The organism is Streptomyces sp. NPDC102258 (assembly GCF_055584685.1).
In genome coordinates this window covers 1-57,671 of the sequence record NZ_JBVJLO010000028.1, presented here as the reverse complement: position 1 = coordinate 57,671, position 57,671 = coordinate 1, and the positions used below count along the sequence as shown (strand labels likewise).

50 protein-coding genes and 3 pseudogenes (1 of these 53 running past the window's edge) are annotated in these 57,671 nt (G+C 69.0%); 26 read left to right on the top strand and 27 right to left on the bottom strand.

The window, feature by feature from the left end:
* From ACZ6ZT_RS32250 to ACZ6ZT_RS32230, 5 genes are all read left to right on the top strand, one after another.
* Window positions 1-1,047, top strand: the 3' portion of a protein-coding gene (locus ACZ6ZT_RS32250; protein ID WP_469723809.1) for a hypothetical protein. The gene continues 702 nt to the left of window position 1, outside the view; only the last 1,047 of its 1,749 coding nucleotides appear in the window; its start codon lies off the left edge, out of view; its stop codon occupies window positions 1,045-1,047.
* Between the two features lie 18 nt (window positions 1,048-1,065).
* Entirely contained in the window at window positions 1,066-2,469 is a 1,404-nt protein-coding gene (locus ACZ6ZT_RS32245; protein WP_469723825.1) for a Dyp-type peroxidase, read from the top strand.
* Entirely contained in the window at window positions 2,466-3,632 is a 1,167-nt protein-coding gene (locus tag ACZ6ZT_RS32240; RefSeq protein WP_469723807.1) for a catalase family protein, read from the top strand. Before ACZ6ZT_RS32245 ends, ACZ6ZT_RS32240 begins: the two co-directional genes overlap by 4 nt.
* A 95-nt stretch (window positions 3,633-3,727) precedes the next feature.
* Window positions 3,728-4,108 carry a hypothetical protein gene (locus ACZ6ZT_RS32235; RefSeq protein ID WP_469723805.1) on the top strand — a complete coding sequence of 127 codons (381 nt, stop codon included), beginning with the start codon at window positions 3,728-3,730 and terminating at the stop codon, window positions 4,106-4,108.
* 39 nt (window positions 4,109-4,147) lie between these two features.
* Complete coding sequence (locus ACZ6ZT_RS32230) at window positions 4,148-6,010, top strand: peroxidase family protein (RefSeq protein WP_469723804.1); 1,863 nt, start codon at window positions 4,148-4,150, stop codon at window positions 6,008-6,010.
* A 212-nt stretch (window positions 6,011-6,222) separates the two neighbouring features.
* Here the strand turns inward: ACZ6ZT_RS32230 and ACZ6ZT_RS32225 are convergent, their stop codons facing one another.
* Window positions 6,223-6,564: a transglycosylase family protein gene (locus ACZ6ZT_RS32225; RefSeq protein ID WP_469723802.1), complete on the bottom strand. Its 342-nt coding sequence runs from the start codon at window positions 6,562-6,564 to the stop codon at window positions 6,223-6,225.
* Window positions 6,565-7,316: 752 nt separating this feature from the next.
* Between ACZ6ZT_RS32225 and ACZ6ZT_RS32220 the strand changes: the two genes are divergently transcribed.
* Both ACZ6ZT_RS32220 and ACZ6ZT_RS32215 read left to right on the top strand, forming a co-directional pair.
* Window positions 7,317-10,394 carry a hypothetical protein gene (locus tag ACZ6ZT_RS32220; protein WP_469723801.1) on the top strand — a complete coding sequence of 1,026 codons (3,078 nt, stop codon included), beginning with the start codon at window positions 7,317-7,319 and terminating at the stop codon, window positions 10,392-10,394.
* Between the two features lie 589 nt (window positions 10,395-10,983).
* Window positions 10,984-11,256: a hypothetical protein gene (locus ACZ6ZT_RS32215; RefSeq protein WP_469723799.1), complete on the top strand. Its 273-nt coding sequence runs from the start codon at window positions 10,984-10,986 to the stop codon at window positions 11,254-11,256.
* Window positions 11,257-11,585: 329 nt separating this feature from the next.
* On the opposite strand, the gene ACZ6ZT_RS32210 is transcribed toward ACZ6ZT_RS32215, so the two are convergent.
* On the bottom strand, window positions 11,586-12,587 hold the full coding sequence (locus ACZ6ZT_RS32210; RefSeq protein WP_469723797.1) for a DUF2278 family protein: 1,002 nt from the start codon (window positions 12,585-12,587) through the stop codon (window positions 11,586-11,588).
* A 742-nt stretch (window positions 12,588-13,329) separates the two neighbouring features.
* Between ACZ6ZT_RS32210 and ACZ6ZT_RS32205 the strand changes: the two genes are divergently transcribed.
* Window positions 13,330-14,415, top strand: coding sequence for a ComEC/Rec2 family competence protein (locus ACZ6ZT_RS32205; protein WP_469723796.1), 1,086 nt, complete (start codon window positions 13,330-13,332; stop codon window positions 14,413-14,415).
* 243 nt (window positions 14,416-14,658) lie between these two features.
* Here the strand turns inward: ACZ6ZT_RS32205 and ACZ6ZT_RS32200 are convergent.
* Window positions 14,659-14,981: pseudogene (locus ACZ6ZT_RS32200) on the bottom strand (IS5/IS1182 family transposase); the annotation flags it as partial.
* Between the two features lie 206 nt (window positions 14,982-15,187).
* Between ACZ6ZT_RS32200 and ACZ6ZT_RS32195 the strand changes: the two are divergent.
* From ACZ6ZT_RS32195 to ACZ6ZT_RS32160, 8 genes and pseudogenes are all read left to right on the top strand, one after another.
* Window positions 15,188-15,553 carry a hypothetical protein gene (locus ACZ6ZT_RS32195; protein WP_469723829.1) on the top strand — a complete coding sequence of 122 codons (366 nt, stop codon included), beginning with the start codon at window positions 15,188-15,190 and terminating at the stop codon, window positions 15,551-15,553.
* A 50-nt stretch (window positions 15,554-15,603) separates the two neighbouring features.
* The gene (locus ACZ6ZT_RS32190; RefSeq protein WP_469723795.1) at window positions 15,604-16,128 is read left to right on the top strand and encodes a DUF2199 domain-containing protein; all 525 of its coding nucleotides are present in this window, start codon (window positions 15,604-15,606) and stop codon (window positions 16,126-16,128) included.
* A pseudogene (locus ACZ6ZT_RS32185) lies at window positions 16,125-16,623 on the top strand (hypothetical protein); the annotation flags it as partial. The gene ACZ6ZT_RS32190 and the pseudogene ACZ6ZT_RS32185, both read left to right, overlap by 4 nt.
* Window positions 16,624-16,696: 73 nt before the next feature.
* On the top strand, window positions 16,697-18,046 hold the full coding sequence (locus ACZ6ZT_RS32180; RefSeq protein WP_469723793.1) for a hypothetical protein: 1,350 nt from the start codon (window positions 16,697-16,699) through the stop codon (window positions 18,044-18,046).
* Window positions 18,043-19,194, top strand: a complete 1,152-nt coding sequence (locus tag ACZ6ZT_RS32175) for an SMI1/KNR4 family protein (protein ID WP_469723792.1) — start codon at window positions 18,043-18,045, stop codon at window positions 19,192-19,194. The genes ACZ6ZT_RS32180 and ACZ6ZT_RS32175 overlap by 4 nt, the downstream gene beginning before the upstream one ends.
* Window positions 19,195-19,633: 439 nt before the next feature.
* Window positions 19,634-19,858 carry a hypothetical protein gene (locus ACZ6ZT_RS32170; RefSeq protein ID WP_469723791.1) on the top strand — a complete coding sequence of 75 codons (225 nt, stop codon included), beginning with the start codon at window positions 19,634-19,636 and terminating at the stop codon, window positions 19,856-19,858.
* A gap of 191 nt (window positions 19,859-20,049) precedes the next feature.
* Window positions 20,050-20,283, top strand: a complete 234-nt coding sequence (locus ACZ6ZT_RS32165; protein WP_469723789.1) for a hypothetical protein — start codon at window positions 20,050-20,052, stop codon at window positions 20,281-20,283.
* The gene (locus ACZ6ZT_RS32160) at window positions 20,283-20,555 is read left to right on the top strand and encodes a hypothetical protein (protein ID WP_469723787.1); all 273 of its coding nucleotides are present in this window, start codon (window positions 20,283-20,285) and stop codon (window positions 20,553-20,555) included. The genes ACZ6ZT_RS32165 and ACZ6ZT_RS32160 overlap by 1 nt, the downstream gene beginning before the upstream one ends.
* On the opposite strand, the gene ACZ6ZT_RS32155 is transcribed toward ACZ6ZT_RS32160, so the two are convergent.
* The gene (locus ACZ6ZT_RS32155) at window positions 20,540-20,731 is read right to left on the bottom strand and encodes a hypothetical protein (RefSeq protein ID WP_469723785.1); all 192 of its coding nucleotides are present in this window, start codon (window positions 20,729-20,731) and stop codon (window positions 20,540-20,542) included. The genes ACZ6ZT_RS32160 and ACZ6ZT_RS32155 overlap by 16 nt on opposite strands.
* A gap of 1,056 nt (window positions 20,732-21,787) precedes the next feature.
* On the opposite strand from ACZ6ZT_RS32155, the gene ACZ6ZT_RS32150 reads away from it, so the two are divergent.
* The 3 genes from ACZ6ZT_RS32150 to ACZ6ZT_RS32140 are packed head-to-tail and all read left to right on the top strand — an operon-like array spanning window position 21,788 to window position 24,537.
* Entirely contained in the window at window positions 21,788-23,029 is a 1,242-nt protein-coding gene (locus ACZ6ZT_RS32150) for a globin domain-containing protein (RefSeq protein WP_469723784.1), read from the top strand.
* Window positions 23,030-23,065: 36 nt separating this feature from the next.
* Window positions 23,066-23,683, top strand: coding sequence for a pyridoxamine 5'-phosphate oxidase family protein (locus tag ACZ6ZT_RS32145; RefSeq protein WP_469723783.1), 618 nt, complete (start codon window positions 23,066-23,068; stop codon window positions 23,681-23,683).
* A 50-nt stretch (window positions 23,684-23,733) separates the two neighbouring features.
* Window positions 23,734-24,537: a YihY/virulence factor BrkB family protein gene (locus ACZ6ZT_RS32140; protein WP_469723782.1), complete on the top strand. Its 804-nt coding sequence runs from the start codon at window positions 23,734-23,736 to the stop codon at window positions 24,535-24,537.
* An 86-nt stretch (window positions 24,538-24,623) separates the two neighbouring features.
* On the opposite strand, the gene ACZ6ZT_RS32135 is transcribed toward ACZ6ZT_RS32140, so the two are convergent.
* Both ACZ6ZT_RS32135 and ACZ6ZT_RS32130 read right to left on the bottom strand, forming a co-directional pair.
* Complete coding sequence (locus tag ACZ6ZT_RS32135; RefSeq protein ID WP_469723780.1) at window positions 24,624-24,887, bottom strand: hypothetical protein; 264 nt, start codon at window positions 24,885-24,887, stop codon at window positions 24,624-24,626.
* Entirely contained in the window at window positions 24,884-25,078 is a 195-nt protein-coding gene (locus ACZ6ZT_RS32130; protein ID WP_469723828.1) for a hypothetical protein, read from the bottom strand. The genes ACZ6ZT_RS32135 and ACZ6ZT_RS32130 overlap by 4 nt, the downstream gene beginning before the upstream one ends.
* Before the next feature lie 35 nt (window positions 25,079-25,113).
* On the opposite strand from ACZ6ZT_RS32130, the pseudogene ACZ6ZT_RS32125 reads away from it, so the two are divergent.
* Window positions 25,114-25,203: pseudogene (locus ACZ6ZT_RS32125) on the top strand (IS5 family transposase); the annotation flags it as partial.
* A gap of 548 nt (window positions 25,204-25,751) precedes the next feature.
* On the opposite strand, the gene ACZ6ZT_RS32120 reads toward ACZ6ZT_RS32125, so the two are convergent.
* The 20 genes from ACZ6ZT_RS32120 to ACZ6ZT_RS32025 form a co-directional block, all read right to left on the bottom strand.
* The gene (locus ACZ6ZT_RS32120; RefSeq protein ID WP_469723779.1) at window positions 25,752-26,438 is read right to left on the bottom strand and encodes an SDR family oxidoreductase; all 687 of its coding nucleotides are present in this window, start codon (window positions 26,436-26,438) and stop codon (window positions 25,752-25,754) included.
* Window positions 26,439-26,453: 15 nt separating this feature from the next.
* Window positions 26,454-27,491, bottom strand: a complete 1,038-nt coding sequence (locus tag ACZ6ZT_RS32115) for an alpha-ketoacid dehydrogenase subunit beta (RefSeq protein WP_469723777.1) — start codon at window positions 27,489-27,491, stop codon at window positions 26,454-26,456.
* Window positions 27,492-27,523: 32 nt separating this feature from the next.
* Window positions 27,524-28,501 (bottom strand): thiamine pyrophosphate-dependent dehydrogenase E1 component subunit alpha, encoded by a 978-nt coding sequence (locus tag ACZ6ZT_RS32110; protein WP_469723775.1) that lies wholly within the window; start codon window positions 28,499-28,501, stop codon window positions 27,524-27,526.
* Between the two features lie 39 nt (window positions 28,502-28,540).
* The gene (locus tag ACZ6ZT_RS32105; RefSeq protein WP_469723773.1) at window positions 28,541-28,699 is read right to left on the bottom strand and encodes a hypothetical protein; all 159 of its coding nucleotides are present in this window, start codon (window positions 28,697-28,699) and stop codon (window positions 28,541-28,543) included.
* 27 nt (window positions 28,700-28,726) lie between these two features.
* Entirely contained in the window at window positions 28,727-30,553 is a 1,827-nt protein-coding gene (locus ACZ6ZT_RS32100) for a carbamoyltransferase family protein (RefSeq protein ID WP_469723772.1), read from the bottom strand.
* A 12-nt stretch (window positions 30,554-30,565) separates the two neighbouring features.
* Window positions 30,566-32,701 carry an iron-containing redox enzyme family protein gene (locus ACZ6ZT_RS32095; RefSeq protein ID WP_469723770.1) on the bottom strand — a complete coding sequence of 712 codons (2,136 nt, stop codon included), beginning with the start codon at window positions 32,699-32,701 and terminating at the stop codon, window positions 30,566-30,568.
* 106 nt (window positions 32,702-32,807) lie between these two features.
* The gene (locus ACZ6ZT_RS32090) at window positions 32,808-33,833 is read right to left on the bottom strand and encodes an IopA (RefSeq protein WP_469723769.1); all 1,026 of its coding nucleotides are present in this window, start codon (window positions 33,831-33,833) and stop codon (window positions 32,808-32,810) included.
* Window positions 33,834-33,952: 119 nt separating this feature from the next.
* Window positions 33,953-34,852: an SAM-dependent methyltransferase gene (locus ACZ6ZT_RS32085; RefSeq protein ID WP_469723768.1), complete on the bottom strand. Its 900-nt coding sequence runs from the start codon at window positions 34,850-34,852 to the stop codon at window positions 33,953-33,955.
* Between the two features lie 36 nt (window positions 34,853-34,888).
* The gene (locus tag ACZ6ZT_RS32080; RefSeq protein WP_469723766.1) at window positions 34,889-35,887 is read right to left on the bottom strand and encodes an aldo/keto reductase; all 999 of its coding nucleotides are present in this window, start codon (window positions 35,885-35,887) and stop codon (window positions 34,889-34,891) included.
* A gap of 128 nt (window positions 35,888-36,015) precedes the next feature.
* Complete coding sequence (locus tag ACZ6ZT_RS32075) at window positions 36,016-37,233, bottom strand: dTDP-4-dehydro-6-deoxyglucose aminotransferase (protein ID WP_469723764.1); 1,218 nt, start codon at window positions 37,231-37,233, stop codon at window positions 36,016-36,018.
* A gap of 130 nt (window positions 37,234-37,363) precedes the next feature.
* Entirely contained in the window at window positions 37,364-38,143 is a 780-nt protein-coding gene (locus ACZ6ZT_RS32070; RefSeq protein ID WP_469723762.1) for a TylF/MycF family methyltransferase, read from the bottom strand.
* A gap of 239 nt (window positions 38,144-38,382) precedes the next feature.
* Window positions 38,383-39,837 (bottom strand): dTDP-4-amino-4,6-dideoxy-D-glucose ammonia-lyase, encoded by a 1,455-nt coding sequence (desII, locus tag ACZ6ZT_RS32065; protein WP_469723760.1) that lies wholly within the window; start codon window positions 39,835-39,837, stop codon window positions 38,383-38,385.
* Window positions 39,838-39,973: 136 nt separating this feature from the next.
* Window positions 39,974-42,445: a beta-glucosidase gene (locus ACZ6ZT_RS32060; RefSeq protein ID WP_469723758.1), complete on the bottom strand. Its 2,472-nt coding sequence runs from the start codon at window positions 42,443-42,445 to the stop codon at window positions 39,974-39,976.
* Between the two features lie 162 nt (window positions 42,446-42,607).
* Complete coding sequence (locus tag ACZ6ZT_RS32055; protein ID WP_469723757.1) at window positions 42,608-43,801, bottom strand: cytochrome P450; 1,194 nt, start codon at window positions 43,799-43,801, stop codon at window positions 42,608-42,610.
* Between the two features lie 142 nt (window positions 43,802-43,943).
* On the bottom strand, window positions 43,944-45,167 hold the full coding sequence (locus ACZ6ZT_RS32050) for a cytochrome P450 (protein WP_469723755.1): 1,224 nt from the start codon (window positions 45,165-45,167) through the stop codon (window positions 43,944-43,946).
* On the bottom strand, window positions 45,164-46,006 hold the full coding sequence (locus ACZ6ZT_RS32045) for a thioesterase II family protein (RefSeq protein WP_469723754.1): 843 nt from the start codon (window positions 46,004-46,006) through the stop codon (window positions 45,164-45,166). Before ACZ6ZT_RS32045 ends, ACZ6ZT_RS32050 begins: the two co-directional genes overlap by 4 nt.
* Before the next feature lie 20 nt (window positions 46,007-46,026).
* Window positions 46,027-46,998, bottom strand: a complete 972-nt coding sequence (gene rfbB, locus ACZ6ZT_RS32040; protein ID WP_469723753.1) for a dTDP-glucose 4,6-dehydratase — start codon at window positions 46,996-46,998, stop codon at window positions 46,027-46,029.
* Between the two features lie 46 nt (window positions 46,999-47,044).
* The gene (rfbA, locus tag ACZ6ZT_RS32035) at window positions 47,045-47,932 is read right to left on the bottom strand and encodes a glucose-1-phosphate thymidylyltransferase RfbA (RefSeq protein WP_469723824.1); all 888 of its coding nucleotides are present in this window, start codon (window positions 47,930-47,932) and stop codon (window positions 47,045-47,047) included.
* Between the two features lie 407 nt (window positions 47,933-48,339).
* Window positions 48,340-48,930 carry a dTDP-4-dehydro-6-deoxyglucose 3-epimerase GerF gene (gerF, locus tag ACZ6ZT_RS32030; RefSeq protein ID WP_469723752.1) on the bottom strand — a complete coding sequence of 197 codons (591 nt, stop codon included), beginning with the start codon at window positions 48,928-48,930 and terminating at the stop codon, window positions 48,340-48,342.
* Between the two features lie 65 nt (window positions 48,931-48,995).
* Entirely contained in the window at window positions 48,996-49,763 is a 768-nt protein-coding gene (locus ACZ6ZT_RS32025; protein WP_469723751.1) for a TylF/MycF/NovP-related O-methyltransferase, read from the bottom strand.
* A 489-nt stretch (window positions 49,764-50,252) separates the two neighbouring features.
* On the opposite strand from ACZ6ZT_RS32025, the gene ACZ6ZT_RS32020 reads away from it, so the two are divergent.
* From ACZ6ZT_RS32020 to ACZ6ZT_RS32000, 5 genes are read left to right on the top strand one after another with little or no spacing between them, the layout of a single operon-like run.
* Window positions 50,253-51,284 (top strand): cytochrome P450, encoded by a 1,032-nt coding sequence (locus ACZ6ZT_RS32020; protein WP_469723750.1) that lies wholly within the window; start codon window positions 50,253-50,255, stop codon window positions 51,282-51,284.
* Between the two features lie 17 nt (window positions 51,285-51,301).
* Window positions 51,302-51,523 carry a ferredoxin gene (locus ACZ6ZT_RS32015; RefSeq protein ID WP_469723748.1) on the top strand — a complete coding sequence of 74 codons (222 nt, stop codon included), beginning with the start codon at window positions 51,302-51,304 and terminating at the stop codon, window positions 51,521-51,523.
* Entirely contained in the window at window positions 51,520-52,500 is a 981-nt protein-coding gene (locus ACZ6ZT_RS32010) for an NAD-dependent epimerase/dehydratase family protein (protein WP_469723747.1), read from the top strand. Before ACZ6ZT_RS32015 ends, ACZ6ZT_RS32010 begins: the two co-directional genes overlap by 4 nt.
* A 30-nt stretch (window positions 52,501-52,530) precedes the next feature.
* A complete protein-coding gene (locus ACZ6ZT_RS32005; protein ID WP_469723745.1) occupies window positions 52,531-53,742 on the top strand; it encodes a hypothetical protein in 1,212 nt (403 codons plus the stop codon).
* A gap of 55 nt (window positions 53,743-53,797) precedes the next feature.
* Window positions 53,798-55,054, top strand: a complete 1,257-nt coding sequence (locus tag ACZ6ZT_RS32000; protein WP_469723743.1) for a glycosyltransferase — start codon at window positions 53,798-53,800, stop codon at window positions 55,052-55,054.
* Between the two features lie 71 nt (window positions 55,055-55,125).
* On the opposite strand, the gene ACZ6ZT_RS31995 is transcribed toward ACZ6ZT_RS32000, so the two are convergent.
* Complete coding sequence (locus ACZ6ZT_RS31995) at window positions 55,126-55,977, bottom strand: putative RNA methyltransferase (RefSeq protein WP_469723742.1); 852 nt, start codon at window positions 55,975-55,977, stop codon at window positions 55,126-55,128.
* 268 nt (window positions 55,978-56,245) lie between these two features.
* On the opposite strand from ACZ6ZT_RS31995, the gene ACZ6ZT_RS31990 reads away from it, so the two are divergent.
* On the top strand, window positions 56,246-57,671 hold a 1,426-nt coding region (locus ACZ6ZT_RS31990), incomplete at its 3' end, for a beta-ketoacyl [acyl carrier protein] synthase domain-containing protein (protein ID WP_469723740.1).

The window sequence follows — 57,671 nt, the reverse complement described above, 5'->3', positions numbered from 1 at the left end:
GCGCCGATGGACGCGCACCTCGCCGACCTCGTCGGCAAGGCCGGCAGCGGACTGGGAAAGGTGTTCGGGCACTGCCAGGGCTATCCGCCGGCCGGAGAGCCGGATGCCACGCGGGTCGCTTGGCTATGGGCACATGCCGTGCCCAGCTCGGCCTTCTATGTCAACACCGTCGGCCGGGGTCTGCGCCGGATGCAGCAGGAGGACCGGCTGCGCGAGGCGATCCAGGAGTTCCTCGACCAGCGCAGCCCCGAGCCGGGCACCGCGGATCCGGCGGAGGTACGGGCCGCCATCCAGCGGTACGTCACCGGTCGCCCGGACCTGGCGTGGGCGCGCTCGGGTCCCGAGCCGCCCACGCTGCGGTGGAGGATGCGGGAGGCGGTGCACCTCGTGGGGGTTCCGCTGGCCGCGATCGCACTGCTGCCCGTCGTCCTGATCGGCCTGCCGGTCTGGGTCGTGGTGCTGCGCTGGCGCGAGTGGCACGATGTGCCCAGCCGGGAGCGGCCCTCCCCTGACCACGTGGCCAGGTTGGCGGCCTGCGAGGACTTCGCCACGCAGAACCCGTTCACGGCGGTGGGCCTGGTCAAGTGCGGCCGGTTCCGGCGGGCCACGCTGACCGGGGTGCTGTTCGCCGTCGACTACGGCGTGCGCCACTTCTTCAACCGGGGCAGCCTCGCCGGAGTCAAGACCATCCACTTCGCCCGCTGGCTGTTCATCGACGACAAACGGCGAGTGATCTTCGCGAGCAACTACGACGGCAGCCTGGAAAGCTACATGGACGACTTCATCGACAAGGTCGCCTGGGGCCTCAACGCCGTCTTCAGCAACGGCCACGGCTATCCGCGCACGAGGTGGCTCGTGCTGGATGGTGCCGAGGATGAACTCGCCTTCAAGCACTACCTGCGCTGCCGCCAGTTGCCGACGCAGGTGTGGTATTCCGCGTACGACGCGCTGACCACCCGCAACCTCGACACCAACGCCCGCATCCGCGCGGGTCTCTTCGGAGAACTCCGCCCGGCCGAAATCCGGGCCTGGCTCGCCTTGTTCTAGAGAAGGGGTGTGACGGTGATGGCAGCAGCTGCGCGCCTGGAACTGGACGACATCCAGGGCCTTGTCGCACGCGGCTATAGCGCCCTGACGGCGGCCTGCTTCCTGCTGTTCACAGTGAACGACCCGGTTGCCGCACGCTCAGCGCTGGGACGACTGGCCCTGCTGGCGACGAACGGCAGTGCGGAGCCACCGGAGTCGGCCCTGAACCTGGCCTTCACCTCGGACGGCCTGCGCCGCCTCGGAGTGGATGTGAACGAACTTGCGGGGTTTTCGCAGGAGTTCGTATCGGGCATGACCGACCCCAACCGCTCCCGCCTGCTGGGTGACGTGGGGGAGGACGCGCCGAGCCGCTGGCGCTGGGGTGGCCCGCAATCCCCGCCTGTGGACGTCCTCGCACTGTTGTACGCGCGGGACGAAGGGTGCCTGGACCGGCTGGAGTCGCATGTGCGCCAAGACGCCCTCGCCGAAGGCGGGCTCACCGAGGTCGTCCGTCTGGGCACGTCCCTGCTGACCGATCGCGAGCCGTTCGGCTTCCACGACGGCATCTCCCAGCCGCTGGTCGAGGGACTGTCCAAGGCCGCTGCCGGCGACGGCGCGGTCAAGGCCGGGGAGTTCGTCCTCGGCTACGCCAACGAATACGGACTGCTCACCGACCGGCCGCTGCTGCCTGCCGCATGTGACACCTTCGGCTTGCTGCCCCGCGCGCCGGACGGCGGCGCCGCCGATTTCGGACGCAACGGAAGCTATCTGGTGTTCCGGCAGCTCCGTCAGGATGTCGCGGGCTTCCACCGGTACCTCGAAGAGGCGACGCGACACCCCGACGGCGCCGCCGATCCCGAAGCCCACGAAGCACTTGCGGCACGCATGATGGGCCGCTGGCCCAGCGGCGCGCCACTGGTACATGCGCCGCTGCGGGACGACCCGAGCCTCGGCTCGGACAACGACTTCGGTTACTTCGCCACCGATCCGGATGGCCTGATCTGCCCCCTCGGCGCCCACGTCCGCCGCGCCAACCCGCGCGATTCGCTGGACCCCCAGCCCGGATCGGCCCAGTCGGTCGCGATCGGCCGACGCCACCGGATCCTGCGCCGCGGCCGTGCGTACGGCGATGACAACGGTGACGGGGACAGAGGTTTGCACTTCCTGTGTCTGGGAGCGAACATCTCCCGCCAGTTCGAGTTCATCCAGCACACCTGGCTGAACAACGCCCACTTCAATGGGCTGTATGACGGCCCGGACCCGGTCGTCGCGGGCCGCCAGAACCACGATGTGACCTTCACCGTCCAGGCGAGGCCCGTTCGCACCCGCTACCGCGACCTGCCACAGTTCGTCTCAGTCCAGGGCGGCGCCTACTTCTTCCTGCCCGGACTCCAGGCGCTGCGCTACCTGTGCGAGGACGCGCGATCGGGCGGACATCGGTGAACGCGCGACAACGGCTCAACAATGCCGTCCTGGCCTGCGTTCGGCTTGAGCGGCGCATCGACCCCTACATCCGCCCGACAGTGGACCGGATCCTCCGCGGACCGGCTCAGACCCTGGTGCAGTGGTGCGTCAACGTTCGCCGCCCCGACGAGCACCTGGGCATCGCCGAGGAGAGGGCACTGCCCGACGAAGCGGCGACCACCGAGGCGATCGCACACCAGATGGCCCGGTTCATCATGCGCGAGTACGCCCCGGGTACCGCCCAGCGAGCCGGAAACACCAAGACCTACGGCGTCGTCCACGGGGAGTTCACCGTGCCGGGCGGGCTCCCCGAGCGGTTGCGCCACGGAGTGTTCAGCCGCCCGGCGACTTACCGGGCCTGGGTCCGCTTCGCCGGTCCGGGCCCCCTCGCACCACCCGACATCCAGGACAACGGAGTGCTCAGCATCGCTGTCAAACTGCTGGGCGTCGAAGGCGCGACACTGCTCGACGACGAGCGGGGCACCCAGGACTTCACGGGCATCAGCACGCCGACGTTCACCACGCCGGACATCACCCAGAACCTCAAGCTGCAACAGCACGTCTACGCGGGCACACCCGTCCTGTACTTCATCGGCCCCCGCCATCCACACCTGTGCGACATGGTCATGCAGGGCCTGTACGCCAGAACCCACTCCAGCCCACTGGAGGCGCGCTATTGGAGCTGCGTTCCGTACCTGCTCGGTGAAGGCCAGGCCATGCAGTACGCCATCGCCCCACGCGACGGGGCGCGAAGCCGGGCCCCGTGGCACCCGCACGACGACTACCTGCGCCACGCTCTGGCCGTTACCCTGCGCGAGCGTGATGTCGTCCTCGACTTCCTCGTCCAACTGCAGACGGACCCCCACCGGATGCCGATCGAGAACGCCTCCGTGGTGTGGCCCGAGCGCTTGTCGCCCTTCGTGCCCGTGGCCACACTGCGGCTGCCGCAACAGGAGTTCGCCGACGCGGAGCAGTTCGCCCTCGCCGATCGGCTGACCTTCAACCCTTGGCACGCCCTGCCCGAGCACCGCCCACTCGGTAACCAGAACCGCGCCCGCCGCGCCGTCTACCTGCGCCTATCACACCTCAGGCAAGCGATGAACGGCACCCCGCACACGGATCCCGGCACGACAGCCGCATGACGCGCGGGCGGGCGCGATGTCCACTATTGTCGTATATAGTCCGGTAGTTTCCACGTTGTCTCTTTCCCGTACTGTCCCTTTGGAAGGGTATGGCCATGGACGCGCGCTCCTTCGCGCGATACAGCCTCGCCGGAATCCGGCTGGTGAACGGTGCGGCGGCGCTACTGGCCCCACAGGTGGTGGCCCGTCGGCTGGGGGCGGGCGAGACACAGCCGGCCCTCGCCTACGTCCTGCGCATGTTCGGTGTGCGAACAGTATTCATCGGCGCCGAACTGTTGTTCCTCCAGGACCCGGGCCGGATCGCCCGGGCCATGCGCGTCGGCACGGTCATCCATACCAGCGACGCGCTGTCGGCCGCCGCGGCCGGCCGGTGCGGCACGCTTCGGCCCCGCGTGGCGGCGGCCGCCACAGCGATCTCTACGGTGAACGTCGCCCTCACATTGGTGGCCCAGTGGCCGCGGCGGGGTCCGAACTGACCCCTTCGACCGAGTTGGCTGCCGAAAGGAACGTCCACGATGCGAAAAGGCCCTTTCCATGCCCGTTTCCGCGCGAACCCGTCGGTTCACGCCGACGGCAGTGGCGCCTGCTCGCCGTTCGTGCGCCTGCACGACCATCTGGCGCTCGCCGTCGACCGCAAGGTCGGCTGGCAGGGTCTGCCCACGCCGCTCGGCCTGCTGACCCTCATGGGACTGCGCGACAACCTGCGCCGCAAGAACCTCCACGACACCAGCGGTTACCCCGCGCAGGGGGTGCCCGACATCGAGTCGCCGGCCGCACGGCACCTCACCGAGCGCACCGCCGACGGCTCCTACAACGACCTCGACAACCCGCGCATGGGCATGGCGCGCTCCCGGTTCGGCCGCAACGTCCCGCCGGATGTGACCTTTCCCGAGCCGGAGCCGCAGATCCTCACTCCGAGCCCGCGCCAGGTCAGCCGTACGCTCCTCACCCGGGACGAGTTCATTCCGGCCACGTCCGTCAACGCACTGGTCGCCGCATGGCTGCAGTTCATGATCCGCGACTGGGTCAGCCACGGACAGGGTGCCATCGACGACCCCTGGCGGATTGAACTGGAGGGCGACGACCCCTGGCCGACGCCACCGATGCTCGTGCCCCGTACCCTCCCCGACACCACCCGCGGCGACGGCGGCGACGGCCTGCCCCCGACGCACATCAACGAGAACTCGCACTGGTGGGACGCCTCCCAGCTCTACGGGATCGACCTCGCGACCCAACGGCGACTGCGCTCGGGCGTGCACGGCAAACTCAACGTTTCCCGCGACGGCAGGCTGTTCCCCGATGCCCCGGAGCTGGATCCCGCGAACACCCCCGGCTTCTGGCTGGGCCTGCTGATGATGCAACACGTGTTCATCCTGGAGCACAACGCCATCTGCGACCGGCTGCGCGGGGAGTTCCCCGCCTGGTCGGACGAACAGCTCTTCCAGCGGGCGCGCCTGATCAACGCCGCGCTCATTGCCAAGATCCACACCGTGGAGTGGACTCCCGCCGTCATCAGCCACCCGACGACGGTGGCCGCGCTCCGCGCCAACTGGTACGGCCTGCTGGGCGAACGGGCGCAACGGCTGCTCGGCCGGATCAGTGGTAGCGAGCTGTTCAGCGGCATCGTAGGCGGCAAAACCGATCACTTCGGCGTCCCGTACGCTCTCACCGAGGAGTTCGTGGCGGTCTACCGGATGCACCCCCTGGTGCCCGATGACTGGAGCTTCCGCTCGGCCGTGGACGACTCGTTGCTCCAGGAGACGGATTTCCGGCAACTGACCGGCCGGAGCGCGTACGAGGTGTTCGTCGAACACGGGCTGCCGGACCTGTTCTACTCCTTCGGCACCTCGCACCCCGGCCTGGTGACCCTGCACAACTACCCCAAGTTCCTGCAGGAGTTCCAGCGCCCGGACGGCAAGCTCATGGACCTGGCGGCCGTCGACGTGCTGCGTATTCGCGAGATGGGCGTGCCCAGGTACAACGAGTTCCGGCGCCGGCTCCACCTGGAGCCCGCCGCCGATTTCGCCGCCCTGACGGACAACCCGGTCTGGGCCGAGGAGATGCGCCGGATCTACGACGATGACATCGAACGCGTTGACCTGATGGTGGGCATGTATGCAGAGCCCCGCCCAAAAGGCTTCGCCTTCAGCGACACGGCCTTTCGGATATTCGTCCTGATGGCCTCCCGTCGGCTCAACAGCGACCGATTTCTGACCAGGGACTACACACCACAGGTGTACACGCAGACCGGCCTGGACTGGATCGAGAACAACGGTATGACCAGCGTGATGCTGCGCCATTTTCCGGAACTGCGCGCATCCATGCGGGCCGTGGACAACGCCTTTACCCCGTGGAAGACGCTCCGGTCCCCCGCATGAGACCCCGCCCTTCGGCCCGAGGTCACACGCTCGTGCCCCTGCTGACGGCCCAGCTGATCCTGGGGCTTCGGGCACGGCCCGCCGCAGGGCCGTCGTCCGTACGCCGGCCGACGTCACGACGTCGACGAATTCCGCTGCCTGGTCCGGAGACATGGCGTCAAGCCGACGTGCCCGTGACATCGTGCTCGTGGCCGAGGTTGCCTTGGTGCCTTCTACCGCCGGGCGCAGCTCCAAGCCCCCATGCCCTGCATGGCAGCCAACCTCTTGGCAGTGGTGATCTGCTCCTCCTTCGTGGCCAGGTCGGCCCGGGGGGCGTATTTCCGGCCACCGGCGGCTTTCCAGCTCGATTGGGTGAACTGCAGGCCACCGTAGTGGCCATTGCCAGTGTTGGCATGCCAATTGCCACCTGACTCGCATTGGGCGATCGCATCCCATTTGACACGGGGCTTGAAGGCGCGGATGGCCGCATGGGCGCTGGGATCGGTCAGTGCTGCCTGGTACAGGACTACGGCGCAGAGAAGGGCAAGGATGTAGCTTGCGGTTCGCCGGGTCACTTGGAGATGAGACATCAGTCTTCCTTTGCGGTCTGAACGGCCGGCCCACAGATCCGGTCGGCCTTCCTGCGGCCGTCAGGCCTTGGCGGTAGCACACACGTCCGCCTGCCGATCTCGGCTTGTTTCAGGCACGCGATCTCGACGAGTGAGCACTCCCGGGCTCAACGGGAGACCTCACTCGTGGTTCGGTGATGCCGACCTCTTCCGCGGGGACCGGCGAAGCGGGTGGCGCCCGCCGACGGAGGGGGGTATCGGAGCTACGGGGGCGGCCGGAAGAGCCAGCCGTGTCCCTGCGGCTGACGCGTTGCACATCAGCTTTTGCATGTGTAACCACGCGGAGTGGTTAGCAATTGTCATAGTCCAGTAACGCTTCGCGATGCCGGGCAGGATGTGCTCCATTTAGGTGGTGAAGGCCCTGGTAAACCGCATTTGATCGGTATCTTTTATTTCTCGCTCAGTCCACCCCGCCGGCACCGAAGTTCGCGAGAAGGGCCGGCCGGGCACAGGCCGCCCGGCGGGGGGAGAGAGGCTTAACGGTGTCTCACGCTCGTAGAACGGGGCGGCGGCCAGGTGTGGTGCTGTCCGACCGCGATCCCCGGAGGGCGCGGGTGCGCCCCCGCCGGACGGGACCGCGCGGGTGGCGTGACGGGATCGGTGGGCGTGAGGTCAGGCGGTGCGCTGAGTGGGTCCTGCGCTGCCTCGTGTAGGGCGCGCATCGATACGAATCGCGTTCAGGTCACTACTTTGCCTGCATGCCGAGTGCTCAGACGCCGATGAAGCTGCGAAACGTTCCGGGCTGGGCGGTGGGGTTGTGTCTGTTCGGGCTTGCCGCCGGTCTCTTCATGATCCTCTGGTACGGGGCCGATCCGCCGTTCCGGGCCAGGCCTTCGGCGGACGGCGAACTGCTGTTGCAGTTCGCGGCGACTGCAGATACGGCCCGCGCCATCGTGAAGGACGGAGGCGGGTCCACGCTCTTCCAGGACGGCCTCGTGCTGGACTGGCGCTGGTTCGTTCCCGGATACGGAGCGGCCCTCGCAGGGGCCTTCGGACTTGGACACCTGCTCCTTTACCGGAAGTCCACCCGCCTGTGGGCCCGACGCGCGCTCATCGTCACCCCTGTCGCGCTGGCGGCGGACTGCGTGGAGAACATCTTCCTCTGGAAGGCCCTGGACCGGATCAAGGCCGCCCCGGACGGTCCTGTACCGCCCTGGGTCGGCGTCTTGCGGCCGGCCGCGGAGCGTGATCTGGAGCGGGACCTGCAGTGGGCGACCTACTTCGCCCAAGTGAAGTGGGCGCTCGTCATCCCGCTGGTGGCAGCGGCCGCGCTGATCGTCGTCACCCTCTACTGCCGTCGTGTGCAGGACCCCTCCTCCTTGGAGACCGCGGGGGAGGACCATCCCCGTCCCGTCGTCGCCCACACCAATCGGCCCGTCGGCGAGACGGAAGACCGGCGGAGCCACCCCGACGTGATCCTTCCGCCCGCGGCGCCCCACGACTGGGATCCCCTGCCCGAGTGGACCGCCCCCGACCCGGCACAACCACACCAGGCCCAGTGTCAGGACCCCGACGACAACACGGTCACCCGTTGGCGCACGCGTGCGTACCAACCGCCAGGTCGAAAGCCTGCGGAGCTCGGCTTCTGCGTTTCCGGCGGCGGTATCCGGTCGGCCTCGATCACCCTGGGCGCGCTGCAGGCGCTACGCGGGCAACTGCTCGAGGCGGACTATCTGGTGTCGGTGTCCGGAGGCGGTTACACAGCCGGAGCCCTCCAGCTGGCCCTGACCGATGCCCGGCTCAACGACGCGCACGGGAACCCTTCGGTGCGGCCAGGCCTTGCGACACCCGCCGACGCGTTCGCGCCGGGCAGCCCGGAGGAGGACCACATCCGCCGCCACGCCAAGTACCTGGCTGACACGCCCAAGGAGAGGATGCGCGCCGCGGGGGCAGTGCTGCGGGGGTTGGCCGTTTCCTTCGGCATGCTGGCGCTGGTCTTCGCCGTGGCAGGACAGTTCCTGAACGTGTTCTACTCGCACCTTCCGCTGACCGACCTGCACCGCTTCATGCCGCAGGCGAAGGCATCACCGGCGTGTGAGGTACCGGACGTCTCGAAGTGTCCCGGGCCCCCAGAGGTATTCCTGCCGTCCTTCGAGTTGTATCCGCACGCCTGGCACCCCGTTCTCGCCCTGTTCGGCCTGGCAGGTCTGCTGTCCGTGGGAGCCGCCTTCGTAGGGGCGCGGGACATGAAGTCCCGCCCCGCCTGGCTGCGCGGCATCGTGAACACGATCGTGGCAATGGCCTTGGCGGTCGCCGTCATCTCCATCGTCCTTCCGGCGGTGATCTGGTTCTTCGCCTGGCTCGCGCACGAGCAGGGGGTGGTGTACAACGACGGAAGGGGGCTGTCGCTGCTCGCCGCGCTCACGGCGGCGGCGACTGCGGTCGGCACCTGGTTCACCGTCGTCCACAAGACGGTGAAGGAGCTGAAGCCGGACGGGGAGAAGCCGGGCCTGTTCGGCAAGGGTGGTCCGTCCCTCGTGGTTCAGGTCGGCGCCGGCTGGGTGAAAATGCTGGTGTGCTGGCTGGTGCTGCTCCTGGTCGCGTTTTTCTACCTCGCCCTCATGTCCTGGTCCGCCGTTTACGCCGATAGTTGGGACACCTGGTGGAAGGCCGGAATCCCGCTCGCCCTGATCGTGCTGTCGTTCGTGATCGACCAGACCACCTTCAGCCTGCACCCCTTCTACCGACAACGCCTGGCAGGTGCCTTCGCCGTCCGGCGCGCGGTGTTGAAGGACGGCTCGGTGGGCGCCCTGCCGTACGACTACAACCACGAGCCGACTCCGCTGGACCCCTACGCGCAGCGGGTGCAGGGCTTCCCCCAGGTCATCTTCGCCGCCACGGCTGCCATCTCGCTGCGCAACCGCACCGCCCCCGGGCGCCCCGCCGTGCCCTTCACCTTCGCCTCCGACTACTGCGGTGGCCCCGACACGGGCTGGGTCCGCACCGACACCCTGCAGAACACGGCCCCCGCGCTGATCGGACGTGACCTGACCGTGCAGTCCGCCGTCGCCGTGTCAGGAGCGGCCTTCGCCTCCGCGATGGGCACTCAGACGATGTTCATGGAGCGGTTGCTCGCCCTGTCCAACGTGCGGCTGGGCACCTGGATCCCCAACCCGCTCTATCTCGCTGAACTGGCGAAGTACGGGCCCTGCCGGCTCATGCCGCGGCTGCCACGGGTACGGCGGCTGCGGTACCAACTCCAGGAACTGGTGGGCTGGTACTCGGACACCACTCCCTTGCTGCTGTGCACGGACGGCGGGCACTTCGACAATCTCGGTCTGGTCGAAACGCTCCGGCTCCGCTGCCGGACGATCTACGTCATCGACTCCTCAGGGGACACGCCGCCGCTGGCCACCACCCTCGCGCAGGCGGTCACGCTCGCCTACGAAGACCTCGGAGTGAAGATCACCTTCAAGGACGAGGGGCAGAACCTGCTGGACCTGGTACCCGGCAGCGCCGAGCCCCTCCCGCCCGAGACGCCGATGGCCGCGCTGAACGCCCGGTTCTCCGCCACCAGCGTGGTGCGCGGCACGATCGAGTATCCCGAGCCGGTCGAGTTCTCGCCCGGCACACCGGCCGACACAAAGGGGACGATCATCTTCGTGAAGGCCAGTCTGACCCCCGACATGCCGTACGAGCTGCTCAGTTACGCCCTCAGGGAGAAGGCCTTTCCCCGCCAGGCCACCTTCGACCAGTGGTTCGACCATGCCCAGTTCGACGCCTACCGGGAGCTCGGGCACCACATCGGCACCAAGGCCGGGGACAGTGCGTCCTGACAGACGACATCGGAACGCCCTTGCTTGGCGAGCCCTGGGCGCGGGGGATTCACCACAGGTCGGCCGAAGCGGGCTACGGCGGATCGTGCCCGGAATGCGGGCCCGCCGGCCCTCAACGCGGTGAATTCCACGGACGTCCGCGGGGTGACCTGGTTGCGCCGACGTCCGTAGCCGGGAGCCCCCTGGGTGATGAGCTCGGCGGATGGGTCGGCGTGGCTGCTTGCCCCGATGCGGGTGCCGGGCGTGTCATGTGTCCCGTCCGTGAACGCCCGGCCGCGCGCGGTAGGAAGCCCCGCAGCTCCCTCGCCTGGTAGCGGCTACGAGCATCGCCTTCCGCACACCCGGCGCGGGCGTGGGTTTCGCCGCGTTCGGACCGCCGGGCACGTCGAGGACGGCGGGATGGACATACGGTGCCGACGGTGAGGGAACCATGGTCAAATTTCCCGCGCGCCGCTCCCTGCTCGCGGCCGGGACCGGCGGATCACTCGCGGCCGTAGCCGTGGCCTTACTGCCACGGGGCCGCCCCAGGGCGCCGGGACCGGCGCCGTCCTCCACCCAGCCCGCAGCATCCGCCTCCGGGACCGGCTCGTTGCGCACCGACCTGACCCTGCGTAGCCGGCTGCTCGGCCGGGACGTCCCGTACAGCCTCTACCTGCCCCCCGGGGTGAGCTCCGTACCCCGGCGAGGCGGGCAGGACGGCGGGATCCCGGTCCTGTTCCTGCTGCACGGAGACCTGCGCACCGCCTTCGCGGCCGGCGGAGTGAACACCGAGGCAGTCCTTCGGCCGGGCATCCACGGCTGGTCCTACTGGAGCGCCGCGGCGGAGCCGATGCTGGACTTCCTGGGGCGGGAGTTCTCCTGACGCCGGACAGAGGCTGTTTCTCCAGGCCCGTTCGGGTTCCGTGATGGTCGACCTGGCAAGCCACTACCTCTGGTGAGAACGCCACTGGCTGATCAAGGCGGTGCGCCCAGCTGTTCCCCGGCACCGGCGGGGTCGGTGGCCAGAAGGGCGGAGGCGGGGCGCCCCGGGTGGGGTGGCGTCGCCGGTGGCTGGGGCTTTGGCCACCGGCGACGGCACAACCGAACCGAATGGGATTCCGGGCACGGCCGTGCGAAGACCTTCCTCGCCTGCCAATCAGGTCGCTGCGGCCGGCCGGGGAGGGTGCTGTCGAGCTTGGATGCTGATGGTGTTCAGAAGGTGATGGTCCGTCCCTCGCTCTCGGCTTGTCGCGCGGTGTAGGCGACGCCGTGGACCTTGATGCCGTCCGGGTTGAGGAGGCTGATCGTGCCGCCCTGGTCGCCGAGGTGGAATCCGTTGTCACTCGGGACGGTGAGGGTGGTGCCGGGCTGGAGCGTCTTGGCGGGGAGCGGGAGGGTTTGCTGGTTGCGGTCGGTGAGCTGCCATCCTTGGAGATTGACCGGCGCCGGGGAGGCGTTCAGTACGGTGACGGCTTCGGATGCGGGTCCTGAGGGGTTGACCAGTGCGGCCATGATCCGCAGGGGTTCGTCGCGGTCGCGGGAGCGGGGTGGTGCGCTGTCGAGGGGGTGGCCGGTCTTGTCGTCGGTGTGCCAGGCCTGGGACTGGAAGGCCAGGAAGATCGCCACCCAGCGGTTTTCGGCGGGTAGGTGCACGAACAAGGCGCCGTCCTGCCAGACGCCGTTGTCGGTGCGGAAGCGGCCGCTGTTGCCCTGATTCATGTGGATGTCGTGTACGCCGTTGCCTGGCCGGAAGCCGAACACCTTGTCGGCGATGTTCGCCTCGGGGCCGAACCGTTGCCCGAAGACGTAGAGGGCGGCCGTGGGGTCGGCGATGGCACGCTGCACGTAGTGGTCGAGCAGGTCGGCCAGGTCATTGTCGGCGCCCTCGACATCGGGCGGGATCAGTCGCATCGCGGCGGGGTCGAACAGGTTACCGCGGATGAAGTCCACGGCGGCCTTGCCCGCTTGTGACGCCAGGGTCGTCCATCCGCTGCCGGCCGCCGGGAGCAGCTCGGTCACGGGGTGGCGGAAATCGTCGTCGGCCAGGTACAGCAGCTCGGAGGGCGCCTGCTGTGACTCCACGTTGACAGCGGCCCGGTAGTGGGTGCCGGCGTTGTCGGTGAGGTGGATCTGGTAGTGCGGGGTATCACTGGATCCCTCCCGGCGCCGGTCGACGGCGCGGGCGGCCAGGACACCGTATCCCTTGAGCGGCATGGGTCATCCTCTGGATTCCGGTGGGAGAGCGGCACGGCCGGGCTGTGGGCGTGTCGATGGAACAGGCATGGTGCGGGCCGTCGAGGACGTCGGCCAGATCAGCCGGTGTCGGTCGGAGCCTTGCGCTTTGCCGTGTACACGGCCTGATCCTCGGGCCCGAAGCGGCCATCGGGCAGTTGCGGGCTCTCCAGAGTCCGGGCGCCGGTGACCGTCATTTCCCACCCTCGTCGCGCGTGGGGCAGCCCTGACGACTGCCTGTCTTCCTCGCCGTTATCCCCCGACCATGCCCCGGAGGGACACTGAATCGTCGAATGTTCACCCGCCTTGCCCTGTGGCCCACCTCGCGCTGGGACGGGGCGACTCGGCCGCACTGATACAGGTCATCCGGACGGCGAGCCGGTCCGCAGCGCACGCGTCGAGGCCGGCGGTGAGCAGTCGGCCACGGCTCATCCGGGGCCACGCGGGCCGCGTCGCCTGGCTCCACGGTGTTCCGCATGCGACTGTGGCCTCGCCCCTGCGCTCCTACGAACGGGCAGGCACGGTAGGCCTTGCGCAGCATCACCACCTGCTGGGCCATGAGACGCGTCGCTGACGGCGGAAGCCGGTGTTGGGGGCCGGGCCCGGTCGCCACGGCTTGGGAACGGGCGGCCTCAGGGCCGGGCAGGTCCCACCTCGCCGGGCTGCGGCGCCCTGCTGACAAGCGTAGATTTAATGGTGCGCCCGGCTGGAGGGAGACGATCCCATGGACACAGCCATCCGCATCGAGGTACTGCCCGCGCGATTGGGCGACTGTTTGCTCGTGGAGTGCGCGCGGGGGAGCGGGCCGCCTTGGCGCATGCTCGTCGACGGCGGCCCTCCGGGCACCTGGCCCCGGCTCGAAAAGAGGCTGAGCCGGTTCGAACCCGACGAGCGGCACCTCGATGTCGCCGTGGTGACCCACATCGACAGTGACCACATAGGCGGCATGCTCGCGTTCCTGCGGAGCGAGTACGCCCAAGACGTCGGTGACTACTGGTTCAACGGCCCTCCGCACCTGCCCTCAGAGGGCCGCGTGGAGCAGCGCAGCGTCGCCGAGGGGCAGAGCCTGGTGGCGGCGCTGCTCGGGGAATCCGTCGGTCCCGTACTGCCGTGGAACCGGGCATTCGGCGGCGGTCCCATCGACACCGGGGACGAGTTCGGGTTCATCGAGGTGCCGGTCCAGGACGGGCCGCAGATCACCGTGCTCTCGCCGACCTACGAGCGCCTGGCCATCCTGGAGCGCGCGTGGTCCGAAACCATCGACCAGGCCCGGCGCGGCTGGCTGAGTGACGTAAGGCCCGACATCCCGGAGCCCCTCGGCGATCTGGCCGCCGTTGCCGCCCAGCAGACCGCCGACGACACGACAGCTCCGAACGGGAGCAGCATCGCGCTGCTGATCGAACACCGTGGCGCCCGCGCCGTGCTCGGGGCGGACGCGTTCGGCACCGTGCTCGGGGACGGGCTGAAAGGGGTGGCCGCCCACCGCGGCCTGCGGACCCTGGACGTGGACGCCTTCAAACTTCCGCACCATGGCAGCCGGCGGAACGTGACCCGGACACTGCTCGAAGCCGCCCCCGCCCGGCACTACCTCGTGTCCACCAACGGCGACACCTACCACCATCCCGATGACGAGGCACTCGCCCGCGTCGTGCTGACCGCACCGGACGGCCCGACGCTGTGGTTCAACTACCACACGCAGCGCACCGCCCGATGGGCCGATCCGGAGCTGTGCGAGCGATACGGCTACTCCGCGAGCTTCCCCGTGGAACCGGAGACCGGCACGGTACTTGAACTACCGGCGACGGAGTGATGCTCCCCCGGGACCGCGGGACCTCGCTGCCGAACTCAAGGCAGCCTCGGCCGGTCGCCGGGCCGGGCGGTGTCGGTCGCGGCCACGTCCGCCTCGGTGTTCGGCATGCGGGTGAGCAGCCTCTGGAGGTGGCGGGCGCGCCGATGACGAGGGTGGCCAGGGCGGCGCAGCGGCCGCCGCTCTCGGCCGCCGTCTGTTCCACTCGACCACCGGCTCCAGCGACCGTTGGTGGGAAAGGCCGTCGACGCGGTCGCACTCGGCGAGGGTCCCGCCCAGCAGGACGAAGTCCGGATCATGCTCGCGCAGCGTCTTGAGCAGGCCAGGGGCTCGTTCGGCGAGCAGGCCGGCCCCACTGGGGACGTACGCGTGGACGGTACCGACGAATATCCCCAACCCGGCCACGATCGGGGCGAGGTGTCGTGGCGGCGCAGGCAGACCAGAGCGACAAGCGCAGGCTGATGCGGCGGGTGCTTGCAGCGGTGGTCACCCTCGCGGGTGACGATGAGCATGGTGACCCACTCGACCAGGGCGTGAGGGAGGTCGAGTGCGGCAGGATAGGGAACCAACGGAGCACCTGTGCCGGTGGGGTGAGACGACGACCCCTCCCTCGACAGCACGGGGGCGCGCTTCGTACGAGGAAGCCCACCCGCCATCCTCGCCTGGACCCAGAGCGGCGCGGCCGAGCGAGGCTCGAACGAGCTGAGCCCGGGGGATCTCAAGGCCATGCAGCAGCCCTGACCGACGCCTCCGGACGCCCACCGACCAGCCGTCCGTGGGCGTCCCCGCAGGAACCCTGACCGCAGCCGCCGAGACCAACGCCGCCCTGAAGCTGCTGATCGCCCTCGTCGGCATCCATGCGCTCTACCCTCACCAGGACTACCAGGTCCGCCGCTATCCCGGCTGGCACCGCCACATCACCCTCGCCATGGCCGCCCGCGCCTGCCTCACCCTCCCCGAAATCCGGCGCCTGATCTCCCGCCTCACACACCGCCGCCCCGCCTCCACCAGCCACGTCCTGCACTGGTCACACTGGCGCCGACAACGACAGTTCCAAGCCCGCTTCAGCCACTACAAAAAACGCGGCCACACACCACCCGAAACTGCCCAACACTCAGGCCAAAGACCGTTGGAGTACTAGAGCGGGACCGCCCGCGATGATCCCGGAAGCCTTCACTAGGCTCCACCACCATGACCGGCGATTTCGGTTTCACCTGCTCGTGCTGCGGGGCCCACCACCCTGAACTGCCAACGAACTACACGGCCGAGGCTCCAGCCGTGTGGGATCCGGCTTTCGCCAACGCTGATGACTGCCTGCTGTCCGCGGACCAGTGCGTGGTCCGCGGACAGCACTACTTCGTCAAGGGCATGGTTGAAATACCGGTCCTAGATAGTGACGAGGTGTTCTCCTGGGGCGTCTGGGTCTCGCTGAGCCGCGCGAGCTTCTCCAGAGCTGCGGACCTCTGGGACGCCCCCGGCCGCGAGGCTGAGAAGCCGTACTTCGGCTGGCTCACCACCGACCTGCCGGTCTACCCGACCACTCTCAATCTGAAGACGTACGTGCACACCCGCCCGGTCGGTGAGCGCCCCTTCGTCGAGCTTGAGCCCACCGATCATCCTCTTGCCGTCGAACAGCGCACGGGAATCACACTGGACCGCGTGCGGGAGATTGCGGCGGTCGTACTCCACGCCGGTGCGGGTGGCGAGCAGTGGTGACGGCCGGTCATCCGGTATCGCCTGCCCCGGCCAGCCCCGCCGGTCTCAGCCGCAGAGCCCGGAGCTTCGTCGAGGCACACGGCATCCGCGTCCCCCCGCAGGACCTCCGGCGACACCGCGAGGTGTGGATCGCGGACGGGATCCCCGCCGCGGAAGCCGACCGGGCTGCCGCCTTCCAGGACCGCTGGGGCGGTCTCGCCCTCCCCCCCCGGCGCCGTTCTACGAGGGTGGCCCGCGCACCCTGAAGGCCGCCTGCCCCCAAGAGTCGGCCGAAGCGGGCTGGTCGTTCGATGCCGGGGGCTGCCGGGTGTCCATGGCCTACGGATTCATGATCGGCTCCGACGGGGCGTTCGGGATCGACGCCGACCACTGGACGCCCCTGCATGCCAGTACGGACGGATGGTGGAGTCCTTGGCGCTCGCCGCCCATGCCCGCCGCTGGGCTGAGACCGTCACACGGATCACGGGGGAAGCCGTCGAGTCGCTAGACCTTGGCGATTGGGGTCTGAATGGCGGCTGACACGCGGGTGGAAGAGGGTGCTGTCAGTGGGTGCTGGCAAGGTGCGTGCATGACGGATGGCGAGAGCGCCCGCATGACGCGGGTCTTGAGCGGGTTGCCCACAGTGGCTCGCGAACTGCTGTGGGCGACGGACTGGGCTTCCCACCGGCACGCCTATGGTTCCGGCGAGGACATACCAGTCTCCCTGTGTTCCCTCGTGGACGAAGATCCCGAGGTGCGGTCCGAGGCGTTGGCCGCGTTGGACATGGGCGTGCTGCATCAGGGCTCGCTGTACACGGTCACAGCGCCGGCGGCGCTGTTCGTCGCCGCGATCCTCGACCATCCCATGAGCCTCGCCGAGCACGAGGGGCACTTCCCCTGGGACGACGGTCCACCACGCAGCTTGCGGGCCGCGCTGCTCGGCTGGCTGGCTCAGGTGGCTGAGTCAGCCGCCTACGGGGAGGATCCGACGCGGGACCGAGCCCACTGGGAATGGCAACCCTGGCACGAGGACACGCGAGACGAGCGCGACTCCGACGAATCCGCCGCACTGCAAGCGTGCCGCGACATCCGCCCCGCCCTGTACGACGCCGTCGAGCCGTTCCTTTCCTCTCCCGACCCCCACGTCTGCGAGGCCGCACTCGGCGCCGCGGTGCCGCTCCTGTCCGCCCCGGTCCTTGCCGACCGGATACCGCGCGCCGCCGCGCTGCTGCGGGCCCGGCTGGGCGCCATGACGGGCCGGCGGGAGCGAGCCGCCGTGGCGCGGGCGCTGAGTCTTTGGGGGATGGACACCTGCGACCTGCTCACCGACACCGACCCGGCCGTGCGGGTCTGCGCCGCGCTCGGTCCCGTCCGAGTCGATCGGCCACGCGCTCTCGCCGTGCTCCTCGACGCGCTGAGGGACCCCCGCGCGACAGACGGATGGTTCCCCGAGCCGCTGTACGGGGTCACCGGATGGTTCCGGTTCACCGTGCTGAGATCCGCCCTTGACCTGGCCGCATCGTTCGAGGAAGTGGCACCGGTGGCCATCGCCATGGTGGCCGCCAGCAACCGGTCCGTCGTCGACAACGAACGCGGGCCGATCCTGTTCAGAGCCTTTCCCGGTGGCTACGACCCGGCCCCCCGCTCACCTCCGCCCAACGCGCCCTGCTGTGGGCGTTCGTGGACACGGACGAGGCGGCGGGCAGCATCCGCGGCAACTGGTTGTGGTTCCGCGCGGCAGGGTTGCCAGAGAACCGGGAGGGCATCGCTGCGTTGCTGTGATGCGGCCCGCCACCGCAACCTGAACCCATCACGTTCCCCGCCCGGAGGCCGAGCATCGCAGTTGCCCCAACCGAACGGGATTGACGGTTCGCCCCGCTACCGTGACCGACGGGTGGCGATCAAGCTGTCAGTGTCTTTCTCTAGGCTCAGCTCATGAGAAAAGACCTGGTCCACGATGCATGGGACCGCATCGACGAGTGGCTGCGCAAGAACGCGCCTTGCACCTTCGCCACGCTCGGGCCGCCCGCGGGACATGAGGAGCTAGCAACAGCACAGGAAGAACTGGGCGTCACCTTCCCTCCCGATCTGGTCGCGTCACTGCTCCGGCACAACGGGGCTCTGGACGGCGCGGAAGCCTTCCGGTTCAGCACGTACGACCGGCTGCTCTCGGTGAGCGAGATCGTCGGGGACACCAGGTTCATGCGCAGCATCGCCGAGGACCTGGACGAGGAAGAGGCCGAGCACTACTGGATCGACGCCTACCTGAAGTTCGGTTCCTACGGGGCGACGGCCGACGGCCTCACGATCGACTGCCGCCGGGGGCAGGACTCCTACGGTGCGATCGGACGCTTCTTCGATGAGACCGGTACCGACTTCGGGCGGGCCGACTCGCTCGGCGCGTATCTGGCAGAGCTGGCCGACCAACTTGAAAGCGGCCGGGACGGGGGTGCCATCACGTTCAACGGCCGGCTGCTCTGGCAATGGGCCGGTCCTCCCGGACCGGACTGGGGCAGCGCCGACGATCCCCTTCCCCGACCGGACGAGCAGTTGCCGGAGCTGGGCCTGTCCTGCAGCCCCACCGATGTCCTTCATGTCGGCCTCCTCTACGGGCTTCAGGAACTCGGTGCGCTGCTCGCGGTCCTGCCTCGTGAGCAAGTGGCCAAGGCCGCGCGGACGCAGCTCCGCAGAGTGGCCGTGGAAACGGGCCTGAACAAGTACCCAGAGGTCAGGTCGGCCCTGGACGCGCTGGACCGGGGCGAAGCCCCACCACGTCCGGAACAGACCAACCCGCTGGCCCTGCGACTGCGCACGGTAATCGTGCAGGCGAACGCCCACCGGGACTCTCCTCGCAGGTGGGCCGCAGAGAAGATGGTGCACGGGATCTGGGGCTCGCCCTACAGGTCCGTGTGCGAGAGCGTGAGCATCCGCGGCCACCTCACTGTCGACTGGCGTACGGATCTGCACGCGGACCTGGGCAGTCCGCCGCTGCCATCGATACCTGATGATCGCTTCTGGGGGACCCTGGCCAATCCCGCCATCGACTCCACCTGGCATGCGGCCCGCTACGCCCAAGATCAGGGCTGACCCCGGTGCTCCGGTTCGACTGAAGTGCTCCAGTGGGCGGGGGCCGCCAGAAGGAGCGCTCCATCACATCCAGCCGCAATTCACCCGCCTGGACGAAGGACGGCCCGCACCTGGTGCGGAGGCGGGGGCCGGCCGGATTTCCGGCGGGGGCGGGGAGCGGCGGTTCACAGGCAGTCGGCCACCTCAAAGCTCTGACGGGCGTTCGCCCTGGCCGCGCACCGCTCGCAGACTTCAAGCTGTCCAGGGATCCGCTGTTCATTGACAAGGTCCGTAATGTCGTCGGCCTCTATCTCGACCCCTCGCGGAGCGGATCCGCTCCGCTCCCACGCGAGCTTGCCGCATCGACTTCCAGCACACCGGCGGAGCACTGGCCGATGTCGACGACACCGCCACCGCGTTCTGGGGCAGGACCGCCCAGTGGAGCATCCCGCTGAACGTGATGTGGGAGGAGACCACCGCCGACGAGAGCTGCAGGACGTGGGCCCGCGACATGTTGCGGGTACTGGCCGCGCACACCGTCGGGCTCTACAACGTCGAACTGCGGCCGGGCCTCCCAGAGACCGAGAGCGAGACACGGGCGGCCTACGGCGGCAACCTGACTCGACTCCGGGCGCTTCAACACCGCTACGACACCACGGGAGTACTCGCGCCGCTGCTCTCGTGACCTATGTCCGTTTTGGTGAGCCCAAAGGGCCTTTCAGGTGGCCTCCGGGGGCGGCCGTGACACGGCCTCCCGGGCGCCGGGGGTCTGTACCGACAGTGATCATAGTGCTGGGTTCGGCCGGAGTAGTCCCGAGCCCTTCCGCCCGGCGATAGCCTGGTGAGAACCGCCAGTTACACGCCCTGGAGCCCTGGATGAGCGAACAGCCGGCCCCCGCCGACACCACCCGGCAGCAGCTGGAGCCCGCGGCCGCCGACGCGGTCCGCGCGTACGCGGCTCGGACCCGCGAGAACGCCGACCAGTTCGCCGCCGTGCTGGAGGACATCGCCGCCAACGGCCTGCCGTCGGTGGAGGACTGCACGCCGTGGGAGGAGTTGCGCGAGGCCCACCTGGCCCGGCTTGCAGCCCAGCGTCCGGCCGTCGCCTGATGGCTCCGCAGCGCAGCCCGCGCCGCGCCCGGATAGCCTTCTCCGACTCCGCAGCGAAGCAGCTGGAGAACATCACCAGTGAGGCGGAGGTGCACGCCCTGGACCGCGCCCTGGTCGTCGTCTCCGTCGACCCCGACGTCGGCGAGGGACTCCCCGGCGACACCGCCAGCCCCCAGCTGCGTCAGTACACCGACGACACAGAGCGCGTCCGGCTCCTGTACTGGGTCACGGCGCTGCGCACCGTGGTCGTCATCGCCTACATCGAGGTCTGACCCGCGCGGAGCACGGTCGCCTGGGCCGGGCACTCCACCACCAGACGCGGCCCGCCGAGGTCACGGTGGACGGAGAGCTCCTGGACGATCGACGACGGTGGCTCCTTCGCCGCGGAGGGCCGGAGCAGGACTCCGGCCCGGGCGCGGCCTGGCTCGCGTACCTGTGCCCCGCGCACACCTTGCATTTCGACGGGTGACCCGGCACCGCGGACCACCCGGACACCATGAGGCGCTGCCCGGCGGTGGTGGGGGACAGCTTCGACATCCTCGCCTTACCGGATGCTCGACACCCTGATCACCCACCTGTACCGGGGCCAGCAGTGACCTACGAGACCGACCTTGCCGCTGCCAAGCGCACCCGTAGCGCATGGGGCTGCCCGTGCGGCGCTGACAATCCCCCGCTCTACGACGCCTGCCACGACTGCCAGCGCCCCTCCTGGACATGTGCCTGCTGCGGCACCGTGAACTCCGATGCCCGGAGCCAGTGCCAGGAGTGTGAGAACAATATCCCCGGCGAGCTCCTCGGAGATCGTGACGAAGGCTTCGAGATGACGTGGGGGGGAGTTCGTCGCCCTGAGAGTCGGCCCGCGCCGGCTCGGAGGCCGCTACGACCACGGATACGCGGACAGCGAGTACGAGGTCCTCGCCATCGACCGCGGCGCGCGCGAGAGCTGGCCGTCATGGCAGATTACCGTGCGCGGCACGGACGGCCAGGTACGCGAACACTGCACCGGCTGGGACTCCCGCCACGATCGAGTCGTTGCCCAGCCGCCGAACACCTCACAGCGCCGCCAGACACGGTAGACGCAAGGACAAGGTTGAGCGGACGGCCAGCGGCCTCGTGGCCCCGTTGCCAACGTGGAGCCGAAAGCAGCCCCTTCACGGTCTGAGGTTTCCACGCCCGCGCAGGGTTTGGAGCCGGAGATCGTGGCCGAGCACCCCGAACCCCGGGCGGACGTCCGCTGAGCGCGGCGGCTTCCCCGGAGTGCTCGCCCATACCTCATAACCGCCCCAGGCAATACGACAAGATCTGGCAGCGACTTCTAGCGGATACGCCCCTTCCCCAAATCGGCAACGTGTTTGAGGATCATGGGCGGTCCGGAAGCATTTCATCCGCTTCTATGGCCAGGCGCCCCTACCCGATGAGGACTCATGCTCTCCCGACACGACACTCTCTCGTTCGCCCCGATATGGAGATCCGTCCGGACAACGAGCGGGGGAGCGCTGGTCTCTTGAGGTTCCGGATCGGCCGTCCCGACAATCCGCCCGCCCACCAGCCCACGGAGGAACCGGCAGACCTGTCCGCCCCCGCCGGGTCGCGGCCCCCGGCCGTCGAAGCGCCTTTGTCGGAGTACGAGATACACCTGATCAAGGCTTCGGCAGCGGCGGTCGCCCCCGTGGCCGAAGAGATGACGGTCTACTTCTACGCCATCCTGTTCGCCCGCTATCCGCAAGTGCGTCCGATGTTCCCGCCGGGGATGGACGTCCAGCGCGGTCGCCTCCTGCGCGCGCTCCTGCACATCGTGGACGTGGTCGACGACCCCGCGAACCTGGTCCGCTTCTGCGGGCACCTCGGCCGCGACCACCGTAAGTTCGGCACTCTCGCCGCGCACTTCCCGGCGGTCGGCGAGTGCCTCCTGGCTTCTCTCGCCCGCTACGCGGGCCCGGCCTGGACGCAGGACATCGCCGACGCGTGGACGAAGGCGTACGGCGTGGTCTCCCAGGTCATGATCGCGGCCGCCGAGGAGGATGCGGCGGTGCGGCCCGCCGTCTGGCCCGCCACCGTGGTGCACCACCTCCCGCGCGGCCACGGCATCGCCGAGGTCACCGTGCGTCCCCACCTGCCCTACGCGTACCAGGCCGGGCAGTACGTGAGCATGGAGACGCCGTGGTGGCCGAAGCTGTGGCGCTACTACTCCCCCGCCAACGCGCCCCGCGCCGACGGCACGCTCACCTTCCACGTCCGCGCGGTGCCCGGCGGCTCGGTCAGCGAAGCGCTGGTCCACCGGGCCGCGGTGGGTGACGTCCTGCGGCTGGGCCCCCCGATGGGCGACATGGTCCTGGACGCGGCCGTGCACAAGGACCTGCTCTGCGTCGCCGGCGGTACGGGGCTCGCCCCGATCCGCGCCCTCATCGAGGAGGTCGCCCGTCGCGGGGGACGCCACCAGGTGGACCTGTTCCTCGGCGCCCGCACCGGCGACGAACTGTACGGGGTGGACGACATGCTCCGGATGGTCCAGCGGCACCACTGGCTGACCCTTCGGGGCGCGGTCTCCCACGAGCACATCCCCGGCCTGCGGGGATCACTGCCGCAGGTGCTGGCCGAGTACGGGCCCTGGTACCAGCACGACGCGTTCCTCAGCGGACCGGCGGCAATGGTCGCATCCGCCAGCGAAACGCTGACCCGCCACGGTACGTTGCCCGACCGCATCCATCACGACCCGTTCGAGACCCCTGTCCTGTCCGCCCGCTGAACCGGATCCCCGTTCATTTCCCCAGGAGCAGCCCACGTGATCTTCCCCCCACCGTCGTCCGGTTCGGCCGGTGAGCACCGGTTGCAGCAGCATCTGGGTACGGCCGAGCGCGCCGCCCGCTTCTACGACCAGCAGGTGCGTTCCCACCTGACGGACGAGATGAGAGAGTTCATCGGCAGTCAGAGCATGGTGTTCCTGGCGACCGCCGACTCACACGGCGAGTGCGACGCCAGTTTCCGCGCCGGTCCCCCGGGCTTCGTCCACGTCATCGACTACCGGACGCTCGTCTACCCCGAGTTCCGCGGGAACGGTGTCCTCGCCAGCGCCGGCAACATGAGCGAGAACCCGCACCTGGGCATGCTCTTCGTGGACTTCACCCACCACCATGTGGGTCTGCACGTCAACGGCGTCGCCCGGCTCTACGACGACGCGGAGCTGCGCCGTTTCCATCCCGGCCTGCCCACCGACGTCGCGCCGGGGCGGGGCCCCCAGCTGTGGGTCCACGTCACGGTCCAGGAGGCGTACATCCACTGCTCGAAGTACATACCCCACCTGGAACCGGCTCCGCGGCCCTCCAGCCACGATCCGGCGCGGCCCAAGGACGCGGACTACTTCACCAAGCGCCGTACCGCGGTGTGGTCGGGACTTTCCTGACGCGGCACGCACCGGCGCATGTGCACGGGTGTGAGGGGCACGAGCGCGCTGTGACATCGCCTCTGAGCAGCGAAGGGCGCCGCGGGCGGGCCCCCGCCGCGGCCGCCCTGGCGCGCGTCCGTGGCGCGTTGCGCGGTACGGCCGTACGGCTCTGGCACGACAACGTCGCGGACTCCGCGGCGGCCCTCACCTATTACGGCCTGCTCGCGCTGCTGCCCGCGCTGGTGGTCGCCGTCTCCCTGGTGGGGCTGCTCAGGGATGCTCCAGACGCGCTGAGCGGCCTGTCGGCGGCGCACACCTCGGTGTGGACCCTGGCGATGGGCGGCGTGGTGAGCGCGGTGTGGTCGGCTTGCAGTTACCTCGCCGTGTTCCGCCGGGCCCTGCACACGATGCACCGGGTCCCCGACACGCGGCCGCCGCTGCGGGCGGCGCACATGCTGGTCCTCACTTCCTCCCTGCTCCTGCTCATGGCGGGCGCGGTGGGGCTGGTCGCGTCCGGTCCGCTGGCCCGGCGGCTCGCCGGGGCCGCCGGGGTGGGCGTGGGGAGCCTGACGGTACTGCGCTGGCCGGTCCTGCTCGCCGTCGTGACGCTGCTGATCCTGATCCTCCTCCGTACCGGACCGGCCGGCACCCGCGGCACCCGGCGCGGGCTGCCGGGCGGTGTCCTGGCGGCGGCCCTGTGGCTCGGCGCGTCGCTGGTCTTCACCCTCTACACGCAGCTGAACACCTATGGCCGCCCGTACGGCTCGCTGGACGGTGTGATCGTCTTCGTGGTGTGGCTGTGGTTCGCGCACCTCGCGCTGCTGACGGGCGCCCAGTTCAACAGGGAGCTGGCGCGGGCCACCACGGACTGACGGCCTTGCTGCGCGGCGCCATGAGCCTGCCCGACCGGGCGACGGAGATCATGCGCCGGTACTACTGACGGGCCCGATCGGCTGCGTCAGCGGCCGGGGGCGCGGTCGACGACCAGGCGGACGGCGGCCGTCGTGAGGTCCGGATCGTGGAGCTGGACGTAGTGGTCGCTGCCCGTGGCGAGCCGGTGCGGGGTCTGCGGCGCCAGCGACTGCTGGGCCTTGGGCCAGGCCGCCTCCAGCCGGGCCAGGAGTTCCTTGCGCATCGAGGCGGGCGCCGCGAAGGGCTCGGTCTTGCTGAGGACCGCGAGCGGGACGTCGGGCAGCGGGCCGGCCCGGTCGACCACCGTCACCGCCCCGTCGATGTCGACCTGCTCGAACGCCGGATCGCCGGATCGCCGTCGAAGGGGGTGCCCGGGTGGCGCACCGCGTCCACGTACTCGGACCAGGCGGCGCCGAGGTCCCGCTTCAGCGCCGGGGCGAGCGCGTCGACGAGGACGAGGCCGCGGGTCCGGTCCGGGTGCTGCTGTCGCCGGTTCCACACTCGCCTACGACCTGTCCCTGCCCCGCGTCCGCGAGTACCACCGCCGCCTCGCCCGCGACTACGAAACCCACCCGCACCGCTCCGAGGCGATGATCCGCCTCGCGATGATCGAGCTGATGAGCCGCAGCGCCGGCCACCGCCACATTGCCCATCCACACACATCGCACTCCACGAGTGGATTCTCACACGCCCCCCGTGCGTGGCCCCAATCCGCTCACACCGCACGAATTACCAAACACCCCCGCCAGGACAAAACGCTCTTTTAGAGCGGTCTCCTTGACCATCTGCCGGCCGGGGCGCTTGCGGATGGTCCATGGTGGTGCCGTCAGGATTCCGCCCCCAAGGCGGCCTCTAGAACAGCGGGGAGGTCTGCCTCGGGGACCGTGGCGCGCACCTCCGCCAGGACATGAGGAAAGGTGTCATCGTCTATGGCGCCCATGTGCTCCTGACGGAGTTGGTAAATGATCTCAACGAGTTCGGGCCTCAGCCACATTCAGGCACGGGAGGTGCGGATCTCTTCGTCAACCCGGAGCATGAACCAGCGCATGACCTCGTAGGGAACTTCGACGTGTGGCTCATGCGGGTTCAAGCACACCCTCGGCTCCCGGGCCGGATCCTCGTCGGGGACGATTGCGGTCACGACGGTGACCGACTCATGGCGGTGCCTTTCGAGTCAGTGGCTGGCTGCGGGCACGGCCCGGATGCTGATGTCCTGCACATGTGCCTCCTGCGTGGCGGTCACCGCGGTGAGTACGGCCGCCGCGACGGCTTCCGGCCGCAGGTAGTGCTCCGCCACGTACTCGGCTCCCTCCTGGGCGCGGATGGACCGCTGCATGTCGGTGGCCACCCGGCCGGGGTAGACCGTTGTGACGCGCAGGCCGGGTTCCTCGGCGCGCAACGCGTCCGCGAAGGCCCGCTGGGCGAACTTGCTGGCCGCATAGGCGCTGCAGTTGGGGTAGGCGTCGAGTCCGACACTGGAGTTGATCAGCACCACCTGTCCGCGCGCTGCCCGGAGGGCGGGCAGCAGCAGCCGGGTCAGCTCGGCGACTGCGATCACGTTGACCTCCAGGGTGTCCCGCCACACCTGGGCCGGGGTCCGGGCGACCGGCCCGAGAGTGGCGACACCGGCGCTGTGCACCAACAGGTCCAGGCGCTCGATGCCGGCCACGACCGCGGCCATGGCGGCATGGTCGGTCAGTTCCGCGGCGAAGGGCCGGGCGTGCGGAAGCCGGGCCGCTCGGTCTCGCAGTAGGACGTCGTCGCGACCGCCCAGCAGCAGGTTGTGGCTGGGGGCGAGGGCCGAGGCGATGGCCGCCCCGATGCCGCGGGACGCCCCGGTGATCAAGGCAAGTGGCCGCATGATCCTGTTCTCCGCTCAGTAGGGGCCCTGGAAGCCGGCGGTGACCGTCTCCAGGGCGGGCAGTCCGGACCTGGTCGTGTCGCACACCGCCAGGCAGGCCTTGACGATCTCGGTGGCGCTGGGGTTGAACGCCTCCTCCAGCGGCCATGAGACGGGTGCCGGGCAGTCAGGTAGCGCGACCCTGCGGACCGGGGACCGCAGCGTCTCCGGGATCCGCTCGGCCACGACGGCGGCCACCTCGGCGGCGAACCCGTAGCGCGCCCAGCTCGTGTCGGCGACGACCAGCCGGCCGGTCTTGGCCACCGACTCGCAGATGATCGTGTCGTCCAGCGGCCGGATGCTGCGGACGTCGACCACCTCGACGCTGATGCCCTGGGCGGACAGCTGCTCGGCGGCCCGCTCCGCCTCGTACACCATCAGGGAGGCTGCCACCACCGTGACGTCGGTGCCCGCACGGGCCACCCGGCCGGCACCGAACGGGACGGGGGTCATCTCCTCCGGAACCTCGCCGGTCAGCGGATAGAGGGTCCGGTTCTCGATCAGTATGGTCGGGGTGTCGCTGGTGAGCGCCGTGATGAGCAGCCCCTTGGCGTCCGCGGGCGTCGCGGGCGTCGCGACTTGCAGCCCCGCGTAGTGGCCGAAGGTCGCGTGCGGGCTCTGGGAGTGGGTGGCGCCCTGCCCCCAGCCGCGACCCACGACTCCCCGTACGACCACGGGTGCGCCGCCCTTGTCGCCGCCGTACATGTACCGCCACTTCGCGGCCAGGTTCACCAGCGCGTCCAGGGCCAGGAACATGAAATCCGCCCTGGTGTGGACGACGAGCGGCCGCATGCCGGCCACCGCGGCGCCGACGGCGAGGCCGGCGGTCGCGTTCTCCGAGTTGGGCACGTCCACGACTCGGTCCGGACCGAACCGGGCGAAGGCCTCCTTGGTCGTGCCGTAGGTGCCGCGGAAGTCGTCCACCCCCTCGCCGACGACGAGGACGCGCTCGTCGGCCTGCATGCACTGCACGGTCGCCTCGGAGATCGCCTGCCAGTAGGTGAGCGTGCGCATGTCCAACTCCCTCTCCATGTGTCGGTTCACGGTCATCGGCCCACGGGCAGGTACGCGCCGTCGAGCAGGGCCGCCACGTCGGGGAACGGCAGCTCCTTGGCGTACGCCACCGCGGCGTGGATCTCCTCCTGCGACTCGGCCTGCCACTGCCGCACGAGATCGTCGATCCGGGGTTCCTCGGCGCGCACCGCGGTCACCGCGCGCTGGATGGGGCAGCGCTCGATCCAGGAGTCGATCTCCTGCTTCGACCGGTATCCGTGGTGGTGGTCCCAGCCCGGGCCGACGTGCTCGCGCCAGCGATAGGTCGCCAGCTCCAGCAGGTACGGGCCGTTGCCCTCCCGGCAGTGGCGCAGCGCGGTCTCGGCGGCCTCGCGCACGGCGAAGACGTCGTTGCCGTCGACGGCGGCGGCGCGCACCCCGGCCGCCTCGGCCCGGCCGTGGACCGAGGTGCCGGCCGGCTGTCGCGCCGTCAGCGGGGACGAGATCGAGTACAGGTTGTTCTCGCAGACGAAGACGATCGGAATCCGGCGCACCGCCGCGATGTTCAGCGACTCCGCGAAGACGCCCTCTTCGGTGGCGCCGTCACCGAAGAAGGTCAGCGCCACCCGGGATTCGCCGTTGCGGGCGAACGCCCAGCCGGTGCCGACCGCCACGGAGATCATCTCGCCGAGAATGGCCCCGGAGCCAGCGAATCCCACCGACTGGTCGATGACGTGGATCGACCCGCCCCGGCCGTGCGAGCAGCCGTCCTGTCTGCCGTACAGCTCGGCCACCAGTGCCCGGAGATCGCCGCCCTTGGCCAGGTACGGGGCGTGCGTGCGGTGCGCCGCGTACAGCCAGTCACGCGGTGTGGTCGCCGACAGCACGCCCACCGCCGTGGCCTCCTGGCCGATCGAGAAGTGGATGGCGGTGCGCATCTCCTGCTCGTCCCGGTAGTAGTCGGCGAGAACCTCCTCCACCACACGGATGCGCACCATCTCGCGGATCAGCCGCGTGCGGTCGGATGTCATGGTCAAGCACTCCTCGCGTAGTCGTGGCGCCGGCACCGCTCAGTACCGGCGGCTCTGTCGCCAGTAGCCGGCCGACGCCGGTGCGGGACGCAGGCGCAGCGGGTCCCCGAACAGCCGGCCCGGCAGGCCCAGCACCAGCACCAGCAGATAGGCCAGCAGAAGCAGCGGGGTCAGCAGGGCATGCCTGGCGAATGTCATGGGGCGGGGCCTTTCTGTACCGGTCGGTCAGTCGAGGGGAATCCGGCCGCGCCAGTCCGTGTCCTCGTGCCACGGCGGCTGGTCGGACTTGAGGAGCAGGAAGCTGCCGATCGCCAGCGCGTCGATGTCGGTGCGCATGAAACAGCGGTAGGCGTCCTCCGGCGTGGCCACGATGGGCTCGCCGCGCACGTTGAAGGACGTGTTCACCAGCACCGGGCAGCCGGTCCGGGCGCGGAACTCGGTGAGCAGTCCGTGCAGGTGCGGGTCGGTGTCCTGCGCGACGGTCTGTACCCGCGCCGAGTGGTCGACGTGGGTGACGGCCGGGATCTGCGAGCGCCGCACCCGGAGCAGGTCCAGGCCGCGCAGGTGCTCGGTGCCGGCCGGGCGCAGCCGACGCTGCTCGGCCACCTGCGCCACGATCAGCATGTACGGGCTGTCCTGGCGCAGGTCGAAGTACTCGGTGGCGTGCTCGGCCAGCACGATCGGCGCGAAGGGCCGGAAGGACTCGCGAAACTTGATCTTGAGGTTCATCGTGGACTGCATCTCGGCGTTGCGCGCGTCGCCGAGGATGGACCGCCCGCCCAGAGCCCGGGGGCCGAACTCCATCCGGCCCTGGAACCAGCCGACGACCTTGCCGTCGGCGAGCAGCCCGGCGACGGTGGAACGCAGCTCGTCGGTGGCCAGGCGCTGGTACGGCAGCGCCTGGGCGTCCAGATAGACCTGGATCCGATCGTCGTCGTAGCCGGGGCCCAGCCGGGCGCCCTGCATGCCGTCCCCGCCGGAACCGAGGTGGTCGCGCGGCCCGTTCGCGGCCAGCAGCGCGGCCCCGAGCGCCCCGCCCGCGTCGCCCGCCGCCGGCTGTACCCAAATCTCGTCGAACAGTCCGCTCTCCACCAGCTTGCCGTTGGCCACGCAGTTGAGTGCCACCCCGCCGGCGAGGCACAGGTGGCGTTCCCCGGTGTGTTCCCGTGCGGCGGCGGCGAGGTTCAGCATGATCTCCTCGGTGACCAGCTGCACGGAGGCGGCGAGGTCGAACTCCCGCTCCGTCAGCGGCCCTTCCGGCTCACGGCGCGGTCCGCCGAACAGCTCGGCGAACCGGCGCCCGGTCATCACCTGGCCGTAGAGGAACTCGAAGTAGCGGGTGTCCAGCCGGAACGAGCCGTCCGGCCGGATGTCGACCAGCTTCTCCCGGATCAGCGGCGCGTACACCGGCCGGCCGTACGGTGCCAGGCCCATCAGCTTGTACTCGCCGGAATCCACCTTGAAACCGCAGAAGTAGGTGAACGCCGAGTACAGCAGCCCCAGGGAATGGGGGAAACGCAGCTCCCACAGCGGTTCGACGTGCCGGTCCCGGCCGTGCCACAGGGTCGTGGTCGCCCACTCGCCGACTCCGTCCACGCACAGCACGGCCGCCGACTCGTACGGGCTGGGCAGAAACGCCGACGCCGCATGCGATTCGTGGTGCCGGAAGCACCGGATCGGCGGCACGGCGCCGAGATCGAGCCGGGCCAGCTCGTCGCGGACCACGCCGAGCGTGCGCAGCTTCCACCCGAGCCACTCGGGCATGCTGCGGCGGAACGAGCTCCACGCCCGGGGGGCCGTGGCCAGATAGGTGGCCAGCACCCGGGAGAACTTCAGCCGCGGATCCTCGTAGTAGGCGATGACGTCGACGTCGTCGAGTTTCCGGCCGGCCTCGGCCAGGCAGGACGCGACCGAGAGGGCCGGGAAGCCCGCGTCGTGCCGGTTCCGGCTGAACCGCTCCTGCTGGGCGGCGGCGACGATGTGCCCGCCTTGGACGACTGCTGCCGCACTGTCGTGGTAGTAGGACGAGATGCCGAGGGCAGTGGTGCTCACGGGTCCAGCTCCTTATCGCCGACCGATCTCTGCAGTGAGTGCGCCGTACACCCTGGCCGCCAGCCCCTCCGGCGGGCTCAGGGACCGGTATCCGCCCCGGATGCGCTGCCACACGGCGTCGGTCGTCCGCCGCCCGGCCAGGTCCGGCTGCTCGGCAAGGAACGTGTCGATCGCGTCCACCGCCCACGCCGAGTGCCCCGTGGACACGTTGTCGATGGTGTTGTGCAGGTCGACGAACTGGGTGCTGAACCCGTGGTGGCGCAAGGCCACCTGGGCGTCGCGGTAGCTGCCGCCGACCCCGGACAGCTCCATGGCCAGGTTGAGCCCGAGGATCTCCGGGGCGAAGGTCTGCGGGAACTTGGCTATGCACAGCCAGAACACGGGCAGCGCAAAGGAACGGTCGTCGAATCCGGGCCACGCGGCGAACTCCTCGGAGTCCGTCGGCGGCAGCTCGACGCCCATCTCCCGGAGCAGTTCCCGGTAGATCTTGGGGTGGTTCTGCCGCCAGATCCCGTTGCCCAGCTCGTCCCAGTAGGTCTGGAACAGGAAGTGCCCGGCGGGGGAGGAGGCCAGCCGGTAGTCGGTGTAGCCCTGCAGCCAGCCGCCGTCGATCAGGATCAGCGGTGCCAGCTGCAGCGTCGACTCGACCAGCTCCTCCCGGCTGGGCAGCGGCGGGTCGCCGGCGGCCCAGACCGCGCCGTGCCGGTCGTGTTCGGTGGCCAGCCAGCCGCGCAGCCCGTTGTCCGGGTCCCAGCGCGCGGGCAGCCCCCGCTCCGCCTTGTCCATGCGAAAACGCGACCGGGCCAGCCAGCGCCGGACGTAGCGGTGGGCGAAGTGCCGCAGCCCGGGGGGCTCTGTCCGGCTGAGCAGCACCCGGTAGGCCGATCGCACCGGGGGCCGGCCGAAGTCGCCGGCCGCCGGCCCGTCGGCGGGGCGGGCGTCGATCTCCGTATCCGACCGGTGCCAGGAGCCCTGCGCGACGCGCAGACGCCGGTGCCGCTCGTCGGCGTCCTCGCCGGCGTCGAGGGCCGATCCCTCCTGCGGCAGGTGCGTGATCCAGTCGCGGAGCAGCGCGATCTCCTGCTCGGTGAAGACGCGGAACATGGGTCCGTTCTCACCGATCAGTCCGCACACCAGCGGGCTGCGGTCCGGCTCGCCCGGCCGCACCAGCGTGCTGCGGGCCAGCGCCCGCAGGAATGCGCTCGGCCCGGCGTCGACGTCGGCGAACCATTCCGCCAGCGGACGGCCCGCCAGCGGTAACTGCCCGTGGTACACGGAAGCCTGCCGGGACCGGGCCCAGATAAGCCGCCATACCGGGTAGTCCGGATGGGCCGCCAGCCGCGTCTCCTGCTCCAGTGCGTCGCACCACAGCGCCAGTTCCTCGGCGGCCCAACGGAATCCATGGCGCACCCGGTCCCCGTCACCGCGATCGGCGAGCACCCGCGCCGCCGAGAGGGCCAGGTCCAGCGGGACCGGCTCGCCCGGTGTCCGGGCCCGGCCCAGGTCGAAGGTGTCGACCGGAACCGGGACGTCCCCGGGTTCGAGCGCGGCCAGCGGCGGGAGCACGCCGACCGCGCGCAGGCACAGATCCGCCCCCACAAGCTCGGGGCGGAACCGGTCTGGCAGCCGACTCATCGTCAGCAGCACGGCCGGCAGCCGGAAGCTGAAGCTCTCGACCTGGTCGCTGGCGGCGAGCCGGGGTCCGGGCGCCTCGTCCTTGAAGCGGTGGGCCCGTAACACCGCCCGGTACTCGCTTCCCCTGTCCGCCAACGGATATCCAACCCCGAGGTCGGAGGAGTAGATCCGCAGCAGGGTGAGCGTCAGCTCGCTCTCCGCCTTGCCGGCACTGGACAGCCACTGCAGCCAGGCCCCGGCCGACAGCGCCAGCGGAGCACAGTTGCCGAGCACGCAGCGTAGGCCCGACGCCCGGTGCGGGCTGTGCAGTGCGGAGCGGAAGCCCTGCTCCCGTTCGGATGCCCATCGGCGCGCCTCGTCCACGAGACCGGTCAGGTCCCGCTCCGGCTCGTCCGGCCGGCTGCCGGCCGGGTCGATGGCCGCGCGGACCAACGGCAGGTCCGTGTCCGGTGACGGGTACGCTTCGGGATTCAGCGCTCGGACGTACAGCGCCCGGTATTCGACGTTCGTCACAGCTTTCCCTCAGGCCTAAAGTCTGCTCAGAACATCGGGTAGATCGAGTTGTCGTTCCTGCGATTGTTCTTACGTCGCCGGAACCAGCGTTTGATCGTCTGCCACATCAGGACCCTCCTCGTGCTCCGCCGGGCGTCAGCATCCCGCTGATGGCCGCCGCCAGCCGTTTGTTGCCCGCGTCGGTGATATGCGCCTGGTCGATGAACAGCCACTCGTCGCCGCCCAGCAGTGCGCTGGCGTCGAGGAACGAAATGCCTCTCTGGGCACAGACCGCCGCGAGCCGGTCGCGGTAGTCGCGGTAGACGTCGTCGCCCAAGATCGGAGTGAACATCGTCCAGAGCGCGGACCGATCGACGTTCACCTCGTCGATCAGCAGTCTCTCTTCGGGCGACAAGGTCTTTTTCGTCCACGTCGCCGTCGGCTGGAGCATGAAATGCACCTTCGCGCCGGTCGGTGCGGCCAGTTCCAGCAGCCGGTCGAGATCGCGCGCCTGTATCCCGGCGGCGAGTTCGGACCGGGCGAGCGGACTGAGCGTCTCGTCCGGCCCCGGTTCGGCCCCGGTCAGCCGCCGGGCCAGACGGCCTACGGCCCACTTGGGCTGCTGGTAGTACTTCTTCAAATCCGGATTGCCGAGCTGGGTGAAGAACTCGCCGGAGAAGAAGAACTGGCCGTAATCGGCGCCGGCCTCGGGGAGCCCGGCCACCACCAGGTTGTTGAGCCCGGCCAGCACGACGATGTCCCGGATCCGGGGCAGCTGGTGCCGGTGCAGCAGGAAGACCAGCAGCTCCTGGGTGGAGTTGAAGGCGGACGCCGCCAGGTTCAGCCACGGCGGTGAGCCGGGCTCCCGCGCCAGCAGCGAGGGGATGGTGTTGGCGTCGCCCACCGCGCCCCAGCCGAACGCGGGCGAGGCGCCCAGCATCACGCTGACCTCGCCGGACGGACGGTCCTGGAGCAGTGAGTAGCGCAGGTTGCCGACCTCCGTCGGCCGGAAGCCGCCGGAGTCGGTGGTGAGCACGGGGGACTGGTAGTCGGCCCGGCTGAAGAACATCAGGTAGGGCAGCCAGCGCATCTCGCCGCTGGCGAACTCCTCGTAGTGCTTCATCTGTGGGGCGAGTTTCGCCTGCTGGTCCAACGCGGTTCTCCTTGACGACGCCGATCGGGACGCTCCGGCTGCCGATCGGCTGGTGACGGTTGCGATGTTGACGGGGACCCGTGGTGCGTGGTGGTCCGCGCAGGACGGGCCCGCGTCGGTCACCGGGGCAGCGTGCCGAACAGGAAGCCGTCCGGTTCGTCGGACACCGGGAACTCGATACCTGCGTCATCGCCTATGGCGCTGAACTCCTCGTGCAGCGACACGCCCAGGCCGAGCCCCCTGTCCATGACGGAATCCAGCCGAACCTCCCAGCCTGCGGCCTTCAGCCGGGCCGGCGCGGCCTGCCGGGGTTCGGTGTTCCAGTTGACGCTGCCGATGTCCGCGCCCAGCGTCTCGGTCGTGTCGGTCAGCGCCGTGTGCTCGGCGAACCAGTGGACCAGATCCGCTGGCATGTACTGCATGGCCAGTCGGCTGCCGGGCGCGGAAAGCTTGTGGATGGCGGTGAACAGGTCGGCCTCGCCCTGCGCGGAGAGGTAGAGCAGGATGCCCTCCGCCACCCACGCTGTCGGCCTCGTGGCGTCGAACCCGGCGCTGCGCAGGGAGAACTCCCACTCGTCCCGCCGGGGATCGACGCCGACCACGTGCCGCGCGCAGCGGGGTTCCGCGCGGGCCTCGCGCAACACCTTGTCCTTCAGGGCGAGCAGGCCGGGCTGCTCCACTTCGTAGAAGTCCATTGCGGACGGCCAGTCCAGCCGGTAGGCGCGCGTGTCGAACCCCGGCGAGAAGATCACCGCCTGGTCGACGCCCGCTGCGTTCGCCGCCAGTAGGAAGTCGTCCATCACCCGGGCCCGGATGCCGCCGAACCGGGAGGCCACCATGGCGCCTGCGGCGCCGGAACGTTCGAGCTCGTCCACCTGTGTCGGCAACGTCGTCCGTATCCGCACAGCGGACACGAAACGGGCTGCCAGCGGGTCGTCGATCAGCCTGTCGGGGCGATCCGATTCCACTGCGCGTGCGGAGCAGTTGACCACGGCGCTGAGGCCGACGGTGTCGGACACAGTCCAGTCGGCATGTCCCTCAGACATCTGTTCTCCCTAAAGAAATCGCGAGTGTCCGGCAGTCAAGGCTGAATTCAGGGGTTTCTCGGGCGTCGCCCGACTGCCGGCGCCGACTTCCCGGGGTCTGGGCTGCGTCTCTGCCCTCGTGGTGCCGGAGCCGGTCTCTTCATCGGCGTGTCGCGTTCGCCCGAGCGCGTTCAGCCGGGCCAACTGGTCATCGGTGAGAACGAGGTCCGACGCCGCGACGTTCTCCTTCAGATGCGCGGGCGAGCTGGTGCCGGGAATAGGGATGATCGTCGGCGAACGGTGCAGGAGCCACGCAAGCGCCACCTGACTCGGAGTCGCCTCCAGCTCGGTGGCGATGCCGGTCACCGGGCTCCCCTCGGCCGCGAGTTCACCGCGGGCGATCGGCAGCCACGCGATGAACGCGATCGAGTGCTTCTCGCAGTACTCGATCACCTCATCGTTGTGCCGGTCGGTCAGGTTGTACAGGTTCTGCACGCTGGCCACGGTGATGTGCTCACGGGCCTCCTCCAGTTCCGCGACGGTGACCTTCGACAGCCCGATGTGCCGGATCTTTCCTTCGTCCTGCAGTTCCCTGAGCACGCCGAACTGCTCGGCCGCCGGCACCTTCGGATCGATCCGGTGCAGCTGGAAGAGGTCGATGCGGTCGAGTCGCAGCCGACGCAGGCTCAGCTCGGCCTGCTGGAGCAGGTATTCGGGTCGGCCGCACGGCACCCACTGGTCGGGACGGGGCCGGCACTGTCCGGCCTTTGTCCCGATCACCAGGCCGTCTGGGTACGGGCGCAGGGCTTCGGCCAGCACCTCCTCGCTGCTCCCCAGCCCGTAGGAATCGGCCGTGTCGATGAAGGACACACCGAGGTCCACGGCCAGCCGGGCCAGGCTGATCGCCGCCTCACGGTCTTCCGGCGGACCCCAGTGCCCCGGGCCGGTCAGCCGGAGGGCGCCGAATCCCATCCGGTGAACCGCTAGGTCGCCACCCAGGAAGAAGGTGGTCCTGTCGGGCTGCGCCATTCGTTCCTCCTGAACGACGTCCATGAACTCGGGTGGGGCACGTGGTGACCTCGGTGGGGGTGCGCCGGCGCCCGCTCGGCCGAACCGACGGGACGGCCTTCGCTATCCGGACATGGTGTATCCCCTGATCAGGGGGCCACCCTGGAGGGCACCCGCTCGTCGGCTCTGCGGGTCACCTCGTGTCCCCGCTGCAGAGTGAGCCGTACGATGTCGCAGACCCGACGGATGTCCTCCCGGGAGACGGTGGGACCAGTGGGCAGGGCGAGTACCTTCTGCGCGAGCCGCTCGGTGTGCGGCAGGGAGGCCGGCCGCTCCGAGCGGTAGGGCTCCATCTCATGGCATCCGGGGGAGAAGTACCGCTGGCACACCACGTTCTCCGCCCTGAGCACCGTGTCCAGCAGGTCACGGTGGACACCGGTCACCGCGGCGTCCACCTCCACGATCAGATAGTGGTAATTGTTGCGCTCGGCACGGTTGAACCCCATGACCTTCAGCCCGGCGAGACCAGCGAGTTCCGACTGGTAGTCGTCGAAGTTGGCCTCGTTCCGGCGAACCGTCTCCTCGAAGGCGTCGAGTGAGGTCAGGCCCATCGCGGCGGCGGCTTCGGTCATCTTCCCGTTGGTGCCCGCCTCCGTGGACACGCGTCCCTGGGTGAATCCGAAGTTGTGCATCGCGCGGACCCGCTGGGCCAGTTCCTCGTCGTCGGTCACCACCGTGCCGCCCTCGAAGGCGTTGACCACCTTGGTGGCGTGGAAGCTGAACACCTCGGCTTGCCCGAAACCACCGATCGGCTGCCCTTCCGACGTGCAGCCGAGCCCGTGTGCGGCATCGTAGAACAGCTTGACGCCGTGATCGGCCGCGACCTTCTCGAACTGGTCGACCGCGCACGGACGACCCCACAGATGGACCGGAACGATCGCACTGGTGCGAGGGGTTATCGCCGCCTCGACCAGTTCGGGGTCCAGGCAACTGGTGGCCGGGTCGATGTCGCAGAAAACCGGGGTCAAACCCAGCCAGCGGAACGCCTGGGCGGTCGCGGGGAAGGTCAGTGACGGCATGATGACCTCCCCGGACAGATCCGCGGCGCGAGCCAGCAGCTGGAGGGCGACGGTCGCGTTGCAGGTCGACACGCAGTAGCGCACGCCGGCCAGCTCCGCCACCCGCTGTTCGAACTCCCGCGCCAGCGGGCCGCCGTTGGTGAGCCACTGGTGGTCCAGCGCCCAGTTCACGCGATCGAAGAACCGGGCTCGGTCACCGACGTTGGGCCGCCCGACTTGAAGCGGTTGCAGGAATGCCGAAGGGCCGCCGAATACAGCGAGATCACCGACATTGCGTTTCATGGTCATACCTCCCCGGTGCGTGCGAAAAGGTGCACCCGACAGCGGCCGGCACAAAGGATTCGGACGTGCCGAAGAGAAAGAGACCGCAGTGCACGACAACGCTCTCCGTCGTGCACGAGCGAGCGTACGGACTCAATCAGTGCTCGCGGCGCCAGTAGACGCCTGTCACGTCCACCGTTTCGATCGGTTCGTCGATGCCGTGTTCACTCCGGTAGTCATGGACGGCCTGCTTGCACGCCGGGATCAGGTAGTCGTCCACGATCACGAAGCCACCCACGGAGACCTTGGGATAGAGGTTGACCAGCGCGTCCATGGTCGACTCGTACAGGTCGCCGTCCAGCCGCAGGACCGCGAGCTGATCGATCGGCGCATTCGGCAGCGTGTCGGCGAACATGCCGGGCAGGAACTTGACCTGGTCGTCGAGCAGGCCGTAGCGGGCGAAGTTCTGCCGCACCTGTTTCTCGGAGCAGCTCAGTACCCAGTTCAGGTTGTGGAACTCCATGGCCTGGTCGAGCGGGTGACTGTCCTCGGACGTCACGGGGACACCGGCGAACGAGTCGGCGAGCCATACGTTCCGGTCTTCCACGCCGTGGGCCTTGAGGAGTGCGCGCATCAGGATGCAGGCGCCACCGCGCCACACGCCGGTCTCGATGAAATCGCCGGGAACACCGTCCCGGAGCACCTGCTCCACACACTTCTGGATGTTGTCCAGGCGGTGCAGGCCGATCATGGTGTGCGCGACCGTCGGCACGTCCAGACCTTCGGCCCGGTGGCCGACGTCGAACGTCCCGCGGTCGGCCGCCGAGCCGTCCGTACCCGGACGCATGCTGTCCGCCAGATCCTTGTCCAGGACGTTCATTCCGACCGGGAAAGTCGGGTCATCCCCATAAATAGTGTTCGTCACGGCACGTTTCATGAGGTCCACGTAAAGCTGTCGAGTCTGCACAGTCAAAGTAATCTCCCAGCGGGATAATCAAGCAGAGAAATAAATTCTTCAACCGACCCTAACGGCTATCCGGAAGGGGGGCAAGGATTCACTCTCGGCGGTATCATTAAATGCACTGCTATGCCGAGCGACTGGCTCGGGATTTCATCGCCGACGGGCGGTGCTGTCGAAATTGCATCTGCAGGCGGGCGCGGGCCGCCGCAGTCACGTCAGCGCAGGAAGCCGCGTGCGTCCCCCCAGCCTGCGGCGACATCCGCCTCAAGCTGGTTGAGCCGTGCCGTGACCACTTGGTCGAACCCGTCCATGAAGTACTCGTCACCGTTGTGCGGCGCTATCCGGCGGCCGTCGTTGACGAACCGCTCGACCACCTCCGCAAGGGACGTGTCCGGCCCCACCCGGCCCGCGATGTAGCGGTCTGCTCCGGCGAGACCTGGGAACCCGGCCTCCCGGTACAGGTACACATCCCCCAGCAGGTCGACTTGTACGGACACCTGGGGGTGCACGGACGGCCGCATCGTCCCGGGCCTGATCCTCAGCAGTTCGGCGTCTGCGCCGGTCCTCAGGCTGTGCAACGCGTAGCCGTAGTCGATGTTCAGCGTGGGGGTACGTCGGCTCACCTGCTCCTCGAAGGCGATGAGTCCTTCCTGGAGTTCAGTGCGTTCGGCCTCGGAAAGCCTGCCGTCTCCCCGGCCGCTGTAGTCCTCGCGTACGTTGAGGAAGTCCACCGTCCGGTCCGGCGCCGCCTCGTTGAGCTCGGCGATGAAGTCGACGAGGTCGAGCAGGCGGTGCACGCGCCCGGGCAGCACGATGTAGCTGAGCCCGACCCGTATCGGGCTCTCCCGCTCGGCACGCAGCTGCTGGAAGCGTTGCAGATTGGCGCGGACCCTGCCGAAGGAGTCCCGCTTGCCCGTGGTCTCGACGTACTCCTCGTCATTGAGCCCGTACAACGATGTGCGCACCGCGTGCAGATCCCACACCCCGGGCTGTCTGGCCAGCGTCCGCTCCGTGAGCGCGAACGAGTTCGTGTACACGGTCGGGCGCAGGCCGCGGGCCGCCGCACGACTGCTGAGCGCGCCCAGCCCCGGGTTGGTAAGAGGCTCCAGGCCGCCGGAGAAGTACATGGCGTACGGGTTGCCGGCCGGTATCTCGTCGATGATGGACTCGAACATCGCGTTACCGGACTCCAGCGCCGACGGATCGTAGCGAGCGCCGGTCACACGGACGCAGAAGTGGCAGCGGAACATGCAGCTCGGCCCCGGGTACAGGCCCACGATGTAAGGGAAGACCGGCTTGTGCGCCAGGGCCGAGTCGAAGACTCCCTGCCGCTCCAGAGGCAGCAGGGTGTTCTGCCAGTACTTGCCCGCCGGCCCGGTTTCCACGGCGTGACGCAGCTCCGGGACGAGGCCGACGAAGCCGAGGAGACGGCTGAAGGAAGCCCGGTCGACGTCCAGCGACCGGCGTATGTCCTCCAGGGGAGTGAAGGGGTGGTTCCCGTAGTGCTCGGCCAGCTGTATGAGCCGGCGGGCGACCGTCGCGGCTTCGTCAGCGCCGACGTGGCCGTCGGCGGTCAGGGCGCGCTGCACCGTCTGGACCGCTGCCGCGAGGTCGGCACCGGGGCGAGCGCAGGTGGCGACCGGATCGGCCGGGGTGGAGGCTTGAGGCATCATCCTTCATGTCCAATCGTCTGCGTCCGGTGCTCGGTTCGGTTCCCAACGAACAGGGACGCGTGCGAGCTGAGAACTCCAGCAGTGCCCGGGCTCCCGGCGGGGATGGGGGTGCCGCCCTGACGCGGCGGGGCGGTCACTGGGGCAGCACCGTGACGGAGGCGGTCAGGGACGTCCTGGCGGCGGAGGGCCCTACGTACACGGTCCTCCGGCCGGTGCCCAGCCGCCACGTGCCGGCGGAGGTGTCCCAGTAGCGCAGTTGTTCCTCGTCGACGGGGACGGTGAGGCGCCGCTGCTCTCCCGGTTCGAGGGTGACCTTGCCGAATCCGGCGAGTTTGCGCAGCGCCTGGGGAGCGTGGGTGTCCGGGCTGGCGCCGAGGTAGACCTGGACGGTCTCCCGACCCGCGCGGACACCGGTGTTGCGGACCGTCACCGTGGCGTCGAGCCCCCGGTCGGTGCGCACCACGGACAGGTCGCTGTAGGCGAAGGTGGTGTAGGACAGGCCGTACCCGAACGGGAAGAGCGGTGCTACGCCGGTCCGGTCGTACCAGCGGTAGCCGACATCCAGTCCCTCGGAGTAGGTCTCCTTGCCGTCGACTCCCGGGTAGCGGTGCGGGTCGCCGGCCATGGGGTGGCCGGTCTCGGTGGCGGGGAAGGTCTGCGTCAGCCGGCCGCTGGGGTTGGCGTCGCCGAACAGCAGCGAGGCGGTGGCCTCCGCGCCCTCTTGACCCGGATACCACATCTCCAGCACGGCGGCGGTGTCGCGCAACCAGGGCATGAGCACCGAGGAACCGGTGTTGAGGACGACGATCGTGTGGGGGTTGACCTTGGTGACCGCCGCGATGAGCTCGTCCTGCCGGCCGGGCAGGGACAGCGAGGTCCGGTCGACGCCTTCGGCGCTGTCGTCCTGGGCGAAGACGATGGCGGTCCGGGCCTTGGCCGCCGCCGCGACGGCGCGGTCGAAGTCGGCCCGGGCCGCCTCCGGAGTGACCCAGCTCAGTTCCACCGACAGCGGGGTCTGTTCGAAGGCCCATCCGTTCATGGTGACCTCGTGCGTGCCGCGGGTCAGTCGCATCGTGGTGGTGACGGTGCCGAACGCCTCGGTGCCGAGGACAGCGGACTGTCCCGCGATCTGCAGGTTGGCGACCCCTCCGACGGCGGTGAAGGCGATCTTGTAGTCGCCGTCGGCGGGGACGGTGAGCCGACCCTTGTAGAAGACGCCCTGGCCGCCGGGCTGCAACTGCTTCCCGCCCTTGAAGGCGGGGACGAGGGAGTTGTCGGGCACGGGCACGCCGACGAGGTCCTCGCCCGGCTCGTAGACGACCGTGGCCTTGTCGCCGGCGCGCCGTTCGATGGCGTCGACGGGGGCGGTCGCGTGGTCGGGTATGACGTGCGCGCTGCCGTTACCGGTGACCTTGGGGTGCTTGGCGCTGTTGCCGATGACGGCTATGTCTGCGGCCTTCTCGCGGGCCAGGGGCAGTGTCTGGTGCTCGTTGCGCAGCAGCACGCCGCCGTTCTCGGCGATGGTCCGGGCCGTCTTGCGGCCGGCCTCGGGGTCCCGCTGCGGGCGCTCGGTCGCCTTGCCGTCGAGCAGGCCGAAACGCTCCATCTGGCCGACGATGCGGATGACGGACCGATCGAGCGTCGCCTCGGGGATGCTGCCGTCCTCGACGGCCGTCTTGAGCGCGGAGGAGAAGTACTTGGAGTCCGGCACCGGCTGGCCCAGGGTCAGCTCGACGCCCAGTTCCTGGTCGAGGCCCTTGGTGATGTCGCTGGTGGCGTGGGTCGCCAGCCAGTCCGACAGCACCCAGCCGCGGAAGTCCCACTGCTCACGCAGCACGTCCTGCAACAGGTGCTCGTTGCTGCAGGCGTGCGTGCCGTTGACGCTGTTGTACGAGCACATCACCGAGGCGGCTCCCGCCTTCACGGCGCTGCGGAAGGCCGGCAGCTCCATCTCCTGGAGCGTCTGCTCGTCGACGGCGGCGTCGACGGTCTCCCGCTGGTACTCCTGGTTGTTCGCGGCGAAGTGCTTGACCGTGGCCATCAGACCCTGGCCCTGGATGCCGCGGACCTCGTCGGCGGCCATCCGGGACGACAGCAGCGGATCCTCGCTGTACGTCTCGAAGTTCCGCCCGGCGTGAGGCACCCGGATGATGTTGGTCATGGGGCCGAGGACGATGTCCTGCCCGAGGGCTCGTCCCTCCCGGCCCAGGACGGTGCCGTACTCCTCGGCAAGGTGCTCGTCGAAGGTGGAGGCGAGTGCCACGGGTGTGGGCATGGCGGTGGCGGTACCGCCGAGCAGGCGGATGCCGACCGGGCCGTCGGCGGTGCGCAGCTCGGGTATGCCGAGTCGTGGAACGCCGGGCAGGTAGCCGATGCCGGTCATGGTCGGCCCGCCCACAGGCCCGGTGGTCCAGTGGACGAACGAGATCTTCTCGTCGAGGGTCATCTTGGCCACCAGGCTGCGCACCCGCGGCGTCCCGGGATCGGCGGCCGGAGCGCCGGTGGCGGAAGGGGCGGTGAGGAGACCGCCGACGCACAGGGCTGCGAGAGCGTAGCCGACGGTGCGCCGGGTGCGGCGGCCCGTTCTCCTTGTGCCGAACAGCATGCTGACCGATGTCCTTTCTGCTGGGGCTGCGGTCCTCGTAGGGGCAGGGTCATTCGTCTCCGTGGGCATGACCCGGTCGCCGTCCGTACGGCCTCGGCACCAGCCCCGGGCGGAACACGCGTGCGGGGCCGGGTCCGCACGCCGTGCCCCGTGTCACCACGCTCACCAGCCCACGAGCATGGTGCGCGGCCCGCGCACCACCATCTCCGTCTTCCACTCGACGGCCTGGGCGAGGTGCAGCCCGGGGAGTCCGTCGAGCAGGGTCCGCAGCGACTCCTGGAGTTCGAGCCGCGCGAGAGACGCGCCGAGGCAGTGATGCGGACCGTGTCCGTACCCCAGGTGCTGGCGGGCGTCGTCGCGGGTGATGTCGAGCACGCCGGGTGAGCGGAAGCGCAGGGCGTCCCGGTTGGCCGCGTTCATCTGGATCAGAACCGGCTCGCCCGCACGCACCAGAGTCCCACCCACCTCGACGTCCTCGGTGGCGTAGCGCGGGAACCCCGCCTGGCTGCCCAGCGGAACGAAACGGGTCAGCTCTTCCACCGCGTTGTCCAGCAGGTCCGGACGGTCACGGAGGAGGGCCAGCTGGTCCGGCTGTTCGAGCAGGACCAGGACGAAGTTGCTGATCTGACTGGCCGTGGTCTCGTGTCCGGCGAACAGGAGGAAGACGATCAGGTTGACCAACTCCTCCTGCGAGAGCCGGCCCTCGGCGTCGCGGGCCTCCACCAGTGCCGATACGAGGTCGTCGTGCGGAGTGGCGCGACGGTCTGCGATCAGGTCCGCCAGATAGCTGGTCAGCTCGCCGGCCAGCCGCACATGGTCCTCGGCGGTGAGCGAGCTGGTGGACATCGCGATGTCGCACCAGCCGCGGAAGAGCGCACGGTCCTCCTCGGGCACGCCCAGCAGGCCGCAGATGACCGCCACGGGGATCGGGATGGCGTAGTGCTCCACGAGGTCGGCAGGCGAGCCGAGCGCCGTCATGTCCTGGAGCAGCGACTCGGTCATCTTCCTGACCCGCGGCCGCATGGCCTCCACGCGGCGCGGAGTGAATGCTTTGGTCACCAGCCCGCGCAGCCTGGTGTGGTCAGGTGCGTCCATGCCGAGGATGCCGTTGGGGGTCCGCAGTTCCCGCATGCGCGGTGCGTCGTTCTCCGCCTCGGCGGCGTGGCTGAACCGCCGGTCGCCGAGTACGAAGCGCGCCTCGTCGTAACGGCAGACGAGCCAGCCCGGCTCCCCGTACGGCATGCGGACCCATAGGAGTCCATCGCTCTTCTGGGCCTGCTCGTACGCCTCGTCCAGGTCCAGTCCCTTCTGGCGGCCGAAGGGATAGGAGACGGGTGTGGACTTGGTGCTGGTCATTCGGATCCCACATCGAGTCGGTCGGGTTCTTTCTCGTCCCGGGAATCGGAGTGGGCACGCAGTCGTACGTGCCTGCCTCTCGGTTCACGGAAGGCGGCGCTGCGCGATGCCGGCCGCCTGCCCAGGAGGGGCCTGGGGCGGATCACTCAGCCGGGCCGTCCCATGTGACGGGGACCGCCTCGGGGGTGCGCATGAGAGAGCCGGTCCGCCAGCGGAGCTCGCTCGCAGGGACGGACAGCCTCAGCCCCGGCAGGCGTTCGACCAGCGTGCTCAGTACGACCTGGAGTTCGAGCCGGGCCAGGGGGGCGCCCATGCAGTAATGGGCGCCGTGACCGAAGCCGAGGTGCGGGTTCTGGGCGCGTGTGAAGTCGAGGGATTCGGCACCGGGAAACGCCGTGGCGTCGAGGTTCGCGGACGCGATCGAGGTGATGACCGCCTCGCCCGCGTGGATAAGCGTGCCGCCGATCTCGACGTCCTCCAGGGCGATGCGAGCGAACCCGTCCATGGTACTCAGCGGGGTGAAGCGCAGCAGCTCCTCGACGGCGGCGGGAACCAGGTCCGGGTCGGCGGCCAGGCGGTCGTAGAGCCGGCGGTCGCTGAGCAGGAGGTGGACGAAGTTGCCGATCTGGGTGGCCGTGGTCTCGTAGCCGCTGATCAGCAGGCCGGCACCCATCATGAGAAGCTCGGCCTCGGAGAGCCGGTCACCTTCGTCGCGTGCCTGGACCATGGTGCTGAGGAAGTCGTCGGTGGGCCGGGCGCGGCGATCGGCTACCAGCTCGGCCATGTAAGCGGTGAATTCCTCGGTTGCCTGCTGTACCTTCGCGGGACTCAGGGAGGAGGAGACCAGCGCGTCGGAGAAGTCCCGGAAGAGATGGCGGTCGCTGTACGAGACGCCCAGCAGTTTGCAGATCACGGAGATCGACACGGGCAGCGCCAGGTCTTCCATGATCTCAGCGGACGGCTCGTCGCGCGCGATCATGCCGTCCAGCAGCTCGTGGGTGAACCGCGAGACGTCCGGGCGCAGTTCCTCCACCCGGCGGGCGGTGAACGCTTTGCCCGCCAGCCGCCGGAGCCTGGTGTGCTCGGGCGGGTCCATGGAGATGAGGCCGCCGGCGGGCAGCGGGTACTCGGTGGGCCGGGGTACGTCACGTCCGGCCCCGGCCTCCATGCTGAACCGCTGGTCACCCAGGACCGCCTTCACGTCGGCGTGCCGGGTCAGCAACCAGGCCTCACCCCCGTACGGCATACGGAGCCGGGACACGGGCTCGTGCTCCCGCAGATGGCTGTAGAGCGGATCCAGCGCGACGCCGTCGGGTATGGAGAAGGGGTACTGGCGAGCATGATGGACCGGACAACTGGACGTCATGGATACTCTCTCGGTCGTACGGGGGCAGTGGGAGGGCTTGAGGGGTGCGAGCGCTGTACGGCGAGCCCGGCTGCCGCCTGGATCGTCCGGCATACCGCTTCGGCGTGCTCGGTGAGGTAGAAGTGGCCTCCGGGGAAGGAATGGAACGCTGTCTCCCCGGTGGTCAGCCGGTGCCAGGCCCGGGCTCCGGCGGCGGGGACGTGGGGGTCCTCACTTCCCGTCAGCACGGTGATCGGGCAGGCGAGCGGCGCCCCCGGGCGCCAGGTGTAGGTGGCGGCGGCCCGGTAGTCGTTGCGGATCGCGGGCAGGGCCAGTCGCAGGAGTTCCTGGTCGGCCAGCACACGAGGGTCGGTGCCTTGCAGTTCGGCGAGTTTGGCGACCAGTTGGTTGTCGCTCAGGAGATGCGTGGTGGTCCGTTGGACGACGGTCGGGGCGACGCGGCCGGAAACGAACAGGTGCGCTAACTTGTCTCCCGGCGCCTGTTTCCCCAGGCGGCGGGCGGCCTCGAAGGCCACCAACGACCCCAGGCTGTGGCCGAAGAGCGCCACCGGCCGGTCCAGCCACGGTTCGAGTGCCTCGGCGATGTGCGTCACCAAGCCGTCGACGGTGTCCACGAACGGCTCCAGGCGGCGATCCTGCCGCCCGGGATACTGCACGGCGAGCACCTCGACCGAGTCCGGTAGCAGGTGGGTGAGAGGGAGAAAGGCGCTGGCGCCGCCGCCGGCGTGCGGAAGGCACACGAGCCGGAGCGCGGGGTCGGCGACGGGCCGGTAGCGGCGCAGCCAGAGGTCGCCGGCGCCGGTGGAGCCGGGCGCGGTCGCGGCAGATGTCCCGCTCATGCGTGATCCGCTTCCGGGCGTCACGGTTTCAGTGCCTTCCACCATGTGCTGTTGTCCCGGTACCAGTCGACGGCCTCCGCGAGCCCGCGCTCGAAGGCGACGCGGGGAGCCCATCCCAGCTCCTCGGTGGTCTTCCGGGTGTCCACGCAGTAGCGGCGGTCGTGCGCCGCTCGGTCCGGCACCCTGTCGACCACGGACCAGTCGGCGCCGAAGATGCCGAGAAGGTGACGGGTGAGGTCGACGTTGGACAGTTCCGTGCCGCCGCCGATGTTGTACACCTCTCCTGCCCTTCCCCGGCAGGCGACCATGGCGATGCCCCGGCAGTGGTCGTCCACGTGCAGCCAGTCGCGCCGGTGGAGGCCGTCGCCGTACAGGGGAAGGCGCAGGCCCTCCAGCAAGTTGGTCACGAAGAGCGGGATGACCTTTTCGGGATGCTGATGGGGGCCGTAGTTGTTGGAGCAGCGGGTCACTCGGACGTCGAGGCCGTGCGTGCGGTGGAAGGCGAGCGTCAGGAGGTCGGAGGAGGCCTTGGACGCCGCGTAGGGGGAGTTCGGGTCCAGCAGGTCGGTTTCGGCCGAGGACCCCTCGGGGATCGAACCGTACACCTCGTCGGTGGAGACGTGGACGAAGCGGCTCACGCCCGCGTCCAGCGCCGACTGCAGCAGTACGTGCGTGCCCAGCACGTTGGTGGTGATGAAGGCGGCGGAGTCCGTGATCGAGCGGTCCACGTGCGATTCTGCGGCGAAGTGCACCACCAGGTCGATACCGCGCAGAGCCTGGGTGACCGTTTGCCGGTCGCAGATGTCGCCGTGCAGGAAGGTGTAACGGGGGTGGCCGGCGACCTCGGCGAGATTCTCGGTGTTTCCGGCGTAGGTGAGCTTGTCCAGCGCGAGGACGTGGACGTCGGCCAGCTCCGGGTAGGAGCCCGCCAGGACCTGTCTGACGAAGTGCGAGCCGATGAAGCCCGCTGCCCCGGTCACCAGGACGCGCATCCTTGATCTGCCTTTCTGCCGTGCTGTGGGGGAGGGGGGGGGGTGATCAACCGGTGAGCGTCGCCCCGAGTCCCGAAGCGACCTCCATGAGATAGCTCCCGTAGCTGGAGGCGCTCAGCTCCTCGCCCAGGCGGTAACAGGTGTCCGCGTCGATGAAACCCATACGCAGTGCGATCTCTTCGACGCAGGCGATGCGTACGCCCTGGCGCTGCTCCAGCAGCTGGACGTACTGACCCGCCTGGAGCAGAGAGTCGTGGGTCCCCATGTCCAGCCAGGCGAATCCACGACCGAGTTGGGTCAGTCGCGCCCGGCCCTGCTCCATATAGGAGAGGTTGATGTCCGTGATCTCCAACTCGTTTCGGGCGGACGGCTTGAGATCCTTCGCCAGCTCCACCACGTCGTTGTCGTAGAAGTACAGCCCGGTGACCGCGAGGTTGGAACGGGGGCGGCTCGGTTTCTCCTCCAACGACAACAAGTTCCCCTGCTCGTCGATCTCGGCGACGCCGTAGCGCTCGGGGGACTTGGACGGATAGCCGAACAATTCACATCCGTCGAGGCGTTGGATGGAGTGCTTCAGCACGGTGGAGAATCCAGGGCCGTGGAAGACGTTGTCGCCCAGAATGAGCGCCACCCGGTCGTTTCCGATGTGTTTGTCGCCGACCAGGAAAGCGTCGGCGATTCCGCGCGGCTCGTCCTGAACCGCGTAGTCGAGGTGGATGCCGAGGCGTGCGCCGTCGCCGAGCATCACCTGGAACGTTTCCACGTGCTGGTGCGAGGAGATGATGAGGATGTCCTGGATGCCGGCCAGCATCAGCACCGACAGCGGATAGTAGATCATGGGTTTGTCGTAAACGGGCAATTGCTGCTTGGAAAGCGCGCCGGTCAGCGGCTGCAGCCGGGTAGCACTGCCCCCAGCGAGGACTATCCCCCTCACCTTGGGGTGTTTCAGCGGTGTCTCGAACACGGTTGGTCCTCCGAGGCATGTATTGCTGATATGAGGGTGGAGACGCTGTCCGAAGGCCGGCAAACCTGGTTGCTCGGGTGCCTCGACACGGCCGGGTCCGCCGGCCCTGCATATAGTGGACGGCGCCGGTCAGTGCGGACGCGTGCACGGCATTCGCCCGAAGGCACCGGCCGGACCGGCAATTGCCTCGCCGCCGCAGCGGCAGGCATGGCGGGCCGTGTCGTGGATGCCGAGGACGAGGAATGTTTCCCCGGCCGGCCGTGAGGCGGCGCAGCGCTTTTGAACCGATGGGGATTCTCGGGTGGCGAGGGAAGGAACCATGGTCGTGCGGCCTTCACCGGGATCGTCCCCGGTACGGCGGGCCGCGCTCGGACGTCCTATGCCTCCACCCGTTGCTGCTCCTGCCACGCCTGATAGGACGGCAGCAATCCGAGCCGTTCGGCTGTCGCGAGGGTCGGGGCGTTCTTGTCCCTGTCGGAGAGCAGCGGCTCGATGTCGGCCGGCCACGCGATTCTTAGGTCCGGGTCGAGCGGATTGACGGAGTGCTCGCGTTCGGGGGCGTACCCGGATGAGCACAGGTAGACGAGAGTGGCGTCGTCGGTGAGGGAGAGGAAAGCGCGGCCCAGTCCCGCGGTCAGGTACACGGCGGTGTTGCGTTCCGCGTCCATGGGCACGATTTCCCAGCGCCCGAAGGTCGGTGAGCCGGTGCGGACGTCCACGATGACGTCGAGGCCCGCTCCGCGCACACAGACGCTGTATTTGGCCTGACCGGGCGGGATCTCGGTGTAGTGGATCCCGCGCAGCGCGCCGCGGTGGGACACCGCGACGTTGACCTGGGCCACCGGGAAGTCATGACCGAACGCCTGACGGAACCTCTCGCCCCGGAACCACTCGTGGGACCGCCCGCGGTGATCGGAGTGGATGACGGGTTCCTGCGACCAGGCCCCCTCGATGCTGAGTGGGTGCATGGCGTTTTGTCCTTCGGACCGGTTGATCGGGCACTGGCAAGGCTGGGCGGTCACGGCCGGGTCGATCAGCTGGAGCGTCTCCAATAGGAACCCTGGCGATCGATCTGGTGGATCTCGTCCGTGATGCCGTGCTCGTCCCGGAACTCATGGACAGCCTGCCGGCATGCCGGAATGCAGTAGTCGTCGACAATGATGTATCCGCCGGCCGACACCTTGTGATACAGGTTCGTGAACACGTCCTTGGTGGCTGCGTACGAGTCCCCGTCGAGCCTGAGCACCGCGAGCTTCTCGATGGGTGCGGTAGGCATCGTGTCCTTGAACCAACCGGGGAGGAAACGGACCTGGTCGTCCAGGAGTCCGTAGCGCGCGAAGTTGCTTTTCACCGATTCCACGTCGACCGGGATGTCGAGGACTTCGTTGTACTGGCCGAGGTCGATGTCGACATCCAGCTGATGGTCGTCCTCAGTGGTCTTGGGGAAACCCTGGAAGGAGTCCGCGACCCACACCTTCCGGTCCCGCACGCCGTGCGCCTGGAAGACGGCGCGGGCGAAGATGCAGGCCCCGCCCCGCCAGACCCCGGTCTCCGCGAAGTCTCCCGGTACACCGTCGCGCAGCACGTCTTCAAGGCACTTCTGCAGGTTGTCGAGCCGCTTGAGACCGATCATGGTGTGCGCGACGCGCGGATAGTCCTCACCCACCGCGCGTAGTTCCGGGGAATACGAGCTGCTCGTGATGAAGCCGGCGACGTTGGTCTGGTCCTCGTAAATCATGTTCGTCACGACCTTCTTCATAAGGTCGAGATACAAGTCTGGGCCGGCAGATATGACTGTCATTTTCCTCGCCTACAGGTAGCTGTGTCCAGCGGGCGGCTCATTCAGGTCATTCAGGGCAGGGGCCGCCGGGGCTAAAACCCTGTATTCACGCTGATGAGCTGGATGGAGTGACCATCTAACCCCAGTGATCGAACTCGGGCAAGGGTCGAAAACGAGCCACGCAAGTGTCGCGCCTGGCTGGAAATGATGTTCATGTGGTGCAGTGGCGACCGCGGTCGATCTGATCGGCCCTTGCTGGGCTGCTGACCGTGTGATTGCATGTTGGAGCAAGATCACCTCCGCACGATTGCGTTTATGGTGAGGAAACCCTTGGAATCTTCAAAACTTCTTCACAAAAGCCCTCCGGAATCAGGTGTGGCATGGCCCTTCGCGCGTACCTGCCCCTTTAGCCTCCCTGGTCAGTACGCCGAGAAGCGCAAGAACGAGCCCATATGCCGGACTCAGGTATGGGACGGCTCCAGGACCTGGCTCATCACCAAGCACGAGCACGTGCGAGCCCTTCTCGCCGACCCCCGGGTCACCATCGATCCGGCCAAGCTGCCCAAGCTCTCCGCCTCCGACGGCGACGGCGGCGGTTTCCGGTCACTGCTGACCATGGATCCACCGGACCACACTGTTCTCCGCCGCATGCTCATACCCGAGTTCAGCGTGCGCCGGGTCCGGCAGATGCGGCCGGGCGTCGAGCACACGGTGCACGGGCTGCTGGACGGGATCCTCAAGCAGCGGGGGCCGGTGGACCTGGTGGCCGAACTCGCGCTGCCGATGTCCACCCTGGTGATCTGCCAGCTCCTCGGCGTGCCGTACGAAGACCGTGAGTTCTTCCAGGAGCGCAGCGAACAGGCCACGCGGGTGGGCGGGAACGAGGAGTCACTGGCCGCCCTCCTGGAGCTGCGTGACTATCTGGACCGGTTGGTGACCGCAAAGATCGAGACTCCGGGTGACGACCTGCTGTGCCGGCTCATCGCCGATCGGCTGCACACCGGTGAGATGCGGCACTCCGAGATCGTGGACAACGCCGTGCTGTTGCTCGCCGCCGGTCACGAGACCAGTGCCAGCATGGTGGCCCTGAGTGTCCTGACGCTGCTGCAGCACCCCGACAAACTGGCGGAGCTGCGTGCCGACAGCACGCTGCTGCCCCAGGCAGTCGACGAGCTCCTGCGTTTCCACTCCATCGCGGACGGCCTTCGGCGGGCGGTCACAGAGGACATCGAGCTCGGCGGCCTCACGCTGCGCGCCGGGGACGGTCTCATCATCTCGCTGGCTTCCGCCAACCGTGACGAGAGCGCCTTCGCCTCCCCGGACCACTTCGACCTGCACAGCTCGGCACGCCAGCACGTCGCCTTCGGTTACGGCCCACACCAGTGCCTGGGGCAGAACCTGGCCCGGCTGGAGCTGGAGGTCACGCTGGGCGCGGTGGTGGACCGTATTCCCACGCTCAGACTGGCCGGCGGAGTCGACGCACTGCGCGTCAAGCACGACTCGACGATCTTCGGGCTGCACGAGCTGCCGGTGGAGTGGTGACGGAAGGGGAATGCGGCGTGCGGGTGACAGTCGAGCAGAGCCGGTGTCTGGGGGCCGGCCAGTGCGAGCAGTTGGTACCGGAGGTTTTCCGCCAGGACGAGGAAGGGCTGAGCCGGGTCCTGGTCGCCGAGCCCGAGCCAGCGTTGTGGCCGAGGGTGCTCCAGACGGTGCACCTCTGCCCCGTACAGGCCGTAATCGTCGGCGAAGGCCCCGGTCACGCACCGCAGGACACCGAGTGACCGCTGATCGCTGGGCCGGTCGCACGGTGCTCGTCACGGGTGCACTGGGGTTCATCGGCTCCCACTTCGTCCGGCAGCTGGACGCGCGGGGAGCCGAGGTGCTGGCCCTGTATCGCACCGAACGACCCGAGGTGCAAGCCGAGTTCGCGGCACTGAGCCGGGTCCGCTTGGTACGGACGGAGCTGCGGGACGAGTCGGACGTACGGGGAGCCTTCAAGTACCTGGCGCCGTCCGTCGACACCGTCGTCCACTGCGCGGCAATGGACGGCAACGCACAGTTCAAACTGGAGCGCTCGGCCGAGATCCTCGACAGCAACCAGCGGACCATCTCTCACCTGCTCAACCACGTGCGGGACTTCGGCGTGGGCGAGGTCGTCGTCATGAGCTCCTCCGAGCTGTACTGCACGGAGCCCACCGCGCCGGCGCGCGAGGAGGACGACTTCCGCAGATCCATGCGGTACACGGACAACGGCTACGTCCTGTCCAAGACCTACGGCGAGATCCTGGCCAGGCTCCACCGCGAGCAGTTCGGCACCAACGTCTTCCTGGTGCGACCGGGCAACGTCTACGGGCCGGGGGACGGTTTCGACCGCTCCCGGGGCCGGGTGATCCCGAGCATGCTGGCCAAGGCCGACGCGGGCGAGGAGATCGAAATCTGGGGGGACGGCAGCCAGACCCGGTCCTTCGTGCACGTCGCCGATCTGGTGCGAGCCTCGCTGCGCCTGCTGGAGACCGGCAAGTACCCGGAGATGAACGTGGCCGGCGCGGAGCAGGTCTCCATCCTGGAGCTGGCCCGGATGGTGATGGCCGTCCTGGGACGGCCCGAGCGCATCCGCCTCGACCCCAGCCGCCCGGTCGGCGCCCCGAGCAGACTTCTGGATCTGTCCAGAATGTCAGAAGTGATCGACTTCGAGCCCCAGCCTCTGCGGGCCGGGCTGGAAGAGACCGCTCGCTGGTACCGCCTTCACAAGCGCTGAACTTCTCGTACACCCCCTGGAAGGTAACTCGTGGTCAAGCACGTCCCGAACTCGTTGGTCCGTGAAATAATCCGAGCCGCCGGCGGACATGACGCCGACCTCAAGGACCTGGCCGTCCGGCATGCCCCGGCTGACATCGTCCGTGTGCTCCTGGACGAGATCACCACGCGCTGCCCCGCTCCCGTGAACGATGTCCCCGTCCTCGTCGAGCTGGCCGTGCGAGCGGGCGACCAGCTGTTTCCCACCTACCTGTACGTCCTCAAGGGTGGCCCGGTGCGCCTCGCCACCAAGGACGAGGCGTTCATCGCGATGCGTGTCGAGTACGAGCTGGGCGAACTGGTGCGAGAGCTGTTCGGACCGGTGCGGGAGAACGTCACCGGCGTGCGCCAGACCACTCTCTTCCCGTACGTCGCGGACGCGCAGTCGGAAGGCGAGGAGGGGTCGGGAGCCGAGCACATCGGCACCCACTTCCTGGCCGCGCAGCAGGGCTCCCAGACCGTGCTGGCCGGCTGCCATTCCCACAAGCCGGACCTCAGCGAACTCTCCTCGCGTTACCTGACCCCGAAGTGGGGTTCGCTGCACTGGTTCACCCCCCACTACGACCGCCACTTCAGTAGCTACCGTGACCAGCAGGTACGCGTTCTGGAGATCGGCGTCGGCGGTTACAAGCACCCCGAGTGGGGTGGCGGCTCACTGCGCATGTGGAAGCACTTCTTCCATCGCGGTGAGATCTACGGGCTGGACATCGTCGACAAGTCGCACTTCGACGCGCCGCGCATCACGACCCTGCGCGGCGACCAGAGCGACCCCGACTACCTGCGGTCCATTGCCGAGGAGTACGGCCCGTTCGACATCGTCATCGATGACGGAAGCCACATCAACGACCACATCCGTACGTCGTTCCAGGCGCTGTTCCCGCACGTGCGGCCCGGCGGCCTCTATGTGATCGAGGACCTGTGGACCGCCTACTGGTCCGGCTTCGGCGGCAACGAGGACCCGAAGCAGTACGGCGGCACCAGCCTGGGCCTGCTCAAGTCTCTCGTGGACTCGATCCAGCACGAGGAACTGCCGCAGGCCGGCGGCCACCGCCCCGGCTACGTCGACCAGCACGTGGTCGGCATGCACCTGTACCACAATCTGGCCTTCATCGAGAAGGGCACCAACGCCGAGGGCGGTATCCCCCCGTGGATCCCGCGCGACTTCGAGACGCTGGTCGCCGTCTCCTCCGGGGGGCACGAATGAGGGGCCGTCGGTACCAGGCATCGGGACACTCCCGACCGCGCGGCGGGGGGCCGGCATGCGTGTGACCCTGCTCAGCGTGGGATCCCGAGGCGACGTACAGCCGTTCGTCGCCCTGGGGATCGGTCTGAAGGCCCGCGGCCACGACGTCACCCTGGCCGCTCCCGCCACGCTGCGGCCGCTGGTCGAGCGTGCTGAGCTGACGTACAAGCTGTCGCCCGGGGACCCCGACGGGTTCTTCAATATGCCCGAGGTCATCGAAGCGCTGCGGCGCAGCCCCTCGTTCAAGAACATGCTCGCGGGGATGCCCGAGGCACCCGAGAGCTACACGCAGCAGGTCGTCGACGCGATCCACGACGCTGCCGAGGGCGCCGACCTCATCGTGAACGCGCCCCTCACCCTGGCCGCCGCGTACGGGCACCCGCCCGCTCCGTGGGCCTCCGTGTCCTGGTGGCCCAACAACATGACCTCGGCCTTCCCGGCCGTCGAGTCCGGGCAGCGCAGATTCGGTCCGCTGACACCTCTGTACAACCGCTACACCCACCGCAGGGCGGCTCGCGACGAGTGGGAATGGCGGCGTCCCGAGATCGACGGCTACCGGAAGCGACTCGGTCTCCGGCCCTTCGGTGACAAGTCCCCGTTCCTCCGACTGGGCCACGACCGCCCGTACCTGTTCCCCTTCAGCCCCAGTGTGCTGCCCAAGCCGCAGGACTGGCCGCGTCAGAGCCATGTCACCGGCTACTGGTTCTGGGACCAGCACTGGGAGCCGCCCGCCGAGCTGGAGGCGTTCCTGGCGGACGGTGAACCGCCGGTGGCGCTCACCTTCGGCAGCACCTGGTCACTCCATCGGCAGAAAGAAGCCCTCCAGGCCGCCCTCGATGCCGTCCGCGGCGTCGGACGCCGACTGGTCATGGTCGACGGGCCGGACGGTGACCTGCCCGACGACGTGCTCCGCCTGCACCAGGTGGACTACGCCGCCCTGTTCCCCAGGATGGCCGCGGTGATCCATCACGGCGGCGCCGGCACGACCGCCGAAGTCGTGCGGGCCGGAGTGCCACAGGTCATCGTGCCGGTCTTCGCCGATCACCCCTTCTGGGCGGCGCGGCTGTCCAGAGTAGGCGTCGCCGCCCAGCCGGTGCCCTTCGCCCGCTTCAGCCCAGAGGCACTGGCACACAGCGTCCGTCAGGCGGTCACCGATCCCGCGATGGCGGCCCGGGCCAGACGGCTGGGCGAACTGGTTTCCAAGGAACGGGGAGTGGACACCGCCTGCGACATCCTTGAGAAGTGGGCGGAGACAGCGCGGGTCGCGGCCTGAGGCGGCCACCGGCGAGCGGGCGGACCGGAACCCGCTCGCCCGCCGGCCGACGGACCCGTGGGCCCGCGCCGCTACGCCGACGGCCGGTAGGCGGAGAGCCGCACGGAGAGCGTCACCTGGGACGGCACCGGCAGCCGCTGGATCGTCTCGCGATCCCGCTGCGCGTCGCGGTGCCAGGCATTGGGCCCCATGCCGACCAGGTGGGCCAGGGCCTGGTGGTCGAGGGCCATGGTCCGGGTCAGCCGCTCCGTGGCGACGGCCGAGAAGTGCGGGGCGAGCTGCTCCGCGAGACGCGACTCCTTGCCTTCGTCCACCTGCAGCAGACCGAGGGTGCCGATGAGTTCCTGCAGGTGATCGGGCAGGGGAGTGACGATCAGGAGGACGCCATGGGGATGGAGGATGCGATGCAGTTCAGGACCGTTGCGGGGAGCGAACGTGTTGATCACCACGGCTGCGGCGTCGTCCTGCAGCGGAAGCGTCTGCCAGGCGTCGGTGACGGCGGCCTCGATCCGCGGATGTGCCTTGGCGGCACGTCGCACGGCGTATTTGGAGATGTCCAGCAGCAGACCCTCGACGTCAGGGAACGCGTCCATGACCTTGGCGTGGTAGTGGCCCGTTCCACCGCCGATGTCGACGATGCAACCGGGCACCGCCGGATCAGCCGTCCGCCGCGCCAGATCGACCAGCGCATCCATCACGGGGTCGTAGTGCCCCGCCGACAGGAATGCGTCCCGGGCCTCCACCATTTCCTTTGTGTCCGCTCGCAGCTTCGTCGCCCTCGGAAGCAGATTCACATAACCCTGCTTCGCGATGTCGAAGGAGTGTCCGGCGGGGCAGGAAAGTGCACGGTCCCCCAACGCCAGCGAAGCACCGCAGTGCGGGCAGGCGAGGTGTCGCACGGATCGCACGATCCTGTTGAGCATGAGGCACCGTTCCTTCGGGCGAGTCGGCGGACCGGACAACCTTAACGCAGCCATCCGGGCCGCCGGCCGCCCGGTGCGGTGCCGAACAATCCCCGTGACGCGCACCCACAGCGGATGAACCCCAATTGCGCGCACGACACGACAACCGGCCAATTCCCCGGCGATTCCTTATGGAATGCCGCGCATGTGGCCTCACCCATTTCAGCAAGTGCTGACATCGCCCTGCTCTGTCAGCGTGACAGCCCATATCGATCGACCAGGAGTTCCGATGGCCCCGAAGAGTGGTGCGCAGCGTTCGAGCGACATAGCCGTCGTCGGCATGTCCTGCCGCCTTCCGGGGGCACCTGGCATCGAAGAGTTCTGGGAACTGCTGACCTCCGGAGGCAGCGCGATCGAGCGTCGCGCCGACGGCACCTGGCGAGGCTCCCTGGAGGGGGCCGCCGACTTCGACGCCGCCTTCTTCGGCATGTCCCCTCGCCAGGCCGCCGCCGCGGACCCGCAGCAGCGGCTCATGCTGGAACTCGGCTGGACCGCCCTGGAGAACGCCGGGATCGTCCCGGGCGGCCTCGCTGGCACGGACACCGGCGTCTTCGTCGGCATCGCGGCCGACGACTACGCGGCGCTCCTGCACCGGTCCGAGACCCCGGTCAGCGGCCACACCGCGACGGGCCTGAGCCGGGGTATGGCCGCCAACCGCCTCTCCTACCTCCTGGGCCTGCGCGGTCCCAGCCTCGCGGTGGACAGCGCGCAGTCCTCCTCGCTGGTCGCTGTCCACCTGGCCTGCGAGAGCCTGCGCCGCGGCGAGTCCGACCTCGCGATCGTCGGCGGCGTCAGTCTGATCCTCGCCGAGAACAGCACGGCAGGCATGGAACTCATGGGTGCGCTCTCGCCCGACGGCCGCTGCTACACCTTCGACGCACGCGCCAACGGCTACGTACGGGGTGAGGGCGGAGCCTGCGTCGTCCTCAAGCCTCTGGACCGGGCACTGGCCGACGGGGACCGCGTCCACTGCGTTATCCGAGGCAGCGCAGTCAACAACGACGGCGGCGGCTCCACCCTGACCACACCCCACCGCGAGGCCCAGGAAGCCGTACTGCGCACGGCGTACGAACGGGCTGGGGTCGCCCCGGACCAGGTGTCCTACGTCGAACTGCACGGCACGGGAACGCCCGCCGGCGACCCCGTCGAGGCGGCGGCTCTCGGCGCGGTCCTCGGCACGGCCCGGAGCCGGAGCACACCGCTGACCGTGGGGTCGGCCAAGACGAACGTCGGCCACCTCGAAGCGGCTGCGGGCATCGTGGGATTCGTGAAGGCCGCCCTGTGCGTCCGTGAGGGCGCGGTACCTCCGAGCCTGAACCACGCGACGCCCAACCCTGCCATCCCCATGGACCGGCTCAACCTGCGCGTACCTACTCGACTGGAAACCTGGGCGCAGCCGGACGAGCAGGGAACCGGCCGGCTGCGACTGGCCGGCGTCTCGTCCTTCGGCATGGGCGGGACGAATGCGCATGTGGTGTTGGAGGAGGCACCGGATGTGCGGGAGTCGGTGGAGCCGGGTGTGGGTGTGTCGCCGGTTGTGGTGCCGGTGGTGGTGTCGGGTCGTTCTGTGGGTGTGGTGCGTGAGCTGGCGGCCCGTATGGGGGGTGTGGCTGGGTCGGGGCGGTTGGTGGATGTGGGGTTGTCGTCGGTGGTGT

Coding starts and splice junctions, on each gene's coding strand:
- ACZ6ZT_RS32245 (WP_469723825.1), top strand. CDS start 1,066: ATGGCAGCAGCTGCGCGCCTGGAACTGGACGACATCCAGGGCCTTGTC.
- ACZ6ZT_RS32235 (WP_469723805.1), top strand. CDS start 3,728: ATGGACGCGCGCTCCTTCGCGCGATACAGCCTCGCCGGAATCCGGCTG.
- ACZ6ZT_RS32230 (WP_469723804.1), top strand. CDS start 4,148: ATGCGAAAAGGCCCTTTCCATGCCCGTTTCCGCGCGAACCCGTCGGTT.
- ACZ6ZT_RS32220 (WP_469723801.1), top strand. CDS start 7,317: ATGCCGAGTGCTCAGACGCCGATGAAGCTGCGAAACGTTCCGGGCTGG.
- ACZ6ZT_RS32210 (WP_469723797.1), bottom strand. CDS start 12,587: ATGCCGCTCAAGGGATACGGTGTCCTGGCCGCCCGCGCCGTCGACCGG.
- ACZ6ZT_RS32205 (WP_469723796.1), top strand. CDS start 13,330: ATGGACACAGCCATCCGCATCGAGGTACTGCCCGCGCGATTGGGCGAC.
- ACZ6ZT_RS32190 (WP_469723795.1), top strand. CDS start 15,604: ATGACCGGCGATTTCGGTTTCACCTGCTCGTGCTGCGGGGCCCACCAC.
- ACZ6ZT_RS32180 (WP_469723793.1), top strand. CDS start 16,697: ATGACGGATGGCGAGAGCGCCCGCATGACGCGGGTCTTGAGCGGGTTG.
- ACZ6ZT_RS32175 (WP_469723792.1), top strand. CDS start 18,043: ATGAGAAAAGACCTGGTCCACGATGCATGGGACCGCATCGACGAGTGG.
- ACZ6ZT_RS32170 (WP_469723791.1), top strand. CDS start 19,634: ATGTGGGAGGAGACCACCGCCGACGAGAGCTGCAGGACGTGGGCCCGC.
- ACZ6ZT_RS32165 (WP_469723789.1), top strand. CDS start 20,050: ATGAGCGAACAGCCGGCCCCCGCCGACACCACCCGGCAGCAGCTGGAG.
- ACZ6ZT_RS32160 (WP_469723787.1), top strand. CDS start 20,283: ATGGCTCCGCAGCGCAGCCCGCGCCGCGCCCGGATAGCCTTCTCCGAC.
- ACZ6ZT_RS32120 (WP_469723779.1), bottom strand. CDS start 26,438: ATGCGGCCACTTGCCTTGATCACCGGGGCGTCCCGCGGCATCGGGGCG.
- ACZ6ZT_RS32115 (WP_469723777.1), bottom strand. CDS start 27,491: ATGCGCACGCTCACCTACTGGCAGGCGATCTCCGAGGCGACCGTGCAG.
- ACZ6ZT_RS32110 (WP_469723775.1), bottom strand. CDS start 28,501: ATGACATCCGACCGCACGCGGCTGATCCGCGAGATGGTGCGCATCCGT.
- ACZ6ZT_RS32105 (WP_469723773.1), bottom strand. CDS start 28,699: ATGACATTCGCCAGGCATGCCCTGCTGACCCCGCTGCTTCTGCTGGCC.
- ACZ6ZT_RS32080 (WP_469723766.1), bottom strand. CDS start 35,887: ATGGCGCAGCCCGACAGGACCACCTTCTTCCTGGGTGGCGACCTAGCG.
- ACZ6ZT_RS32075 (WP_469723764.1), bottom strand. CDS start 37,233: ATGACCATGAAACGCAATGTCGGTGATCTCGCTGTATTCGGCGGCCCT.
- ACZ6ZT_RS32070 (WP_469723762.1), bottom strand. CDS start 38,143: ATGAAACGTGCCGTGACGAACACTATTTATGGGGATGACCCGACTTTC.
- desII (WP_469723760.1), bottom strand. CDS start 39,837: ATGCCTCAAGCCTCCACCCCGGCCGATCCGGTCGCCACCTGCGCTCGC.
- ACZ6ZT_RS32060 (WP_469723758.1), bottom strand. CDS start 42,445: ATGCTGTTCGGCACAAGGAGAACGGGCCGCCGCACCCGGCGCACCGTC.
- ACZ6ZT_RS32055 (WP_469723757.1), bottom strand. CDS start 43,801: ATGACCAGCACCAAGTCCACACCCGTCTCCTATCCCTTCGGCCGCCAG.
- ACZ6ZT_RS32050 (WP_469723755.1), bottom strand. CDS start 45,167: ATGACGTCCAGTTGTCCGGTCCATCATGCTCGCCAGTACCCCTTCTCC.
- ACZ6ZT_RS32045 (WP_469723754.1), bottom strand. CDS start 46,006: ATGAGCGGGACATCTGCCGCGACCGCGCCCGGCTCCACCGGCGCCGGC.
- rfbB (WP_469723753.1), bottom strand. CDS start 46,998: ATGCGCGTCCTGGTGACCGGGGCAGCGGGCTTCATCGGCTCGCACTTC.
- gerF (WP_469723752.1), bottom strand. CDS start 48,930: ATGCACCCACTCAGCATCGAGGGGGCCTGGTCGCAGGAACCCGTCATC.
- ACZ6ZT_RS32025 (WP_469723751.1), bottom strand. CDS start 49,763: ATGACAGTCATATCTGCCGGCCCAGACTTGTATCTCGACCTTATGAAG.
- ACZ6ZT_RS32000 (WP_469723743.1), top strand. CDS start 53,798: ATGCGTGTGACCCTGCTCAGCGTGGGATCCCGAGGCGACGTACAGCCG.
- ACZ6ZT_RS31995 (WP_469723742.1), bottom strand. CDS start 55,977: ATGCTCAACAGGATCGTGCGATCCGTGCGACACCTCGCCTGCCCGCAC.